Origin of the sequence: Bifidobacterium ruminantium DSM 6489 (assembly GCF_000770925.1) — a bacterium.
GTDB lineage: Bacteria > Actinomycetota > Actinomycetes > Actinomycetales > Bifidobacteriaceae > Bifidobacterium > Bifidobacterium ruminantium.
This window is the reverse complement of sequence record NZ_JDTK01000004.1, coordinates 57672-115342: the sequence shown is the minus strand read 5'-3', so window position 1 is coordinate 115342 and position 57671 is coordinate 57672. Positions and strand designations below refer to the sequence as shown.

47 protein-coding genes and 2 tRNA genes (2 of these 49 cut by a window edge) are annotated in these 57671 nt (G+C 58.5%); 13 read left to right on the top strand and 36 right to left on the bottom strand.

What is annotated here, in order from left to right; genetic code table 11:
• A protein-coding gene (aroC, locus tag OU26_RS03295; protein ID WP_026645848.1) for a chorismate synthase crosses the window boundary here: on the bottom strand, nucleotides 1-582 show its beginning. Its footprint begins 612 nt before the window's first position; only the first 582 of its 1194 coding nucleotides appear in the window; the start codon lies at nucleotides 580-582; its stop codon lies off the left edge, out of view.
• 48 nt (nucleotides 583-630) lie between these two features.
• Here aroC and OU26_RS03290 point away from each other — a divergent pair, with 48 nt between their 5' ends.
• Complete coding sequence (locus OU26_RS03290) at nucleotides 631-1101, top strand: prepilin peptidase (protein WP_026645847.1); 471 nt, start codon at nucleotides 631-633, stop codon at nucleotides 1099-1101.
• Nucleotides 1102-1116: 15 nt separating this feature from the next.
• Here the strand turns inward: OU26_RS03290 and mltG are convergent, their stop codons facing one another.
• The 11 genes from mltG to OU26_RS03235 all read right to left on the bottom strand — a co-directional run bounded on the left by mltG (nucleotide 1117) and on the right by OU26_RS03235 (nucleotide 13154).
• Entirely contained in the window at nucleotides 1117-2298 is a 1182-nt protein-coding gene (gene mltG, locus OU26_RS03285) for an endolytic transglycosylase MltG (RefSeq protein WP_026645846.1), read from the bottom strand.
• A 13-nt stretch (nucleotides 2299-2311) separates the two neighbouring features.
• Nucleotides 2312-2767, bottom strand: coding sequence for a Holliday junction resolvase RuvX (ruvX, locus tag OU26_RS03280; RefSeq protein ID WP_026645845.1), 456 nt, complete (start codon nucleotides 2765-2767; stop codon nucleotides 2312-2314).
• Between the two features lie 10 nt (nucleotides 2768-2777).
• Nucleotides 2778-5456: an alanine--tRNA ligase gene (gene alaS / locus OU26_RS03275; protein ID WP_026645844.1), complete on the bottom strand. Its 2679-nt coding sequence runs from the start codon at nucleotides 5454-5456 to the stop codon at nucleotides 2778-2780.
• 89 nt (nucleotides 5457-5545) lie between these two features.
• On the bottom strand, nucleotides 5546-5782 hold the full coding sequence (locus OU26_RS03270) for a hypothetical protein (RefSeq protein WP_026645843.1): 237 nt from the start codon (nucleotides 5780-5782) through the stop codon (nucleotides 5546-5548).
• Complete coding sequence (locus OU26_RS03265) at nucleotides 5782-6171, bottom strand: DUF948 domain-containing protein (protein WP_026645842.1); 390 nt, start codon at nucleotides 6169-6171, stop codon at nucleotides 5782-5784. The genes OU26_RS03270 and OU26_RS03265 overlap by 1 nt, the downstream gene beginning before the upstream one ends.
• 86 nt (nucleotides 6172-6257) lie before the next feature.
• Nucleotides 6258-6932, bottom strand: coding sequence for a histidine phosphatase family protein (locus OU26_RS03260; protein ID WP_026645841.1), 675 nt, complete (start codon nucleotides 6930-6932; stop codon nucleotides 6258-6260).
• 147 nt (nucleotides 6933-7079) lie between these two features.
• Nucleotides 7080-7706, bottom strand: a complete 627-nt coding sequence (rpsD, locus tag OU26_RS03255; RefSeq protein WP_003809500.1) for a 30S ribosomal protein S4 — start codon at nucleotides 7704-7706, stop codon at nucleotides 7080-7082.
• Nucleotides 7707-7976: 270 nt separating this feature from the next.
• The gene (locus tag OU26_RS03250) at nucleotides 7977-8768 is read right to left on the bottom strand and encodes an ABC transporter ATP-binding protein (protein ID WP_033498886.1); all 792 of its coding nucleotides are present in this window, start codon (nucleotides 8766-8768) and stop codon (nucleotides 7977-7979) included.
• Nucleotides 8768-9979: an ABC transporter permease gene (locus OU26_RS03245; RefSeq protein ID WP_026645839.1), complete on the bottom strand. Its 1212-nt coding sequence runs from the start codon at nucleotides 9977-9979 to the stop codon at nucleotides 8768-8770. The genes OU26_RS03250 and OU26_RS03245 overlap by 1 nt, the downstream gene beginning before the upstream one ends.
• Nucleotide 9980: 1 nt before the next feature.
• The gene (locus OU26_RS03240) at nucleotides 9981-10379 is read right to left on the bottom strand and encodes a DUF4418 family protein (protein WP_026645838.1); all 399 of its coding nucleotides are present in this window, start codon (nucleotides 10377-10379) and stop codon (nucleotides 9981-9983) included.
• A 135-nt stretch (nucleotides 10380-10514) separates the two neighbouring features.
• Entirely contained in the window at nucleotides 10515-13154 is a 2640-nt protein-coding gene (locus OU26_RS03235) for an ATP-dependent helicase (RefSeq protein WP_026645837.1), read from the bottom strand.
• A gap of 206 nt (nucleotides 13155-13360) precedes the next feature.
• On the opposite strand from OU26_RS03235, the gene OU26_RS03230 reads away from it, so the two are divergent.
• Nucleotides 13361-13942, top strand: coding sequence for a xanthine phosphoribosyltransferase (locus tag OU26_RS03230; RefSeq protein WP_026645836.1), 582 nt, complete (start codon nucleotides 13361-13363; stop codon nucleotides 13940-13942).
• Between the two features lie 114 nt (nucleotides 13943-14056).
• On the top strand, nucleotides 14057-15382 hold the full coding sequence (locus OU26_RS03225; RefSeq protein WP_026645835.1) for a nucleobase:cation symporter-2 family protein: 1326 nt from the start codon (nucleotides 14057-14059) through the stop codon (nucleotides 15380-15382).
• A gap of 104 nt (nucleotides 15383-15486) precedes the next feature.
• Here OU26_RS03225 and OU26_RS03220 read toward each other — a convergent pair whose 3' ends face one another.
• From OU26_RS03220 to OU26_RS03205, 4 genes are all read right to left on the bottom strand, one after another.
• On the bottom strand, nucleotides 15487-17337 hold the full coding sequence (locus OU26_RS03220) for an acyltransferase family protein (RefSeq protein ID WP_051592875.1): 1851 nt from the start codon (nucleotides 17335-17337) through the stop codon (nucleotides 15487-15489).
• Nucleotides 17338-17524: 187 nt separating this feature from the next.
• Nucleotides 17525-18754, bottom strand: a complete 1230-nt coding sequence (locus OU26_RS03215) for an acetate/propionate family kinase (RefSeq protein WP_026645833.1) — start codon at nucleotides 18752-18754, stop codon at nucleotides 17525-17527.
• A gap of 91 nt (nucleotides 18755-18845) precedes the next feature.
• Complete coding sequence (gene pta, locus OU26_RS03210) at nucleotides 18846-20516, bottom strand: phosphate acetyltransferase (RefSeq protein ID WP_026645832.1); 1671 nt, start codon at nucleotides 20514-20516, stop codon at nucleotides 18846-18848.
• 209 nt (nucleotides 20517-20725) lie between these two features.
• Nucleotides 20726-23203: a phosphoketolase gene (locus OU26_RS03205; protein WP_026645831.1), complete on the bottom strand. Its 2478-nt coding sequence runs from the start codon at nucleotides 23201-23203 to the stop codon at nucleotides 20726-20728.
• 452 nt (nucleotides 23204-23655) lie between these two features.
• On the opposite strand from OU26_RS03205, the gene guaA reads away from it, so the two are divergent.
• Entirely contained in the window at nucleotides 23656-25218 is a 1563-nt protein-coding gene (guaA, locus tag OU26_RS03200) for a glutamine-hydrolyzing GMP synthase (RefSeq protein ID WP_026645830.1), read from the top strand.
• A 136-nt stretch (nucleotides 25219-25354) separates the two neighbouring features.
• On the opposite strand, the gene aroA is transcribed toward guaA, so the two are convergent.
• Nucleotides 25355-26707, bottom strand: coding sequence for a 3-phosphoshikimate 1-carboxyvinyltransferase (gene aroA / locus OU26_RS03195; protein ID WP_033498885.1), 1353 nt, complete (start codon nucleotides 26705-26707; stop codon nucleotides 25355-25357).
• Between the two features lie 186 nt (nucleotides 26708-26893).
• Between aroA and OU26_RS03190 the strand changes: the two genes are divergently transcribed.
• A complete protein-coding gene (locus OU26_RS03190) occupies nucleotides 26894-27457 on the top strand; it encodes a DUF4234 domain-containing protein (RefSeq protein WP_026645828.1) in 564 nt (187 codons plus the stop codon).
• Nucleotides 27458-27530: 73 nt separating this feature from the next.
• Here OU26_RS03190 and OU26_RS03185 read toward each other — a convergent pair.
• Nucleotides 27531-27604 (bottom strand) — tRNA-Pro (locus tag OU26_RS03185).
• A gap of 123 nt (nucleotides 27605-27727) precedes the next feature.
• Between OU26_RS03185 and OU26_RS03180 the strand changes: the two genes are divergently transcribed.
• A complete protein-coding gene (locus OU26_RS03180; protein ID WP_026645827.1) occupies nucleotides 27728-28897 on the top strand; it encodes an ABC transporter permease in 1170 nt (389 codons plus the stop codon).
• An 82-nt stretch (nucleotides 28898-28979) separates the two neighbouring features.
• Here the strand turns inward: OU26_RS03180 and glgX are convergent, their stop codons facing one another.
• The 12 genes from glgX to OU26_RS03120 form a co-directional block, all read right to left on the bottom strand.
• On the bottom strand, nucleotides 28980-31103 hold the full coding sequence (gene glgX / locus OU26_RS03175) for a glycogen debranching protein GlgX (protein ID WP_026645826.1): 2124 nt from the start codon (nucleotides 31101-31103) through the stop codon (nucleotides 28980-28982).
• A 107-nt stretch (nucleotides 31104-31210) separates the two neighbouring features.
• Nucleotides 31211-31834, bottom strand: coding sequence for an NUDIX hydrolase (locus OU26_RS03170; RefSeq protein WP_026645825.1), 624 nt, complete (start codon nucleotides 31832-31834; stop codon nucleotides 31211-31213).
• 5 nt (nucleotides 31835-31839) lie between these two features.
• Nucleotides 31840-32745 carry a Nif3-like dinuclear metal center hexameric protein gene (locus tag OU26_RS03165; protein WP_026645824.1) on the bottom strand — a complete coding sequence of 302 codons (906 nt, stop codon included), beginning with the start codon at nucleotides 32743-32745 and terminating at the stop codon, nucleotides 31840-31842.
• Nucleotides 32746-32801: 56 nt separating this feature from the next.
• Nucleotides 32802-35645: a DNA polymerase I gene (polA, locus tag OU26_RS03160; RefSeq protein WP_033498883.1), complete on the bottom strand. Its 2844-nt coding sequence runs from the start codon at nucleotides 35643-35645 to the stop codon at nucleotides 32802-32804.
• Complete coding sequence (locus tag OU26_RS03155; protein ID WP_026645822.1) at nucleotides 35635-36399, bottom strand: ANTAR domain-containing response regulator; 765 nt, start codon at nucleotides 36397-36399, stop codon at nucleotides 35635-35637. Before OU26_RS03155 ends, polA begins: the two co-directional genes overlap by 11 nt.
• An 80-nt stretch (nucleotides 36400-36479) precedes the next feature.
• Nucleotides 36480-36553: transfer RNA gene (locus OU26_RS03150), tRNA-Leu, on the bottom strand.
• A 148-nt stretch (nucleotides 36554-36701) separates the two neighbouring features.
• Nucleotides 36702-38144 (bottom strand): pyruvate kinase, encoded by a 1443-nt coding sequence (gene pyk / locus OU26_RS03145; protein ID WP_026645821.1) that lies wholly within the window; start codon nucleotides 38142-38144, stop codon nucleotides 36702-36704.
• A 173-nt stretch (nucleotides 38145-38317) separates the two neighbouring features.
• The gene (locus OU26_RS03140) at nucleotides 38318-39301 is read right to left on the bottom strand and encodes a TerC family protein (protein ID WP_026645820.1); all 984 of its coding nucleotides are present in this window, start codon (nucleotides 39299-39301) and stop codon (nucleotides 38318-38320) included.
• A gap of 39 nt (nucleotides 39302-39340) precedes the next feature.
• Nucleotides 39341-41452, bottom strand: coding sequence for an excinuclease ABC subunit UvrB (gene uvrB, locus OU26_RS03135; RefSeq protein WP_026645819.1), 2112 nt, complete (start codon nucleotides 41450-41452; stop codon nucleotides 39341-39343).
• Between the two features lie 3 nt (nucleotides 41453-41455).
• Nucleotides 41456-42076 (bottom strand): dephospho-CoA kinase, encoded by a 621-nt coding sequence (coaE, locus tag OU26_RS03130; protein WP_026645818.1) that lies wholly within the window; start codon nucleotides 42074-42076, stop codon nucleotides 41456-41458.
• 114 nt (nucleotides 42077-42190) lie between these two features.
• The gene (rpsA, locus tag OU26_RS03125) at nucleotides 42191-43663 is read right to left on the bottom strand and encodes a 30S ribosomal protein S1 (protein WP_026645817.1); all 1473 of its coding nucleotides are present in this window, start codon (nucleotides 43661-43663) and stop codon (nucleotides 42191-42193) included.
• 156 nt (nucleotides 43664-43819) lie between these two features.
• Nucleotides 43820-44695, bottom strand: coding sequence for a bifunctional methylenetetrahydrofolate dehydrogenase/methenyltetrahydrofolate cyclohydrolase (locus OU26_RS03120; protein WP_026645816.1), 876 nt, complete (start codon nucleotides 44693-44695; stop codon nucleotides 43820-43822).
• A gap of 141 nt (nucleotides 44696-44836) precedes the next feature.
• On the opposite strand from OU26_RS03120, the gene OU26_RS03115 reads away from it, so the two are divergent.
• The 3 genes from OU26_RS03115 (at nucleotide 44837) to OU26_RS03105 (ending at nucleotide 47803) form a co-directional block, all read left to right on the top strand.
• Nucleotides 44837-45916: a metal ABC transporter solute-binding protein, Zn/Mn family gene (locus tag OU26_RS03115; RefSeq protein ID WP_026645815.1), complete on the top strand. Its 1080-nt coding sequence runs from the start codon at nucleotides 44837-44839 to the stop codon at nucleotides 45914-45916.
• Nucleotides 45917-46100: 184 nt separating this feature from the next.
• Nucleotides 46101-46964, top strand: a complete 864-nt coding sequence (locus tag OU26_RS03110) for an ABC transporter ATP-binding protein (protein ID WP_026645814.1) — start codon at nucleotides 46101-46103, stop codon at nucleotides 46962-46964.
• A gap of 2 nt (nucleotides 46965-46966) precedes the next feature.
• Nucleotides 46967-47803, top strand: coding sequence for a metal ABC transporter permease (locus OU26_RS03105; RefSeq protein WP_026645813.1), 837 nt, complete (start codon nucleotides 46967-46969; stop codon nucleotides 47801-47803).
• Nucleotides 47804-47817: 14 nt separating this feature from the next.
• On the opposite strand, the gene ispF is transcribed toward OU26_RS03105, so the two are convergent.
• Both ispF and OU26_RS03095 read right to left on the bottom strand, forming a co-directional pair.
• A complete protein-coding gene (ispF, locus tag OU26_RS03100; RefSeq protein WP_026645812.1) occupies nucleotides 47818-48294 on the bottom strand; it encodes a 2-C-methyl-D-erythritol 2,4-cyclodiphosphate synthase in 477 nt (158 codons plus the stop codon).
• 8 nt (nucleotides 48295-48302) lie between these two features.
• The gene (locus OU26_RS03095; protein WP_026645811.1) at nucleotides 48303-48899 is read right to left on the bottom strand and encodes a CarD family transcriptional regulator; all 597 of its coding nucleotides are present in this window, start codon (nucleotides 48897-48899) and stop codon (nucleotides 48303-48305) included.
• A 136-nt stretch (nucleotides 48900-49035) separates the two neighbouring features.
• Between OU26_RS03095 and glgB the strand changes: the two genes are divergently transcribed.
• Genes glgB through OU26_RS03080 form a run of 3 tightly spaced genes read left to right on the top strand, consistent with a single transcriptional unit; the run spans nucleotide 49036 to nucleotide 53136 of the window.
• Nucleotides 49036-51291 carry a 1,4-alpha-glucan branching protein GlgB gene (glgB, locus tag OU26_RS03090; protein ID WP_026645810.1) on the top strand — a complete coding sequence of 752 codons (2256 nt, stop codon included), beginning with the start codon at nucleotides 49036-49038 and terminating at the stop codon, nucleotides 51289-51291.
• A 17-nt stretch (nucleotides 51292-51308) separates the two neighbouring features.
• A complete protein-coding gene (locus OU26_RS03085) occupies nucleotides 51309-52040 on the top strand; it encodes a response regulator transcription factor (RefSeq protein ID WP_026645809.1) in 732 nt (243 codons plus the stop codon).
• 19 nt (nucleotides 52041-52059) lie between these two features.
• On the top strand, nucleotides 52060-53136 hold the full coding sequence (locus tag OU26_RS03080) for a sensor histidine kinase (protein WP_026645808.1): 1077 nt from the start codon (nucleotides 52060-52062) through the stop codon (nucleotides 53134-53136).
• Here the strand turns inward: OU26_RS03080 and OU26_RS10450 are convergent.
• Together OU26_RS10450 and OU26_RS03070 are read right to left on the bottom strand one after the other, a co-directional pair.
• Nucleotides 53115-53417, bottom strand: a complete 303-nt coding sequence (locus tag OU26_RS10450) for a ComF family protein (protein WP_241435487.1) — start codon at nucleotides 53415-53417, stop codon at nucleotides 53115-53117. The two genes, OU26_RS03080 and OU26_RS10450, sit on opposite strands and share 22 nt — an antisense overlap.
• Before the next feature lie 443 nt (nucleotides 53418-53860).
• Nucleotides 53861-54667, bottom strand: a complete 807-nt coding sequence (locus OU26_RS03070) for an HAD-IIB family hydrolase (protein ID WP_026645806.1) — start codon at nucleotides 54665-54667, stop codon at nucleotides 53861-53863.
• Nucleotides 54668-54747: 80 nt separating this feature from the next.
• On the opposite strand from OU26_RS03070, the gene OU26_RS03065 reads away from it, so the two are divergent.
• Nucleotides 54748-55176 carry a metallopeptidase family protein gene (locus OU26_RS03065; protein WP_026645805.1) on the top strand — a complete coding sequence of 143 codons (429 nt, stop codon included), beginning with the start codon at nucleotides 54748-54750 and terminating at the stop codon, nucleotides 55174-55176.
• A gap of 3 nt (nucleotides 55177-55179) precedes the next feature.
• On the opposite strand, the gene OU26_RS03060 is transcribed toward OU26_RS03065, so the two are convergent.
• Together OU26_RS03060 and OU26_RS03055 are read right to left on the bottom strand one after the other, a co-directional pair.
• Nucleotides 55180-56712, bottom strand: coding sequence for a DUF5719 family protein (locus OU26_RS03060; RefSeq protein WP_026645804.1), 1533 nt, complete (start codon nucleotides 56710-56712; stop codon nucleotides 55180-55182).
• Nucleotides 56709-57671: the 3' portion of a glycosyltransferase family 2 protein gene (locus OU26_RS03055; RefSeq protein ID WP_026645803.1), read on the bottom strand. It continues 2142 nt past the right edge of the window; only the last 963 of its 3105 coding nucleotides appear in the window; the start codon falls outside the window, past its right edge; the stop codon is at nucleotides 56709-56711. Before OU26_RS03055 ends, OU26_RS03060 begins: the two co-directional genes overlap by 4 nt.

Genomic DNA, 57671 nt, shown 5'->3' with positions numbered 1-57671 from the left:
GGATGCATCCAAGGCGTCAAGATCTTCCGGCTTCGGCAGCACGGCGTTCTGCGGATCGGTGATGCCCGCGCCGCCGATCGACAGCACATGGGAGACGGTGCGGATGCCGAGCGACTGTTCGAGGAACTGCTTGGCGACTTCTCCCAGCGCCACACGCGACGCGGTCTCACGTGCGCTGGAACGTTCCAGCACCGGGCGCGCGTCATCGAAGCCATACTTGCGCATGCCGGTCAGATCAGCATGTCCCGGCCGAGGGCGGGACAATGGGGCGTTGCGCCCCTCACGCGGAATGTCATGATCGAGCGGATCGGCGCTCATCACCTCGGTCCATTTCGGCCATTCGGTATTGGCGATCTCGATGGCGACCGGCGAACCAATAGTCTGGCCGAACCGCACACCGGTGAGCATGCGGACTTTATCCTGCTCAAATTTCATACGTGCGCCACGGCCATATCCAAGACGACGACGCGCCAATGCGCCAACGATGTCCTCAGTGGTGACGTGGATGCCCGCAGGCAGTCCCTCGATCATGGCGACTAGTGCTTCGCCGTGCGATTCACCTGCTGTCTGCCAGCGCAACATGCCAACTCCTTTTTCTGCCAAATACAATTCGTGGACTATCTTAACGGTATGTGGTACATGATTTGCCTGCCGAGTCTGCTCTGTGGAACGGCCGTCAGCATCGAGGACATCCGGTCACGCCGTGTCCCGCGCGCCTGGATCGCCTTCGGATGCCTGGCGCAGATCATCACGGATACTGCGTACGCGATTGCCTTCAATTCGCTGTTTCTGGTGCTGCAGGCGCTGCTGTTCGCAGTACTGTCCGCAGCGTTGCAGGGCTCGCTCGCGCTCATCAAACCGAGGGCTTTGGGGTTCGGCGATGTCACCTCGACATTGATGATCGGACTTTCCGTAGGCATGTTCGGGTTGTTCGCCATGGTGTATTGGTGGCTTGCGATCGCCGTGATCGGCATGCTCTGGATGGCTTTTTGGACACGGTTCGATCCGCAGAAGCACACTCAGTTCGCCGGCAAAACGCCGTTCGTCCCGGTCATTGTCATCGCCGGGACTATCGCCGTCATAATCAGCATGTTCCACTGATGAATATATGAAACGTCAGTTGGCGTTTTCGTTATTGTTCTTGTATTCGTCGCGGATCTTCCAGAATTCGTCCTCGGTCTCCACGAATTTGGTTTCTCCCGTCTTGAGATTGGTGGTGACGAAATACAGCCATTTGCCTTCCGGAGGATTCATGGCGGCCTGGATCGCGGAATCACCCGGATTGCTGATCGGCGTCGGAGTCAATCCCTTGTTGACACGCGTGTTGTAGGGATTGCTGCCATCTTGAAGCTGCTCGTCCGTCAGCTGGCTGCCGTTGATACCGAAGCCATATGCGACGGTGCTGTCCATGCCCAACGGCATATCCTGGTCGATACGGTTGAGGATGACACGTGCCACCTTGCCGCAATCGTCCGGGTTGTTGGCTTCGGATTCGGCGATGGATGCGATGATCAGGATGCGCTCCCGCTCGCTTCCGGCAGGGACATTCAAAGCATCAAGTTTGGCGACGCGCGCGTCCACCATGTCCTTGATGATCGTCTCCGCCGATTTCCCCTGCACCTCGTATGTGCCCGGTTCAAGCCATCCTTCGAATTTTCCGTTCGCCTCATCGGGAAGGATACCCTTGCCTCCGCCATCGATGATCACCTTGAATTCGGAGACATCCTGTCCGGACGCTTTCGCGGCGTTGGCGATGACGTCGGATACCCTCTCGCCGGCCTTCACTTCGGCGAAGCCGCCTGCTTTGCTCTGATCGGAGAGGATCTTAACGACATCGGCCGCCCTCATATGCGTCTTCAACGCATACACACCCGGATACAATGTCGCGCTGGCCGCGGCAATCGCGGAAGTGAAAGCGGATTCGGATTTGACGATGTCCTTCTTGACCAGATTCCGTGCGATCTGATCGGTGGCCTGCCCGGTTTTGACGGTGAAGGTCACGGCCTTGTCTCCCGGCCCCTTGTAATCCTCGATCTGGAGCGATGTATCGGAAGCCGTGGCCGCCTTGAGATGTCTGATCATGCCCACGCCGAAAAACCCGATGCCAGCTATCAACGCGATGACGGAGATGACCGCGACAACCGTCACCATGCGGCGACGGCGACGCATTTCCCGTCGTTTGCGTATGTCACGTCGTGATTTCGGGGGTTGAGACGGTTCGGGATCGGCGGACGCGCCTCCTGATGTCTCGACCCATTCCGCGTTGTCGGAGAAGTATTCATCCAAATCTTCGGTCATTAGTTTTTCGTCCTCATCTGCGGTTTCGATCAAGCGCCGTCTGCAAAATCACCACCGCAGACTGCTGGTCGATCATCGGCCGATGCCTACGACCGCCGACATGCGCATCGAACAGCTGATGATGCGCGGTAACTGTGGTCAGACGTTCATCCACCAAATCGATGGAAGGAACATCCGTTATCGAATACGATTCGTCCTCCACGGCGGCATGCAGCCGTTTTTCGAGATTGACGGCCCAGCGCCTCGCCTTTTTGGCACTCTTCCCCTCTTCGCCGTTCAACAGCAACGGCAGACCAATCACCACATGATCCACCAACTCGTCCCCAATGACGTCGATGACCTCATCCAACGCGTGGAAGTAATCCCCATAGACCTGAATGTTACCTATGGGGTGTGCGAGGGTGAGCTCGGGGTCGGACAGCGCAAGCCCGACCCGAGCATCACCCAAATCGATTCCAAGCCAAACCATGCTTGGAAGATCAGCCCTTCATGGCTTGGTTCGCCAGTGCCTCAAGAGCCTCGTCGATCTTGGTGGCGTCCGCACCGCCGCCCTGTGCGAAGTCCGGCTTGCCGCCGCCACCGCCACCAAGAACCTTGGAGGCGCCACGGACCAGATCACCGGCCTTGATGCCCTGCTTGCGAGCAGCCTCATTGGTTGCCACGGCGACCATGGGCTTGCCGTCCTCGTTCACACCGGCAAGAGCCACCACGACCGGCGCGTCATCGCCGAGCTGTCCACGCACATCGAGCACGGTCTTGCGCAACGCGTCGAAGGAACCAAAATGACCGACGTTCTTCTTGGCGACCTTGACCGGAGCCTGGGATGCCTTCGCGTCAGCCACCAAGGTCGGGACGGAGGCCGCAAGCTGGGACTCGTACATGGCCGCAAGACGACGATCGGATTCCTTGAGCTTGGCAAGCAGCGTGTTCACACGGTCGGCGAGCTCGTCCGGACGGGCGTTGACCATATCGGAAAGCTGGGAAACCAGCGCATGCTCACGCGCATTGAACTCATACGCGCCTTGGCCGACGACGGCGTCCACACGGCGGACACCGGAGCCGATCGAAGCTTCGGACATGATGTTGATGGCGCCGATCTTTCCGACGTGATCGATATGGGTACCGCCACAGAGCTCACGGCTCCAACCGTCCTCGCCGATGGAGACCACACGCACGATATCGCCGTACTTCTCGCCGAAGAGGTGCATGGCACCGAGCGCGATGGCGTCGTCGAACTTCATCTCCTTGGTGGTGACGGCGAGGTTCTCGCGAAGCTTCTCATTGACGCGGGCTTCGACGGCATTCATCGCGTCCTTGCTTGGCGCGCTGGACCACTGGAAATCAAAGCGGAGTCTGTTAGGGGCATCCTCGGAACCACGCTGGGTGGCCTGAGGGCCGAGTTCCTCACGCAGCGCCTTATGCACCATGTGGGTGGCCGTATGCGCGCGGGCGATGGCGCCACGACGGTCAAGATCGATGTTGGCGTTGACCTCGGCGCCGACCACCAGCGTGCCTTCGGTCAGACGGCACTGGTGCACGATGAGATCCTTGATCGGCTTCTGCACGTCATCGACCTCGAGCACCGCTCCGTCATCGGACAGAATCTCGCCTTGATCGGCGAGCTGGCCGCCTGCCTGCGCATAGAACGGCGTGCGATCGAGGATGACCTCAATGTTGGCCGGGCCTGTGACTGCGGGAACGGAACCCTTTCCTTCCTGCATGATGCCCAGAACCTTGGCGCGCGCGGACATGTCGGTGTATCCGAGGAAGTCGATCGGCTTGACCAAGGTCTTCTTGAAATCGTCATAGACGGACAGATCCACGTTGTGACGCTTCTTCAGCGCATCGGCGCGGGCACGGCTCTTCTGCTCGGCCATCAGTTCGCGGAACTTCGCCTCGTCGACCTTCACACCCTGGTCGGCGGCCATCTCGAGCGTCATCTCGATCGGGAAACCGTAGGTGTCGTGCAGCTTGAAGGCGTCCTCGCCGGACACCAGGTCGGATCCCGCCTGCTTGGCCTTGGACACGGCCATGTCGAAGATCTCCGTGCCGGATTCGAGCGTGCGGCGGAATGCATCCTCTTCGCCATAGGCGGCTTCGGAAACATCGTGGAAGGTGTCGTTGAGCTCCGGGTAGCTCGGCTCCATCGCAGCCTTGGAGGTCGGCAGCAGGGTCGGCATGACCGGATCGGTCACGCCAAGCTCACGCATGGCCTTGACGGTGCGGCGGAGCAGACGGCGAAGCACGTAACCGCGGCCGTTGTTGGACGGGCGAACACCATCGGACATGATCATCAACGCGGAGCGCACATGATCGGCGACGATACGGAAGCGAACGTCCATGGCCTCATCATCGCCGTAAGTGCGACCGGAGAGCTTCTGGGCCGCTTCAATGACCGGGAAGACCTCGTCAGTCTCGTAGATGTTCTGCTTGCCCTGCATCAGGTATGCGAGACGCTCCAGGCCGGCGCCGGTATCGATGTTCTTGTTCTCGAGCTCGCCGACGATGTGCAGGTCGGTCTTGGACTTGACGTTGTCGACCTCGTAGTTCTCGAACACGAGATCCCAGATCTCGATGTAACGGTTCTCATCGGCGATCGGGCCGCCTTCCACGCCGTACGCAGGTCCGCGATCGACGTAGATTTCGGAGCACGGGCCGCCGGGACCAGGACCGCCAGTGGTCCAGAAATTGTCTTCCATGCCCATGATCTGGATATGTTCGGGGTCGACACCCTCGTTCTTCCACATGGACCGGGCTTCCTCATCATCGGTGAAGGTGGTCATCCACAGCTTCTCCGGGTCGAAGCCGTAGCCGCCCTTGTCCTGAGGTGTGGTCAGCAGCTCGTATGCGTAGTGGATGGCCTCCTCTTTGAAGTAGTCGCCGAAGGAGAAGTTGCCGAGCATCTGGAAGAAGGTGCCGTGACGCGTGGTCTTGCCGACCTCATCGATGTCCAGGGTACGCACGCACTTCTGGTTGGAGGCCATGCGATGCCTCGGCGGGGTCTGTTCGCCCATGAGGTACGGAATAAAGGGAACCATGCCCGCGATGGTGAACAAGGTGGTCGGATTCGGGGAAATCAACGATGCCGAAGGAACGACAAGATGATCATGCTGTTCGAAATAGTCGAGATAGCGCTTCGCGATTTCAGAAGTGCGCATGTGGATTTGAACTCCTTTATTGTCGGAAGACCCGGTGTCTTCCAAACGTATGATCGATTGCTTGGACATGCCGTGAGGCGGAACGGCGATCAGTTCGTTCCGTCCGAGTATTTTGCGTTGAGCTCGGCCTCGCGGGCTCGACGCGCTGCGTTGAACTCGTTGACCAGACCCTCAAGCGTCCGCATGGTCACATGGTCCTGGTCAGGCCCAAGCAACAGTTGACGGGCTGTATCAGGCGTATTGGCCTTGACATAGGCCTGTGCCTTGGTGACGGCGACGACACCGACGCACACGCCGATGGAGACCCAGAAGAGACGCTTGAACATCACTCCCCCTTATTATCTGCCGCGCGGTTGATGTTCCGCTTGTTCAGGAACGACTGCGCGGTGGATTTCAATGCGTACACGGTGGATGCCACTTTGATGACGGGCTTGCCCAGGAACGATCCGTACAGGTCGGTCAGAGCACCGACGTTGTTGGCAGTGGTCGAAGCGGCGGCGGAGATCTTGTTGACATCCTCCAGCGATTTGTTGACCTGCTGCACCGTGGTCACGCTTTCGTCAAGCGCCGGAATCGCATGGTCTCCGGTGTCCTTGACGGTTTCGGCGATCTGATCGAACAGCTTGCCGAGACGGATTAACGGGTAAATCATGAAGCCGGCAAGAACCGCGAACGCAATCGCCGCGATCAGGCCAGCAATCTCTCCAACACCCATCCTGCACCTCTTTTCAGTTCCACGGTCGTCCGTGAACACAATACCCGCATAAGACTAGTAAAAAGTCCCGACTGCGGCAAATGGTCTCACTGATTGTATGAAACCACCGTCACCGCGCGATCGATGGGTCTGTCCGTATCGAAATCAAGACAAGTCACCGATCCATTGGCGGGCCGTTCGCTCAGATCATATCCTTCAGACGCGAATCGGTGCATGAGACTCAACAGCGTATTGCCATGGGATATCTGCAGCACATGGTCGCCATCCTTAAGTAGCGGATTTCCTGCGATCAGCGCGAAGCCGTCTTCCACACGTCGCCAGTATTCGGCATCCGATTCGGCATCATGGAATGGATCCGCCTCTTTGAGGAAATCGCGGGTGGCCGCGAGCCCATATCGGGAAACGATGTCGTTATAGTTCTTCGCGCCATGGGGGCCGCCGGCCGCGGTCCAGGCCACACCCATGTCCTGGCCTTCGAAATAGCCGTAGAACTGTTCACGAAAGTGCATGTCGCTGATCAGTCGCGGACGGACATGTCCCGCGGACTCGTTCATGTCGAGGATTCGCCGCGCCGTCACTTGGGCGCGAGTCGTGTCGGAGCAGTAGGCCGCTGCGAAATCGATATCCTTGAGCTTGCCGGCAGCCTTGTCAGCATCGGCGAGGCCTGCATCGGTCAGCGGGGAATTCGACCATCCCTGAAGCCTGTTGTAGCGGTTGAAGAACGTCTGTCCATGACGGACCAGGTGAAGATGAAGCAACATGACTTCCATGGTACCTATGTAATCGGCCAAACGACATGCCGGCCGGAAAAGGACCCGTACAAAGCGAGAAGCCTCGCAACCATGACGGCTGCGAGGCTCACGCTGTATGTCCTTAAACTGTATGTTTTTACAGTATGTTGTTCCAGATCAGCGGGCGTAGAATTCGACCACGTACTGGATGTTGACCTGCACCGGGATTTCTTCGGCCTCGGGCTTGCGGGTCAGAGTGGCCTTCAGGGAAGGCAGGTTGACGTCCAGATAACCCGGAACCGCCGGCAGCACGTCACGGTGCACGCCTTCGGCAGCGGCCTGGAACGGAACCATGGTCTGGCTCTTGGCCTTGACCTGGATGGTCTGGCCCGGCTTGACGCGGTAGGACGGACGATCGACGATGTTGCCATCGACGAGGATATGGCGATGCACCACGAACTGACGGGCCTGGGCAGTGGTGCGGGCGAAGCCTGCGCGCAGAACCAGAGCATCGAGACGGGTCTCGAGATCAGTCAGCATGGCGTTGCCGGTCTGACCGGCGGTATGGGTGCCCTTCTCGTAAGCGGCGCGAAGCTGCTTCTCGGAGATGCCGTACTGGGCGCGAAGACGCTGCTTCTCACGCAGACGCACCGCGTAATCGGATTCGGTGCGACGACGGGTGCGGCCGTGCTCACCAGGAGCATACGGACGCTTTTCAAAAATACGCTGAGCCTTGGGGGTCAGAGCGATGCCGAGGGCGCGGGAAAGGCGCACCTGACGGCGAGAACGCTGAACGTTCGTCATTGGTTTAATCCTTTGTTTGTTCTGTCGTTGTCTGAACGGAACGCATGCCGGCTGTCCGGCACACGCTGAGCCAGCCTCTCCAGTGCTTCTTCGTGACATGCACGAACGGCTTGACCCATGATGACAGGCATCATGATTGGCCGCCGACCCACTGACGGGCTAAGACTCCAGACGGTGCGCATCCTTTTCAGGCGCACACCAATCGCTAATCATACACATGGGGGACGGACGAGACGCGTCGACCCGGTCCTCATCAGCATGTCACGACCATCAGATCAGCGTCAGTCTCCCTCTATCCATGCGGTAGGTGCGATCCGCGTATTCGAGCGCATCCGGATCGTGGGTGACCATCAGTACCGCGGTTCCATCATCCGCAACACGACGTAGCAATCGCATGACCACAGCAGTGTTTTCCGCGTCCAAGTCTCCCGTAGGCTCATCGGCAATCAGTAGTTTCGGCTCGTTCATCAATGCCCGGGCGATGGAGACTCTCCGCATCTCGCCGCCGGAAAGCTCCTTCGGGTAGCAAAAGGCGAGATCGCCTACCAGCACCTGATCCAATAACATCTGCGCGCGCCGCACCATATGGTCGGACTGCGGCGCGGACAACATCCGTGCGGAAGCCGGCTGGATGACATCGGGAAGTCCACTGTCCACAACAAGTTCCGTCGCCCGACTCTCATCCACGATGGCTTTCTCCCTCCACGGACCGCTGCGCAGCACCGCGGGAAGAATCACATTGTCGATGGCTGTGAGATTCGGTAGCAACGTATGGATCTGCGTGACGAATCCGATGGTGCGGTTGCGCAAATCCGACATCCGTCTGTCGTCCGAAGCGGACACGTCGCTGCCATCCAGAATGATCGAACCAGCCGAAGGTTTCAGCAATCCGGTGATGAGGTTGAGCAGCGTGCTTTTGCCGTTGCCAGATCTGCCGACGATCGCCGAGAATTCGCCCGGACCGAGCGTGAGGCTCACATCGTCCACCGCAGGGAAGGACGCACCCCGACGCACGAATTCGCGAGTAAGCCCACGAATCTCCAAAATGCTCTCTTCCGCCATCATTCCCCCTCCCTCAACGTCAGATAGGTCTGTGGAGCGGATAGGCGCACAGCGGTGGCGATAACGGCGATCAGGCCGGTGGCCACCGCGAACAGCAGACTGACGGCCGTCAGCACCAGCACCTTGCCGACTCCTATCTGCAGATAGGGCAATTGCAGCTCTTCGGCAATCAGGCCGTTGAATGGGAGCACCGCCAGTGACGCGCAGGATATGCCAATCAATCCTCCGAGGACGCCGATGATCGCCGATTCCTTGACGATGATGCCCACCAGTGTCGCGCGGGTTGCTCCAAGGATGCGGTACGCGGCGAACTCGCGCTTGCGCTCGTTCATGGATGACGAGAACACGGCCAGCATCACAATCAGACCCATGGCCCAGAACACCACCACAAATACGGCGGCATAGCGGATGATCGCTTTGAGATCCGCCTTAGTGGTCGCAGTGATGCCTCCCGGATACACGTAACCCAGGCTTGTGATTCCCGTGGCCTTGGCGATGTTGGCGGCCACCTGCCGGGCGGGATATCCATCCCTGACCTTGACAAGCACGGCGGACACGGCCTTACCTGCGTATTTCTCAGGAATCGCCGCATGTCCGGTCCGGGCGGAGTAGGAGATGATGTCCGGTACCGTGTCCATATTCACGAATACGGAGTTGTCCAACGACGTTCCGGTGTCGGCCAGTTGCGCGGCCACGGGAAACTCATGCCCGTACAGTTTGACGGTGCCTTCAGTCGACACGTTGATGCCGGATCCCGCGACGACCTGGCCCCGACGGAGCGTGCCATCGATCTGCGAAGCCATCCAGGGAGTGATGACGAAATCGGTGTCGGGGTTGAAACCGATGATCTGCACTTTCTCGTCGCAGCAGGCAGCCGCCAGCGAGGAAATGTACGTCTGCACCGTGCTCTTGGAGACGCCATCCGCCTTGGCGACTTCAGCACCGATGTCATTGGTGAAATAGAACGTGCTCGAAGCGTTCCCCGTAAGCAGGGCCTCCGCCTTGGTCTCGGTGTTCTGCGGCGTGACCATCAGATCGGCGCCCATACGTTCCCGCATGCTGTTCAACCCGTTGTTCAGGTTCATGGAAAGCAGCGCGCCTCCATAGAACGCCACAGTGAGCATGACGACCACAATGACAAGCGCCGAAGTGCGGAATGGTTTGCGACGCAGATTGGCCAGCGGTAGTTTCGCAAGGGTGATATGCGGCACGTCAGCCACGCTTTGCCGGCTTGAGATCGAGATATGCGGCGACTGCTGCGAGCACCGCCAGCAGCACGCCCAATACGATAAGCGTCGGCATCGTCACCATATGGCAATGCATCATGGAGCCTCTGCATACGCCTACCAGCATGGTCGGCACCAGAACGACAAGCACGCCCAGCACGGCATTGGCGATATCCAATCCGGCCCTGACCCGGCTTGGCGCGAAAAATCCGATTATTGCCAGCAATGCGATGACGACGCCCAGTCCCAGAGCGACCCGAGCGGTGTAGTGGCATGCCATGGGCATGTCTTTGACGGCACACACATGCGCGAAGGTCTGCGGGGCGATGACAATCAGCGCGCCCAGAACAATCTGAGATATCGCGGCGAACAGTTTTCTTGGCATGGTTCTTCCTCTCGAAAAGCAAACATCGCCGATTATCGCAACAAATGCTCCGAAAGAAAAGACTTGTTTTTTCACTCAATCCGTGTTATGAGCCCACAACGGCGCCGCCACGAAGGACGCCTATTGGAAAAGCCGTCAGAGCTTTTCAATAGGCGCCACACGAAGCAGCAATCGTTTGACGCCATCCGTGCCGAAATCGACGGTGATCACCGAATTCGCGCCCTTGTCCTGCGTTTCGATGACCTTTCCCAAACCGTAATGGTCATGGGTGATTCTGTCGCCTATCTGGAAATCCGAGATGCTCAATCCGTTGTTGCCGTCCAACGAACTTGCCGGAGCCGATTTCGTCAGATCCTTTGGCTTGGCGCGGCGCGTGGTGACCTTACCGGATTTGCCGGAGGGCTTGCCGGAGCCGTATGACGACCGGGATGAGCCATACGAACCGTATGAGGACGAGCCAGAGTGCGATCCGCCAGAGAAACGGCGGCTTCCCGAGCCGTAGGAGGACCGTCCGGAACCATACGAGCTGTGCGATCCATGAGACGACCCATAAGTGGGATGCGATCCGCGAGAACCAGAACCATACGATGAGGAACCGTATGTCGACGATCCGTACATCGATCCGCCGAAGGAAGTGGATCCGAAATCGTCATCATCGTCCCACCCGCCGAACTCGTCGTCATCTCCCCAGCTGGCGCGCATGCGCTCCACACCGGCCTCACGACGTTTCCAATCGATGAGTTCATCCGGAATCTCATCCAGGAACTGGCTGGGCATCATGTCATTGGCCTGCCCCCATTGGGCACGCACCGCCGCACGGGTCACATACAGCCGACGCTTCGCACGGGTGATGCCCACGTATGCCAGACGACGCTCCTCGGACAGCTCGCTGGTGTCCTCCATGGCACGCTGGTGCGGGAACGTACCCTGTTCCATACCCGTAAGAAACACATACGGATATTCCAAACCTTTGGCCGTATGCAAGGTCATCATCGTGACCTTGCCGGAATCCTCGCCCTCTCCCGGCAACTGATCCGAGTCGGCGACCAATGCCGTGGTCTCCAGGAAACCGGCCAACGTGGCATCCGGCGTGTTCTGCTCGAATTCGGCGGCCACGGACTGCAACTGGGAAAGATTGTCCACACGCGAAGCATCCTGCGGATCCTCGGAACGTTGCAATTCCTCCAGAAGACCGCTTTTGTCCAGTACTTCGGCCACCACTTCGGATGGTTTCGAATCATGTTCCTTGGCGAAATCGGCCAGCTCGTGCATCAGATCACGGAATGCGCCCAACGGTTTGGTGGTACGGCCTGTCATGCCTTCAATCTGGTCCATCTGTTCAATGGATTCGAAGAACGTGAGGCCATGCGCGTCCGCGTAGCCGGCCACCAATCCCTCCGCGCGTGCGCCGAGTCCTCGTTTAGGCACATTGAGGATACGCCGCACGTTCACATTATCCGCGGGATTCACGATGGCCTGCAAATACGCGATGGCGTCCTTGACTTCCCTACGTTCATAGAATTTGGTGCCGCCGACCAGCTGATACGGCAGATTGGCGTTAATCATGGCCTCTTCCAGCGAACGTGACTGCGCGTTGGCTCGGTACATGATGGCGATGTCACGGTAAGCGACGTCTTCCTCGGTGTGGATTCGTGCGATTTCGTTCGCTATCCATCCGGCTTCCTGCTGTGCGTTGTCGGCGGCATAGCCGACGATTTTGTCGCCTTGACCAAGCGCCGTCCACAGTTTCTTCGGCTTGCGGTTTTCGTTTTTCGCGATCACCGCGTTCGCCGCGTCGAGGATGGTCTGCGTCGAACGGTAGTTCTGTTCGAGCATGATGGTTTTGGCGTTCGGGAAATCCTGTTCGAAGTCTTGGATGTTACGGATGTCCGCACCTCGGAACGCGTAGATGGATTGGTCGGAATCACCCACCACGGTAATCCAGCTCGGTCCCACACGGCCCGCTCCCCTCGCCTGCGGGTCGGGCTGTTCGTCCGAATCGATGCCGGACAATTCACGTACGAGCACATATTGGGCATGGTTGGTGTCTTGATACTCGTCCACGAAGATGTAACGGAACCTGTGCCGATAGTATTCGCTCACCTGTGGGCAGGTTTGGAGCAATTCCACGGTGCGCATGATCAAATCGTCGAAGTCGACTGCGTTGGCGAGCGCCAGACGATGCTGGTATTCGGCGTAGACGACGGCGACCAGTTCGTCGACGTCGCCGGCGCTCACCTGGTATCCGCGCTGTCCCGGGATGTAATCGCAGTTCGCTTTTTTCAGCTGGTCTTTCCAGGAAACCAACGCGTTCTTGCAGTCGGATATCTTGCCCAGCAGCATGCGTGGCGTATACCGCTTCGTATCGATGTTCAGGTCGGCTGCGATCAGTTTGACCAGTCGCTCGCTGTCCGCGGTGTCGTAAATCGAGAAGCCCGATTTAAGGCCGATTTCCTTGCCGTCGCGGCGTAGGATGCGTACGCAGGCGGAGTGGAAGGTGGAGATCCACATATGTTCGGCTTCCGGCCCGACCAAAGTCACGAGACGTTCACGCATTTCCGCGGCCGCCTTGTTGGTGAAGGTGATGGCGAGGATGCTGCTTGCCCAGAAGCCATGCGCCAGCAGCCATGCGATGCGACGTGTCAGCACACGGGTCTTGCCTGAGCCTGCGCCGGCACCGATGAGCAATGCCTGGCCGTAGTATTTCACCGCTTCTTCCTGTTGGGGGTTGAGTCCCTCTATCAGGCTCCGCGGATCGCACATCGCGGGACCCATGCTCTGTTCCACTGATTCCTCTTTTCTTCCACGCGCTCACATTCAAACATTTGTTCGTAGGATTCATATCTATCATATGAGCAGGTCAGCGGACACGACTCGCACGGTCAATTGAGGCGCGTATGCTGAACTCCTATATACGGTTCGCCGTATGCCATTCCACGCCGTCTTCTCACGGCGGACACTACCTATTACTAAGGGGTTTCATGAAGGAACTTGAAGAGCGCATTGCGCAACAAGGTACCGTCAAGCCCGGCAATGTGCTGAAAGTGGACGCGTTCCTCAACCATCAGTGCGATGTCGAGCTGTTCGACCATATGGGAGCCGCCTGGGCCGAGCATTTCAAAGGAAAGAACATCGACAAAATCCTGACCATCGAAGCTTCCGGTATCGGCATCGCCTGCGTTGCGGCCCGTTATTTCGGAAATGTCCCGGTGGTGTTCGCAAAGAAGGCGCAGTCGATCAACCTTGATGGCGACCAGTACACGACCACCGTCTATTCCTTCACCAAGCAGAAGGAATTCCCCGTCATCGTATCCAAGCGTTATCTCAACGAGGGCGACCATGTGCTGCTGATCGACGACTTCCTCGCCAACGGTAAGGCATTGCAAGGTTTGATTGAACTGTGCCATAAGGCCGGCGCCACGGTGGAGGGCATCGGCATCGCGGTGGAGAAAGGCTTCCAGGGGGGTGGCGACCATCTGCGCGAAGCGGGATACGACGTCGATTCCCTGGCGATTGTGGAATCGATGGATCCGGAGAACGGTTCCATCGTGTTCCGCTCCTGACCTCCATCGGACGCTCAAACGACCATAAGAGAGAGGATGTAACAGTTGAGCGAAGAGAAGAAAACAGCAAAGGACAAGGATAAGAAGACAGAAACCAAGAAGGCGGGGAAAGGTGTGTCGTTCGAGGCGCTCAGCAGCCTTGACGCCCCGGTCTCGTTCTGGAAGGGCGTTCCGTTCGGCCTGCAGCATGTCATGGCCATGTTCGTGGCGAATCTCGCGCCGATCTTCTTGGTGGCCTCGGCCGCCAAGATGGATGCCGCGCAATCCGCCGCCATCATCCAGGCAGGTCTGCTGGTCGCGGGCTTGGGCACATGCCTGCAGCTGTATGGCGTGTGGCTGATCGGCTCCCGTCTGCCCATGGTCACGGGCATCTCCTTCACGTATGTCGCCGCCGCCATGTCGATCGCGCAGCATCAGGGTTATGGCGCCGTCGCCGGAGCCGTGGTGCTCGGCGGTCTGCTGGAGGTCGTGCTTGGCCTGACGGCAAAGTATTGGCGTCGATTCGTGCCGCCTATCGTTTCGGCGATCGTGGTCACCTCGATTGGTTTCTCGCTGCTGTCGGTCGGCGCCACCAGCTTCGGCGGAGGTTCCGGTGCCAAGGACTTCGGCAGCTGGCAGAATCTGACGCTCGGTCTGATCTCGCTTGTGGCGTGCTTGGCGTTCCAGCTGCTGATGAAGGGCACCGCCAAGCAGCTTTCCGTGCTGTTCGGACTTGTTGTGGGCTATGTGGTCGCGATCGTCATGGGCAAGGTCGATTTCTCCGGTTTCACCAATCTGCAGGTAGTGTCCGTGCCGCATTTCATGCCGTTCAAGCTTGAGTTCGATCCGGGAGCGATCATCTCCTTCGCGCTGCTGTATGTGGTTTCCTCCGTTGAGGTGCTTGGCGACACCGCGGCCCTCACCAAGGTCGGTCTTGACCGTCAGCCCACGGACAAGGAGACCGCTGGAGCGATCGCCGGCGATGGTCTGATCTCCTCCGTGTCCGGTCTGTTCGGATGCCTTCCGCTCACCTCGTTCGCCCAGAACATCGGTCTGGTCGCCATGACCAAGGTCGTCAACCGCAAAGTGATTCTTTCCGGTGGCCTGATTCTGGTGATCGCCAGCTTCGTCCCTGCCGTCGCCGAGGTTTTCAATTCCCTACCGCAGGCTGTGCTGGGCGGTTGCACCATCATGATGTTCGGCAACATCATCCTGTCCGGTTTCCAGATGTTTTCCGAGGCCGGATACACGCAGCGCAACATCACCATCGCGGCACTGAGCCTGACCATCGGCATCGGCTTCACCCAGGTCGGCGACATCTTCGCCAATTTCCCTGCGCTGTTCCAGTCGATTTTCGCATCCAACTGCATCGCGGTGTCATTCGTGGTGGCTGTGATCCTCAATGCCGTGCTGCCTAGCGAGGAGCACTTCCTGTCCGCCCCACAGCATCAGGAGAACTGATCCTCACGGTGCCATTCCCTATCTAAGGAACGACATACGGAAAATCCCCATCCCATAAATCGGGATGGGGATTTTTCATATGCCCTGCTTCATGCGGGGATCTCTCAGTGCCCCTGTTTGATCCAGTCGGAAATCGAATCCTTGACCGCCTGCGCGTAAATCGTGTTCGCCATGCCAGGATGGATGCCGTCGCCGGCAAGCTCGTCGGCGTGCGCTGAAATGGCTTTGTCCCAATCAACCAATACGACATTGTTGGAATGAGCCTTCGCGTAGTTCCTCAATACGTCATTCGTGCCGGGAACCCATGACACGGGGGCATGAGCGTTGATAAGCACCAGAACCCGGTCCGGGCCTATATCGTCATGCAGCGCGTCAAGCTGGTCTTCCGTCACCACGGTGTTGGTGGCAAGCCCCACCAACACCCACGGACGCAGATTCCCCTGTGACTTCTGCTGGTCGATGAGCCCTTGAGCCGTCGTCATCGCACGTGAGACCTCCGCATCCACGATGATATTGGGGAACATGTCCTGCAGGCCTTTGCTGGAAGCAAGCATCACCGAATCACCGATGGCGGTCATCTGCGAACCGTCCGGCATCTTGTGCATCGGCTTTCTCGGAGCCGGAGGCCTGGCCCGGTTCCAATCGGCATGACGCCCCTGTTCGAGCAGCATCCTGGCATTGGAGGCCAGCGTCTGTTCCACACTGGTGCTCACCGGCGCATGGATGACGGCATAGCCGCCCGTTCCGCATAGCGCGATCAGCATCACGATCGTTATGAAGCTTCTGACGATTCCACGGGTTCCGTCTTTGCCGGATATGTCGACCAAGGCTCCGAACCCGCCCCGCATCACCGGACGCTCGAACAGCTTCCAAGAGAGCATGGCGAACAGAATTGTCAGCACCACGGTGATCAGCAGCATGCAATCCACCCGCATTCCCCATTGCGGGAACATGGCCTTGACCAACAGCCATAGTGGCCAGTGCCACAGATAGATGCCATACGAATGGTGACCAATGAACGCGAGCGGTTTGAAGACCAGCAGATCCTGCATCCATGATCCGAATGGTATGGAACCGGCAATCAGCACCAAGGCCAGCAGGGAGGCAACGAAGATACCACCTCGGAACGCCACCGGACCTTGGGAGACATGTCTCATCATCCAAAGCAGGGCCAGCAGCGAGACAAACGCGGCCACAGGACCGATCCTGTTCCATGCCGTATGGAACCGTTCCATCCATGAACCGATGTTTTTCCCACGTTCACGGCGCATAATCGGCAGCATCCAGGCCAACATGGCTCCCAACCACAATCCCATGGCATGGGTGTCGGTACCGAAGTAGACCCGAGTGGGATCGGCGCCAGGCTGGTATTGCAGTCCCATGGACACCGCGCTTCCCACAGCCAAGACAGCCAGAATGGCCACAGGCACCCATCTGCTGATGATCCTGCGCAGCAACAGAACGACAAAGGGGGCAATGAGATAGAACTGCATCAGCAACGACATGAACCACAGATGCCGGAGCATGTCCGGATTCATCTGGGAGAAATAGCTGGCTCCACTACTGATGGCATACCAGTTATAGCATCCCAGCAACGCGGTCATGATTTGGTCTCGGATGCCGACGAGCATGTCCTTGTTCACAAACCAAGCCAAGGTCGTCGTCATCGGAATCAGCATAAAGAACGCGGGATAGATTCGACGGAAGCGCTTGAGATAATACTCCCCCAATCCGAGGCCTCTACCCGAATCGATATGGTTGAGCAACGATGAGAAAATCAGGAATCCGGAAATGGTGAAGAAAACATCTACCCCGAAAAATCCTCCGTGGAGCGCGCCTTCGTCGCAGTGATACAGCACTATCGCAATCAAGGCGATGCCCTTGAGCCCATCTAAACCGACAAAATGCCGTCTGGTAGCCACAATCACCAACCATTCTCTCTTTTTGTCGCGCATGCCACGAACAACCTGTCGTATCGTATCACCAAGCAACCCCTTTGTGAGCAGGTGGAAACCGACTTTCTTTTCAAAAGAAAAATCGCGCTGCCGCGGCTGTTGCCGACGATGTCGAGCTTCAGTCGCGGCGGCGCGATTAGCCACATGAGCCCGCCGCATTCCTCGGATAGCGGAATGCGGCTTTCACTCACTTGGTGAAGACGTTGCCGTAGGTGTCCTTGCCTTCTTCCGCGATGGCGGCGGACTTGCGGGCGATGGCCAGTTCCTCGTTGGTTGGGATGACGCAGATGGTGACAGCGGAATCCGGAGTGGAGATGATGCGCGGCTCCTTGGAACGAGTGGCGTTCTTCTTCTCGTCCAGCTTGACGCCGAACGGAGCGAGCTTGTCGCAGACCATCTTGCGGACGACGTCATCGTTCTCGCCGACACCAGCGGTGAAGGTGATCACGTCGACGCCACCCATCTGGGCGGTGTAGTTGCCGATGTAGCCGACGATGCGGTGCACGTAGATGTCCAGAGCCAGCTTGGCGTCCTCGTTGCCTTCCTCGACCAGGCGGTGCACTTCACGCAGATCGCCGTAACCGGTCAGGCCCATCATGCCGGAACGCTTGTTGAACAGGGTGTCCAGTTCGTCGACGCTCATGTGGGCGTTGCGGATCAGGTGGAAGACGACAGCCGGATCGATGTCGCCGGTGCGACCACCCATCACGAGGCCCTCGAGCGGGGTCAGACCCATGGAGGTCTCGACCGGCTTGCCGGAGATCTCGGCGGAGGCGGAGGCGCCGTTGCCGATGTGCAGCACGATCTGCTTGAGGCCCTCGGCCGGCTTGCCGATGACGGACGGCACCACGGAGGAGATGAACTCGTGGGAGGTGCCGTGGGCGCCGTAACGACGGATGTGGTACTGCTGGGCGACTTCCTTGTTCAGCGCGTAGGTGCTGGAAGCCTTCGGCAGCTGGAAGAAGAAGGAGGAATCGAACACGAAGACCTGTGGAACGTCCGGCAGCAGGGCACGCATGACTTCGGCGCCCTTGGCCTCCGGTCCGTTGTGCAGCGGGGCGAGCACGGCGAGATCCTTGACTTGGCCGATGGTCTTGTCGTTGACCAAAGCCGGCTTCGGGAAGATCGAGCCGCCCTGCACCACACGATGGCCGACAGCCACGATGCCCGCATCGGCGAGCTTCGGACCGAACTCGTCGAAGAAGCCGAGCACACGCTTCAGACCCTGCTCATGGTCATGAATCGGCTCCTCAAGCTCATGCTTTTCGCCGTTGTACTCGTGCTTGTAGTGGCCGTCAACCGGTTCGCCGATTTTTTCGACCAGACCGGAAGCGATACCTTCGCCGGTCTCAAGATCAACCAGCTGATACTTGATAGAGCTGGAACCGGAATTGATGACAAGGACGGTTTTCGCCATTGTGGGCATCCTCCATGTGTTAATCGATGTGCCGCCTAGGCGGCTTTCCAAATCCTTAGAATACTCGCTGCTTGCTACAAAAACACCCGTATCACTGGGCTTCGATGGCGGTCAGCGCGACGGTGTTGATGATGTCCGGAACGGTGGCGCCACGGCTCAGGTCGTTCACCGGACGGTTAAGTCCCTGCAGCACCGGCCCGACGGCCACCGCCCCCGAGGAACGCTGGACGGCCTTGTACGCGATATTGCCCGCGCACAGATCCGGGAACACGAACACGTTGACATGTCCTGCGACCGGATCGCCCTTGGCCTTGGTGGCTGCGACAGTCGGAGACCATGCCGCGTCGAATTGGATGGAGCCGACCACCGCGAGATCCGGCGCCTTCTCCCTGACGATGGAGGTAGCCTTCTCCACGAGTTCCACATCAGGTCCTTTACCAGAACCCAGTGTGGAGTAGGACAACATCCCGACCCTGGGATCGATGCCGAACGCCTTGGCGGTTTCAGCGGACTGGATGGCGATTTCCGCGAGCTGTTCGGCGTTGGGATTGAGGTTGATGGCGCAATCGGCGAATACGGCGACATGGTCCCTGAAACACATCAGGAACGCACCGGAGACCAACGACGTTCCCGGCTTGGTCTTGATGACCTGCAGCGCGGGACGAACCGTGTTAGCCGTCGAATTGATGGAACCTGACACAAGACCATCCGCCTTACCCATCACCACCAGCATCGTGCCGAAATAGCTCTCGTCGGCCAACTGCTTGCGGGCCTGTTCCTCGGTCATGCCTTTCTTGGCTCGCAACTCGCACAGTTTGGCCACCATGGGCGTCAGCACAGCCTCATCATCCTTGGCTTGGATTTGGGCCTTGCACAGCGATTCCAAGCCAAGTTCCTCGCCACGGGCGAGAATGGACTGCTTGTCGCCGACGATGATCAGATTGACGATGTCGCGTTCCAGCAGATAGTCGGCCGCCCGAATGATACGGTCTTCGGTGCCTTCCGGCAGAACGATGGTCTTCTTATCCGATTTCGCCTTGCCAAGCAATCCGTACTGGAAAGCGTACGGCGTCGTCGGCGCATCGAACGGCGTTTTGATGGCCTTGATCAATTCGTCGGCATCCACATTCGCGGCGAAGGCCTTATCGGCTTTGGCGATCGCGTCGTCTTCATCGAAATCGACGGCGGGCAGCGTCCAGACAGGCACGGGATAATCCGCAAAGCAGCCCCGGAGCGGTTGCGGCTGCGTGTCATCGCAACCGGTGATGAACACTCCGACGACTTTGCTGCCGGATTCCTCGATGACCCTGGCGGATGCCTCGACCGTGTCTCTGACCTGCGACGGCGTGCGATTGATGGTGCACACGGCCAGCAGCACCGGCGATTGCAAATCAGCGGCCACGTCGGCGTTGAAGGCGAACATCGCCGGATCGTTCACGGAAGATCTGTCAGTGCCGACGATCACCATGAACTCCGGATCCGCAGCCTCGACGGCGTGCGTGTAAGCGGCGACGATGTCGGCTCTGGAACCATTCTTATCCTCACGAGCACGCTTGGGGCACACGCCGACACACTGGTCACGGTTCAGGCCGGCATTGGCCGCTCCGATAAGCACATCCGTAAAAGCGTCTTTTCTACAGACCGACGGACGGAACACTCCGGTCCCGCCAATCGTGGCGAGTGTTTTGACGACTCCAAGAGCCACGACATTACGGCCGTTCGCCGCTTCCGGGCTGATGATGGTGATGCTGGTAAGACTCACGGTGTCTCCTGTTCAGTATGTACGTATTACGTATGTACGGGTGCGATACTGCGTTGTTCGCACAATAAGCAATTCTAATGCGGAACAATCATCGGATCGTCCTCGTGATTCGGGGGCTTCCAGAAAACATCTTACGCGAATAAAACAATGTCCCAAGGAAGACATGCTTCCTTGGGACATTTCAAGCAATCAGGCCAAAAGACCTAGGCTCACTCGTTATCGCCAGCGGTTGCGGCGGTAGCGGAGACAGCACCCTGCTTGTTGGTGTTCACGCCGGAGTAGACCCAGTCGGTGTAATCCGGGTGATCGTAGCCCTTGTCGACGGCGAACTGGAAGGCTTCCTGACGGAAGGCCTCGAGCTCGTTGATCTTGTCGGCGTACTTGTCAGCGTCGATCATGCGCAGAGCTTCAGCCTGGAGCTCGTAACGATCGATGTTGTTCACGCGAACCATGTCGTACGGGGTGGTGGTGGAGCCCTGCTCCTCGTAGCCGTGGACGTTGAAGTTGTCGTGGTTCGGACGATCGTAGATCAGACCACGCACGTCGCGGGCGTAGGAGTGGTAAGCGAACAGAACCGGCTTGTCCTCGGTGAACAGCTCAGCGAACTCCTCATCGGAGAGGGCCTCGTTGTTCTCCTTGGCGGACTGCAGCTTGACCAGGTCAACCACGTTGACGACCTTGAACTTGATGCCCATGGCGTCCAGCTTGTCGGCAGCGGCCATGATTTCCTGAGTCGGAACATCACCGGTGGCGGCGAGCACGATCTGAGCCTCATCGTTGGACTTCACGTTGGAAGCCCACTTCCACTCGGCAGCACCCTTCTCGAGCTCGGCGCGAGCTTCGTCCAGAGTCAGCCAGGTGGCGGCCGGCTGCTTGCCGGCGATGATGGCGTTAATCTTGTTGGTGGACTTGTAGCACTTCTCAGCCACAGCGAGCAGCATGTTGGAATCCACCGGGAAGTAGATGCCGATCACGTGATCGTTGTTGAAGCACTTGTTCAGCAGGACGGAGGTGACACCCGGATCCTGGTGGGAGAAGCCGTTGTGATCCTGACGCCACACGTGGGAGGAGACGAGCAGGTTCATGGAGGAGATCGGCTTACGCCACGGGATCTCGCGGACGGTAGCCTCGAGCCACTTGGCATGCTGGTTCAGCATGGAGTCGATCACGTGCACGAAGGACTCATAGGAGCTCCAGATGCCGTGACGGCCGGTCAGCAGGTAGCCCTCGAGGAAGCCTTCCATCTGGTGCTCGGAAAGCTGCTCGGTGACCTGGCCGGTGACAGCCATGTGCTCATCAACCTGAGCGGACAGGTAGCCGGCGTCCCACTGCTTGTTGGTGACGTCGTAAGCGGCCTGCAGACGGTTGGAAGCGGTCTCATCCGGTCCGAAGATACGGAAGGAGTCCGGGTTGTTCTTGATGATGTCGCGGGTGTAGACGCCCAGACGACGGGTGGCCTCGAGCTGGCCCCAGCCGTGGCCGTACTCGGCGACTTCCTTGACCTCGTAGTCTTCCAGCTTCGGCAGCTTCAGCTCTTCGCGGATGCGGCCACCGTTGGCGTTCGGGTTCTCACCGATGCGCAGTTCGCCGGTCGGCATGAAGGCGGTGACTTCCGGCTTCACGGCACCGTTCTCGTCGAACAGCTCTTCCGGCTTGTAGGACTCGAGCCAGTTCTTGAGGACCTCGAAGTGGGCCTCGGTATCGCGGGCGGAAGCCAGCGGCACCTGGTGGGAACGCCAGGAGCCCTCGGTCTTCTTGCCGTCGATGAACTTCGGGCAGGTCCAGCCCTTCGGGGTGCGGAAGATGATCATCGGGTAGAACGGACGGGTCATGTCGTCGGTCTGAGCGGCGGCCTTGATGTCGCAGATCTCGTCGAAGACGGTCTCGAACAGCTCGGCGAAACGACGATGGATCGACAGGTGATCCTCGTTGTCGAAGCCAGCGACGAACTCGTACGGTTCATAGCCCATACCGTGGAAGAACTCGTGGAGCTCTTCGTCGGAGATGCGGGACAGGATGGTCGGGTTGGCGATCTTGTAGCCGTTGAGGTGCAGGATCGGCAGCACGATGCCGTCGGTGCGCGGGTTGATGAGCTTGTTGGACTGCCAGCCGGTGGCCAGCGGGCCGGTCTCAGCTTCGCCGTCGCCGACGATGGCCGGAACGAACAGGCTCGGGTTGTTCATCACTGCGCCGTAGGCGTGGGACAGGGCGTAACCCAGCTCGCCGCCTTCGTGGATGGAGCCCGGGGTTTCCGGAGCGTAGTGGGACGGGATGCCACCCGGGTAGGAGAACTGGCGGAAGAACTTCTGCAGGCCAGCCTCATCCTTGGTGATGTTCGGGAAGTACTCGGTGTAAGTGCCGTCCAGGTAGGACTGAGCGGTACCTGCCGGGCCGCCGTGGCCCGGGCCCATGATGATCACAGTGTTCTGCTGGTGATCAGCGATGAGACGATTGATGTGGCCGATGAGGAAGTTCAGGCCCGGGGTGGTGCCCCAGTGGCCGACCAGACGATGCTTGACGTCTTCGCGGGTGAAAGGCTCCTTCATCAGCGGGTTGCTACGCAGATAAATCTGGCCGATGGAGAGGTAGTTGGCTGCACGCCAGTACTTATCCACGCCTTCGATAGCTTCCTCGGAAACCGGAGCGTTCAGCTTTTTCCAAGGGGTGCCAATAACAGGACTCGTCATGTGTACTCCTGTACTCCTGCACTGTGATGTGCGATTGTTTATTTCCTTAGGTCATGGGTCATGCCTAAAACCTTGCGGTTACGCGGCATGGCTCATTTCCAGTCACTTGCACATATTACGAGCGCGGTGCGACTTTTTTCTCTTTTTTGCGACTGTGTGTGTAAATGTTGCTTTTTTGTTTATGATTGTGAGATTTCATCGGGGCATTTGTGCGCACTTCACTGGATATCAAAAAGATTGATAAACGGCTCAATATCAACGCTTTTAGTCGGTTAACACATTTTTCCAACGTTCGTTTCATAGGATACACGCGCGGCGTGTTGAGCAAGTGAGCGTAAGCAATTGTGAGATTCGCCCGTATGATGCTCACGTGTCTCCAATGTCTTCTTGCAACGCCACAATGGAGCAGTTAACGTTGTCCGCTTTTGATCCTCATATGTAGGGAGAGTGTTATGGCTGCAGGTCCTGTGCTCGTTGTCGATTTCGGAGCCCAGTACGCCCAGCTGATCGCACGTCGTGTGCGTGAGGCCAATGTTTATTCCGAGCTTGTGCCGCATTCCATGCCGGTCGACGAGATGCTGGCCAAGGATCCGCAGGCCATCATCCTGTCCGGCGGCCCGGCTTCCGTGTTCGAACCCGGCGCTCCGCGCGTCGACAAGAAACTGTTCGAGGCCGGCGTTCCCGTGCTCGGCATCTGCTACGGCTTCCAGGCCATGGCGTACGCGTTGGGCGCGGACGTCGACAAAGCCGCCCTTGGCGAATACGGCAAGACGGAGACCACCATAGACAAAGCCGAGGGGCTGCTCGACGGATCCCCTGTGGAACAGAGCACCTGGATGAGCCACGGGGTCGCGGTCAAAACCGCTCCGGAAGGCTTCGAGGTTCTGGCGCACACCGAAGGCGCGCCCGTCGCGGCCATGCAGGATGAATCCCGCAAATTGTACGGCGTGCAGTGGCACCCGGAAGTCAAACACACTCCGATGGGCCAGAAGCTTATCGAGAACTTCCTGCACAAATGCGCCGGCCTTGGTGACAACTGGAACGCATCCAACATCATCGACGACCAGGTGACGAAGATCCGCGAGAAGGTCGGCGACGCACAGGTGATCTGTGGCCTGTCCGGCGGCGTCGACTCCGCCGTCGCCGCCGCGCTGGTGCACAAGGCCATCGGCGATCAGCTGACCTGCGTGTTCGTGGACCACGGCCTGCTGCGCAAGGGCGAGGCCGAGCAGGTCAAGCATGATTTCGTCAAGGCCACCGGCATCAAGCTCATCGCCGTGGACGCATCCGAGGACTTCCTCACCGCGCTGAAGGGCGTGAGCGAGCCGGAGAAGAAGCGCAAGATCATCGGTGAGAAGTTCATCCGCACCTTCGAGAAGGCACAGCGCCAGGTCATCGAAGAGGCCGGCGCCTCCGGCAAGGAAGTCAAGTTCCTCGTACAGGGCACCCTGTACCCGGACGTGGTGGAATCCGGCGGTGGCGACGGCGCGGCCAACATCAAGTCCCACCACAATGTGGGCGGCCTGCCGAAGGACATCAAGTTCCAGCTCATCGAACCGCTGCGCACGCTGTTCAAGGACGAGGTCCGCGCAATCGGCACCGAACTCGGCCTGCCGGACGAGATCGTGTGGCGTCAGCCGTTCCCGGGCCCGGGTCTGGGCATCCGCATCATCGGCGAGATCACCAAGGAACGCCTGGACGTGTTGCGCGAGGCCGACGCCATCGCGCGCGAGGAACTGTCCAAGGCCGGCCTTGACCGCGACATCTGGCAGTGCCCGGTCGTGCTGCTGGCCGACGTGCACTCCGTGGGCGTGCAGGGCGACGAGCGTACCTACGGCTCCCCGATCGTGCTGCGCCCGGTGTCTTCCGAAGACGCCATGACCGCCGATTGGTCCCGCATCCCGTACGACGTGCTGGCCACCATCTCGACGCGCATCACCAACGAATGCCGCCAGATCAACCGCGTGGTGCTCGACTGCACCTCCAAGCCGCCGGCAACCATCGAGTGGGAGTGAGCCACAGGCTTGACGCATAACGGAAGGGGCTTTCCACAAACCATTCTTGTGGAAAGCCCCTTCCGTTATGTTACGGAAACAAGTCCGCTCTCGTCAGACGGACCGAACGTCCTCCGATGTCACTTTTGCGTATCAGTCAAACAAGCATGCCATTCCACATATCCACGAAATTCGGTAGGGTTTTCGCCGTCGTGGCGACGTTCTTCACTTGGATGCCTTTGATGCGTAGGCCAAGCATCGCCGCGAATGTGGCCATACGATGATCGGCATAAGTCTCCATCACGGCCGGTCGAAGGCAGCCCACGGATACGGGCGTTATCTTCAATCCATCCGGCAATTCACGAGCTTCTCCCCCAATACGCGTGATTTCATTGACCAACGCCTCAAGACGGTTCGTCTCGTGTCCGCGTAAATGGCCGATGCCGATCATATTGGTCGGTTTGTCGGCGAAAGCCAGAATCGCAGCAAGCGATGGCGCGATTTCACCGGCAGCGGTCAGATCGAAATCACCCAAACCGTTGATGGCATGTCCACCTGTGACTTCGCAATAACGGATGCCGTTCTTTTCCGGGAAAGACACTTGCGCTCCCATGCGTTCAAGATACCCCGGCAGCAAACCACCAGGTTGCGTGGTGGTTTCCGGCCAATGCGGCACACGCACGGTTCCGCCGGCGATCAACGCGGCGCCCAGGAACGGAGCGGCATTCGACAAATCCGGTTCGACCGTCACCTGTCCGGGTAGTTGAACCGTTCCCGGAGCGACTCCCCAGACATGAACGTCTTCATCTGCAATCGCATCCACACCAGCACTTTTAAGATCGGCCACCGTCATTCGGATATGCGGCAGGCTTGGAGTCTTTTTCCCCGTATGGTGCAGCTCAAGGCCGCCTGGCACACGCGAGCCGATCAGCAACAGGCCGGAAATGAACTGCGAAGAGCCGGACGAATCGATGGAAACCACATTCGGCGTTTCGCGCACGGCCGAATCAAATGTGGGCGGAGTGATTGTGAACGGCAGACGGCCTTCTTCACCGCGGTATTCAATGGTCGCGCCCAACTGCCGCAAGCCATCCAACACCGGTTTCATCGGGCGGGCATATGCCTGCTCATCGCCATCGAAATCGACGGGACCATCGGCGAACATCGCAAGTCCCGGCACGAAACGCATCACCGTGCCGGCAAGTCCGCAGTAAATTTTCGCATTGCCATGGAAGTGGCCATCCGCTGGCGGCGTCACCGTTACCGTCGTATCAGTTTCGACATCAACCTCACAGCGGACGCCAAGCGCACGTAACGCCTCCATCATCAGCTCGGTGTCACGCGAGCGCAGCAGCCCTACCAAACGCACCGGCTCCGATCCGAGAGCCGCGAGAATGAGATACCGGTTCGACAGGGATTTGCTACCCGGCACCACCACAGTGGCGTTGAGCGGCTTGCCGGCATACGGTGCCGGCCATAGGTTCTCTTGAAGTGCTTCCATGCGACCCATGGTAACCAAAACCCGCGGAAAAAGACGTGTCCATCTCGTCAGCGACATGCTGGTATCCATATGGGATGCAAACTATACAACTCCTTCCCCATCTGCCTATCATTGCGTGTAGGCGTCCTTTGACGACGTCCGTTCTTTTTCACCTCAATGTGGAGAAGAGCGAGCGCATAGAAGAAAGAAGAGAATATGACATCGCCACAGCAACCACAGCCATATGTGCCTGTGCCGCAACCCCAACAACCGAATGCGGCCGTGCCGCAGCCGCAGCCCTACGCGTCCGCATCGCAGCAATATTATCCGCCTGCCGCTCAACAGCCTCAGCCAATGGCTCCGGTTCCCGTTCCGGCGGGAGCGGCGTTGCGTACCAAACGCGGTCTGCTCAAATTCGTGCTGCTTGGTCTCATCACTTTCGGCATCTACGACATTTGGCAGATGAGTGAGGTTGGGGAAACCTTGAACCTAATCGCCACGCGTCGCGACGGCAAGCGCACCATGCACTATTGCCTCATGTTCTTCATTGTCGGCTGGCTGACTTTCGGCATCGGCTGGCTTGTCTGGAACCATCGTCTCAGCGCTCGAATCGGCACCGAACAGGCCGCCCGGCATTTGCCGGTGACCGTGACGGCCGCGACATACTGGCTATGGAGCGTTCTCGGCACGTTGATCATCGTCGGGCCGTTGGTCTACACATACAAGATCCTGCATGCCATGAATGATCTGAGCGCCGACTACAACATGCGTGGCATCTGAGTTCCTTTTGTGCGCACAATCATTGAAACCCGGAATTCCAAGTGGCAAAACCATTGGAACTCCGGGCTTTTTGTCGGGCTGACAGGATTTGAACCTGCGACATTCTGCTCCCAAAGCAGACGCGCTACCAAACTGCGCTACAGCCCGTTCATGCATTCTTCCCACACGGATATGATTCCCGTCCGCATGCGAAGGATGAACACGAGTTTCCATTGTAGCGTATGGTAGGACAACGTCAGACTAGAATGTCGGTTGTCGGAAGGAACGTTCATGGGACGTCATCAGCAGGCCGAATCGTCGGGCATCATCTCCTTCATGGCATGCGCCGCTCTCGCATGGATAGCCATGAATCTGTACCTGCAGTTCGCTCCCGCCATCTGGCGTGTCACCCAACGTCTGTTCACCGTATGCGCGGGAATCACCGCGGGATGCGGAGTCATCTCATTCTGCTTGGGATACATCCGCAATTCACGTTCGATGACGTTGAAACGCGGCTGGACCATTCCGATTCGTCGAATCTTCGAAATATTTGCCCTGTCGGTGGTCTATGCGTCGACCATCTTCGTCACAGCGTTCATGATGCTTTCCATCGCCAGCGACATGATGGGACTGCGTACGCTGAAAGGATATCTGGCTGTACTCTGCTCCGCGATCTCAGGAGTCGTCGGATATGTCACATTCGTCCAGGCGGAGTTGATGAACGCCAAAACCATCGCATCCCTACTGCCATTCTTCGTGGTTTCCGGCGTCAGCATCGCAGGGCTGACGTCCGACGACCCCTACTGGTACAACAATAATTTCTCCCAGCTGGGCGACCGCACCACATTCGCAGCACGCATGTTCAATTCGACATTGATGTTGGCCGGCGTCTGCATCGTCATCATCAGCTACTTCGCGATCTCCGAACTCATCACCACACATCGGCTGCAAATGCAGTACCTCTCACCGGACGACAGGGAGGACACGCCGAAACATTTCAGAATCAGAATCCTCCTGCTGTCAATCATGCTGACGCTTGCGGGAATCGCCTTTGTTGGCATCGGCGCATTCCGATATACCCCACATCCGATCCTGCACAATGTGTTCGCCCGAGGGCTGCCCTGTCTGATGAGCGTGCTAATGATCGCACTGCCTTGGCTCGCGCCGCAACTTTCTAAAGTCGTGTACGTGATCTCCGATCTTGCCATTGTGATAGGCGCATTCGCGGGCTTCCAATGGCTGTCCGGGCGCAACACCCTGACGAACGTCGAAGCGCTCGCCGGCATGATGTTCCTAGGCTGGTTCATCATCTTCTCACGACAAATCGCGGCAATCGAGGCCGACCGCGTGCAGACGCAGCTCATTCTGACACAGACCAAGCATCCACACTCCGTCGAAGATCTCGCCGAAGTCAGTGAAACCGTTCCTGAAACCTCCTCGCGACTCGCCTCGGAAGTCTGACCTTCTGCAAGAAAACGCGAAAACAAAAAGGAAGGGACATCCGAACGGATGACCCTTCCCCATCGAATCGCACACTCGACCGTCAGAAATCGTAGTTCTTGGCATTCGACTTCTTATCGCTCATCAGCAACAGGAAGCTTCTCGACTGCGCGGTGATCGCGAAGCCCGCCTCATAATTGAGTTCCGGCCCCTTCGGATTATGGGTGTCGACCACAAGCCGCCATTTCTTGCCGTACCGCTCGTCCGGCAAGGTGAACATAATCGGCTCGTAGTGCGCGTTGAAAATCAGGATGAAATCGTTATCCACCATCTGATTGCCATACCAATCGGACTCAGGAATGTCGGAACCGTTCAGATAGATCATCACCGAGAAGGCATGGGTGTTGGACCAATCCTCCATATCCATGATGGAACCGTTGTGATCCATCCATTCGACCTGTGGAATCTTGTCGGCGGGATCGCCTGGCTCGCGTCCAGTGAAGAAACGACGGCGATGCAGCACGGGATGTTCGAGACGCAGGTGGATCATTTTTGAAACGAATGCGAGAAGATCCTTCTGGTCATCGTCAAGATCCCAATTCGTCCATGAAATGGCGTTGTCCTGGCAGTAGGCGTTGTTGTTGCCCTGCTGGGTACGCCCCACCTCGTCACCGCCGCAGATCATCGGAATGCCCTGGCTGCACAGCAGCGTGGCGAACATGTTGCGCATCTGCTGCTGGCGCAGGTCGTTGACGTCCTTGATGGTCGTCGGACCCTCCACTCCGCAGTTCCAAGAACGGTTGTTGCTTTCGCCGTCCCTGCTGTCCTCGCCATTGGCCTCATTGTGCTTCTCGTTGTAACTCACGAGATCGTTCATGGTGAAACCATCATGCGCGGTGATGAAGTTCACGGAGGCCACAGGACGGCGACCATTCATCTGATACAGGTCGGAGCTGCCCATGAGGCGGCTGGCGAATTCCGGCAACGTGGACGGTTGCGAACGCCAGAAATCACGCACGCAATCGCGATACCGGCCGTTCCATTCAGACCAGCTGGACGGGAAACCACCCACCTGATAGCCTCCGGAGCCCAGATCCCACGGTTCGGCGATAAGCTTGACGCGAGAGATGACCGGATCCTGCTCGACGATGTCGAAGAACGCCGACAGCTTGTCGACCTCCTGGAACTGTCGGGCCAATGTGGCCGCCAAATCGAACCGGAAGCCGTCGACGTGCATTTCCGTGACCCAATAGCGCAGGCTGTCGGTGATGAGCTGCAACGCATGCGGCGAGCGCATCAGCAGGGAGTTGCCGGTGCCGGTCGTGTCAAAGTAATGGCGGCGGTCGTTGTCGACCAGACGATAGTAGGCGCCGTTGTCGATACCTTTGAAGCTCAGCGTCGGACCGAGGTTGTTGCCTTCGGCGGTATGGTTGTACACCACATCAAGAATGACTTCCATGCCGGCCCGATGGTAGGCCTTCACCATGGATTTGAATTCGTTGACCTGCTCGCCGCGTTCTCCGGAGCTGGAGTATGCGTTATGCGGCGCGAAGAAGCCGATGGTGTTGTACCCCCAGTAGTTGCTCAGTCCCTTTTCCTGCAGAAAGCTGTCGTTGACGAACTGGTGTATCGGCATAAGCTCTATGGCGGTGACGCCAAGCTTCTTCAGATACTCGATGACCGAAGGATACGCGAGCCCCGCATAGGTTCCACGGATATCCGGAGGCACGTCCAGATTAAGGTTGGTCATGCCTCGCACATGCGCCTCGTAAATCACCGAATCGTGGTATGAGATGTTAGGATGCTGGTCGTTGCCCCAATCGAAATACGGATTGATCACGGCGGATTTCATGGTATGGGCCGCGGAATCCAGCGTGTTCATGTTGTTCACGTCGTCGGGGCTTTTGAACCAATACGAATACAGGCTCTCATCGCCGTCAATGTTGCCTTCGATGGCCTTGGCGTACGGATCGAGCAGCAGCTTGTTCGGATTGCACCGCAGCCCCTTCATCGGGTCGTACGGACCGTACACGCGGTACCCATATCGTTGACCGGGTTGTATTCCCGGCAGATAGTTGTGCCATACGTAGGAGTTCTGCTCCGTCATTTCCACTCGGGTCTCGTGGTCTTCCTCATCGAAGAGGCAGAGCTCGACCTTCTGCGCCACTTGGGAGAAAAGAGCGAAATTCACGCCGGCACCGTCATAGCTTGCGCCGAGTGGATACATCGATCCAGGTCTGATTTGCATGATTCAAGTATCGCACGTTTTGCCGGACGAATCCGTCATTTCCATCATTCCGACGATTGTTTTTACAATTCGGGATCCGCCCGACGCTATCGTCGCTGTATCCTGCGGATCTCCTCATGCAGGATGGCGATTATCGAATTGGACGCCGTGATACGCGTGCCTTTCACCTGTTCCCATGAGACCCAGGCCGATTCGACGTGCTCGTCGCTGTCGAAATGTTTCTCCCCTTTGTGCCACCGATGAAGATGCATCACCATGATGTTCGCCAATTCGTCGGTCATGCCTTCGGATGAGTAGAAACTCCCCACATGGTCAATGACGCAGCCGTCTGCGCCTTCCGGCTCCACGCCGGTCTCCTCCCGGAGCTCCCTGAGGGCCGCGGCATCGACGTCCTCGCCGTCATCGATGAGTCCCGCCGGCAGGCCGTAGGCGAACGCATCACAACCGACGCGATACTCCCGTTCAAGCAGATACCGGTCTGTGGAGCAATCATGCACCAGCATGACCACGCAGGGCGCATGGCGCATCACCTGTCGACGGATCACGGTCCGTCCGCCGCCGCGCATCGGCAACGCGATCCTCATGTCCTCGACGCCGAAGATCGCGCCTTGGTACACATTCTCGCTGCTAAGCACCGTGGCTGGCTTGGTCATGTCCACGCCATCACCGGATTCGTCCAATGACATATCCACGCCGGTCATATCGGACATCGTCCTCAACGCTCCTGTCCGCAGGATGGCAGCACCAGATTCCACGGATCGGTGTTCATGGAAATCCAGCGAACGGTCGGAATGTCGCCGGTAGCCTCGGACACCGCCCGGGGAACGTCGCCCATGGCGTATTGGAACCATATGGATTCGATGGCGCTATGGGGCGTGTTGACGAACATCGGACGAATCTGCGGATCCCCCTGTCCGATTTCGACTCCGTCGGCACGCATGGACGCCTCATAACGCGCCTGCTCTATGGCGTCGGTCACCGGATGGTGACGGAGGTCGCTGGTCACGTACACGTCAGCACCCGCCGCGCGAACCTCGTCGAACAGGGAGTCGCCAGAACCCGGCAGAACCGCCACCGTGCCGATCGGCGCGTCCAGGTCGCCGCACACCTGCACGCCCAGCTCGGTATATGGCAGCGCATCGGCTATGCGCTGCGCGAAATCACGCAACGCCATGGGCTTCGGCAGCCGCCCGACACGTCCCAGTCCGACCGGATGTTCGGCCTTCGGATCGTCGATGGGCACCAGTGGATGCTGGTCGATCAATCCGAACGCGTCGGCCGCGGCCATGGCGACCCCTCGATAGGCGGCATCCGCATTGGTATGCCCGACCCACAACGCGCAACCGGCGAGATTGAGCTTGCGCACGATCTCGCCCCGGAATCCCAGTCCGGACACCGCATGCACGGAACGGAAGAACAGCGGATGATGGCAGATCAGCAAATCGACGCCATCAGCAATCGCCTGATCGACCACCGCCATGGACGGGTCGGCCGCGAAAGCGATGTTGCGCACATCATGGCGGAGATCGCCCACGATAAGCCCAGGCTCGTCCCACTGTTCCGCATATTTCAGCGGATACAGCTTCTCCAGTACATCCACCACCTGCTTCAACGTTGCCATTTATCTGCCTTCCTTCATTCCGCGTATCAAGCCGACATCCGTTACATACGAACGGATCAATGGGCGGCCAGCTGCCAATCGGATCCTATGCCCGTGGACACGTCCAACGGAACCGCCATGGTGACGGCATGTTCCATGGCGTCCTTCACCAAAGCGGTGACCTTCTCGGCCTCGCCCGGAGCGACCTCCACCACAAGTTCGTCATGGATCTGCAGAATGATGCGGCTATTGAGTTTCTCCTCCTGCAGCGAGCCGTATGCGCGGATCATGGCGATCTTCATGATGTCGGCCGCCGACCCCTGGATCGGCGCGTTCAACGCGGCTCGCTCGGCCGCGTCGCGTATGGCGCGGTTCGGCGATTTGAGACCCGGGAAATACCTGCGTCTGCCGAAAATGGTTTCGGTATATCCGTTCTCACGTGCTGACGAGACCAACGATTCAAGATATTCATGGACCTTGCCGAAGGTCGCGAAATATTGGTTCTTCAACGATTCGGCTTCCTTGGGCTTGATTTTGAGCTGTTGTGCGAGCCCATACGTGCTCAAACCATAGGCGAGTCCGTAGCTCATCGCCTTGACGTGGCTTCGCTGGTCGGAGGTGATGTCCTCGACGGGGATGCCGTAGACCAGGCTTGCCACGTATTTGTGGAAGTCCTTGCCGGAGCGGAAGGCCTCTATCAAAGCCTCGTCCCCGGAAAGGTCGGCCATGATGCGCAACTCGACCTGCGAGTAATCGGAGCTGAGCAGAGATTCGAATCCCTCCCCCGGTACGAACGCGGAACGTATCTCGCGTCCTGCGGGATCCCTGTTCGGAATGTTCTGCAGATTCGGATCGACGGAGCTCAACCGCCCAGTGGCGGCCACAGTCTGCTCGAATGTGGTGTGGATGCGCCCATCATGCCTGTTCGTGGCGTCTATCAGCGTCTGCACGATCTGCTTGAGCTTGTTCTTTTCCCGGTGCAAAAGCAGCGCATCGAGGAACTGGCATGCGCGGTCGTTGTCATACGAACGGTCCCGCAGCGTCTGCAACGCCGCGGCATTGGTGGTGTACGAGCCAGACTTAGTCTTCTTCGTCGGCTTCAGCCCCATGTCCTCGAACAGGATCTTCCGGAGCTGCTTGGGACTCTGCAGGTTCACACGCTCGCCCGCGAACCGCCAAGCGGTTTCCTGCGCCTGATTGGCATCCGTGGCAAGTTGTTCGCGCATCTGCTCCAGACGCGTCATGTCCACCTGCGCGCCCACCTGCTCCATGCCGTGCAGGACATGGGAAACCGGAATCTCGATGAATTCCAACAGACCGAACTGCTTCCGCTCATCCAGGACTCCGGAAAGATAATCGGCCAGAAGCCCCACGATTGCGACATGGGCCGGCAGCTTCTCATCGTCCTTGGAATCGGAGCCTTCCGGCTCGTCAAAATCCAATGTCCCCTGCGTCGCGCCATCGTCCTGCGCCTCGACATGCAGATCCAGGAAGTGTGCAGCCGCCTGTTCCAAGGTATCAGCATGGAAATCGGGATGAGCTAGATAACCTGCGAGCTTGGTGTCGAACAGTGGTTCGGGAAGCTCCACGCCGACGCTGCCAAGCAGATGCGACTGCTCTTTATAGCCGTGCGTCACCATGGACCGATGGTAGCGGTCAAGAATTCGCTGCAGGCACCGCAGCATGTCCTCGTCGAACGTGTTGATTCGGGCGGCCTCGCCATGCGAGGCGATCATCACCGTCGAGAGTGACGCATTCCCGGGTTTTGACACGCCTTCCGCATGAAGGATCCACGACCGCGCCATCATATCCGAGCAACGGTCCTCCGCATCGATCTCGAAACCGAGCGACGACATCATGCCGATCCGCTCATGCCGATCATGCGCGTGTTCCTGTGGTTCGGGAAGATGCGCCTGAACCCAGGATTCAAGCTCATTCGGACCGTCGATGATTTCCACATGCGGCAGTTCGAGCCTGCTGGCCTCCCTCACGACCTCGGACGCCTTGCCGGCATTGAACGTCCTCAACACACGGTTCTTGGTTCTGACACCGAATTCAAGCTTGGTGAACAAGATGTCAAGCTGGTTGGCGTCGACCTGTCCGAAGGTCAGATCCGACACCGTCACGCCAAGATCGAGGTCACGAACCAGCGCGTTCACGGAACGGTTCAGCTTGACCTGCTCGATGTTCTCCCTCAGGGCTTCGCCCTTTTTCCCGCCGATTTCGTCGGCATGCTCGATGATCTGATCAAGACCACCGTATTGGTTGATCCATTTGGCCGCGAACCCGTCACCCACTCCCGGCACGCCGGGGATGTTGTCGGCCGTCTCGCCTCGCAACGCAGCCAGATCGGGATATTGGGCCGGCGTCACATGGTACTTCTCCTCCACCGCCTCGGGGGTCATATGCTTCAGATCCTTGAAGTGGTGTCCCGGATACAGCACGGTGATGTTGTCGTTGATGAGCTGGAACGCATCACGGTCTCCCGACAGAACCAATGTCCGGTAACCGTCCTGATCGCCCATGCTGGCGAGTGTGCCGATCACGTCATCGCCTTCAAATCCGGGTTTCTCGATGAACGTGACTCCAAGGGCCTTCAGCATCTGCTGAATCAACGGAAGCTGAGAAAGCAGATCCTCGGGGGCCGCATCGCGCGTTCCCTTGTATTGCGGCAGCATCTGGTTGCGGAACGTGCCGCCCTTCACATCGAATGCGACGGCAAGATGGTCTGGATGTTCGGCATCGATCACCTGCGAAAGCATGGTGGCGAATCCCCAGACCGCGTTGGTGGCCTGACCTGATGATGTACTGAAATTCTCTACGGGTAAGGCAAAAAAAGCGCGGAACGCCAAGGAATGGCCGTCGACGACCAATAGCGTTCCGCGTGAAGTGCCTGCCACAGCTGGTGTGTTAGCGCTCATCCTCTGCTTCCGACTTCTGCTCGCCGTACTTGGCGATGATGGCCATGGCCAGACGCTTCTTCGGGATACGCTGGTCCATGGAGGTCTTCTGAATCCAACGGAAGGCTCCCTGCTCGGAGAAGTCCGCCTTGTCCATCAACAGACCCTTGGCGCGGTCGACAAGCTTGCGCTCCTCAAGCGTCTCCTCGGCCTTCTTGAGCTGCTCTTCCGTCTTCTTGAGCTGTTCCTCGGTCTCCTGCAACTTGGATTCGCTGCGTTCGACATTGTCCAACAGGTCGTTGATCTCAGCGAATCGACCCATGGCCACTTCCAGAGCCGGCAGCAGCTTGGATTCCTCATACGGCTTGGTGACATAGGCCATGGCACCGGCACCGGTGGCCTTCTTGACCAGATCGGACTGAGAGAACGCGGTCAGCATGACTACAGGGGCGATATTCTCGTCGCAGATGATGCCCGCGGCTTCGATGCCATCCATACGAGGCATCTTGACATCCATGCACACCACGCTCGGACGGAACTTGCGGGTCAGTTCGACGGCTTCCTCACCGTTGGCGGCCTCGCCCACAACCTCATAGCCATTGTCTTCCAGCATGGCCACCAGATCCATACGGTTCACGGATTCATCTTCGGCAACGACGACTGTGCGCTGGCCGGACGCCTTGCCTTCAGTGGATTCCTGTCCTGGTTCCGCGGCAGCCTGGAGTTCCTCATCGGTGAGCACTTCATCCGGTTCCGCGGTCTTCTCTGCAGCCATGTCGGTCTCTTTCCACTGTCACGCCCAAAGCCGGCCTAACGTGCCCCAACCTGGGCCTGGATTGATATTGATTTCTTACGTGCCCTCGGTGGGACTCGAACCCACACTGCGCAGATTTTGAGGCTGCTTCCTCTACCAATTGGGATACGAGGGCTTGCACGCAACTATGGCAGGATAGCACAGCATCGTGGTCCACGGCAAATCCACGGCGTTGTCACGGCATGTCGTATAAACAAACGGGTCTCCCGTCGGAAATTCGACGGGAGACCCGTTGGACAGTCGTCTAAAGCGGCATCTCAATCTCAGTCGCAGGCACCAACGGTGTGGACGTAGATGGAATCGGTGCGGCCCGGCTGGTGCTCGCCCTGGGCGGAGCTCAGCACGACGATCTTGTCGCCATCGGTGACCTTGCCGGCATCCTTCAGGATCTTATCGGTGAAGATCATCAGGTCCTTGCGGGACTTGTCGTGGTAATCCTCATCGAGCAGGAAGGACTCGGTGCCCCAAGACAGGGCCAGCCAGTGGAAGGTGTGCTCGTTGTTGGTGATGCCGTAGATCGGGGTGGCCGGACGTTCACGGGACACGCGGTGCACGGTGGAACCGGTCTGGGTGTAGGCGACGATGGCCTTGGCGTTGAGCTTGTCGGCCAGGTCGACGGCGGCGGAAGAGACGGCACCGGTGGAGGACATATCCAGGTTCTTCAGCTCCGGGATGCGGTCGAAACCATGCTCGGTGGCGAAGGTGGAGATGCGGCTCATGGTGTTCACGGTGACTGCCGGGTACTTGCCGACGGCGGTCTCGTTGGAGGTCATGGTGGCGTCGGCACCGTCGAGGACGGCGTTGGCGCAGTCGGATGCCTCTGCACGGGTCGGGACCGGGGAATTGACCATGGAGCCGAGGACTTCGGTGGCCACGATGACCGGCTTGGCATACTGACGAGCCAGCTCGATGCAACGCTTGGTGGCCAGCGGAACCTCTTCCAGCGGGCACTCGACGGCCATATCGCCACGGGCGACCATGATGCCGTCGAAGGCCTTGACGATCTCTTCAAGGTTCTCAAGAGCCTGCGGCTTCTCGATCTTGGCGACGACCGGGATGCGACGGCCTTCCTCGTCCATGATCTCGTGGGCGCGGTCGATGTCGGTGGCGAAACGCACGAAGGACATGGCGATGATGTCGGCGCCGGTGCGGATGGCCCAGCGCAGATCCTCTTCGTCCTTCTCGGTCAGAGCCGGCAGAGACACGGCGACGCCCGGAAGGTTGATGCCCTTGTGGCTGGAGACCGGTCCGGCAACGACAACCTTGGTGTACACGTTGTTGCCTTCGACCTTGGTGACCTCGAGGCGGACCTTGCCGTCGTCGATGAGGATCGGATCGCCTGCATGGCAGTCGCCCGGGAGACCCTTGAAGGTGGTGGAGGTGATGTGCTCGTCGCCTTCGATGTCATCAGTGGTGATGACGAACTCCTGGCCTTCGGTCAGCTGGACCTTGTCCTCGCCGTCGGCGTTCTTCTTGAACCAACCGCAGCGGATCTTCGGACCCTGCAGGTCAACCAGGGCTGCGACGTTGCGGCCAGTGGCCTTGGCGGCGGCACGGAGGTTGTTGTAGACCTTGAGGTGGTCTTCCGGAGTGCCGTGGGAGCGGTTCAGACGAGCGACGTCCATACCTGCTTCGACAAGGCTGGTGATGCCTTCCAGGGACTCGGTAGCGGGACCGATGGTATCTACGATCTTGGCTTTACGCATGAATGCCTGCCTATTCTTGTTGATATTGATTTTGGATCTGACGACCCTGTTTCCAATGGCACAGCTTACTAGCAAAAAGCGCCCACTTCCACCTCAGAACTAGGTGTGTTGTGAGCGCTCACAATTTCGTAGGAGAATAGAAAAGCTCTATTCTCCCAACGTTTGCCGGACTGTCACTTTTCGTTCGCTTTCATGGTGCGCATCTTAATAACACTTGCCAAAGCCGCACCACCAATCGCAAGAACGATAACGACAAGCGATAGCCATGTGGGCACTTCCGGAACCCAGGAAATCGGCTGGCCGCCATTGAGGAACGGCAGCGAGTTGCCATGCAATGCCTCCATGATGAGCTTGACGCCGATGAAGCCCAAAACCACGGAAAGTCCAAGCGGCAGATACACCAGCTTGTCGAGCAGCTCTCCGAGCAGGAAGTACAGCTGCTGCAAACCGAGCAACGCGAACACATTGGACGTGAACACAATGAACGGATCCTTCGTCAAACCGAAAATCGCAGGAATGGAATCAAAGGCAAACATCACATCGGTGGTGCCGATGGTCAGAAAGACGATCAGCATCGGAGTCCAATACTTGGCACCGTTTTTGACGGTACGCAACTTTTCTCCGTCATACTCATCGGTGATCTTGATGACCTTGCGCAATGCGCGAATCAAGCCATTCTCATGATATTCCTCATCTTCGTCTCCCCCGGTGACCAACTTGATGGCGGTGACGATAAGGAATGCACCGAACAGGAAGAACACCCAGGTGAAGCGGGAGATAATGGCCGCGCCGATGAGGATGAACACGCCGCGCAACACCAATGCGATGGTGATGCCGATGGACAGCACGAATTTCTGCAGCTGTTTTGGCACCGCAAAATTCGACATAATGATGACGAAGACGAATAGATTGTCGATACTCAGCGAATATTCCGTAAGCCAGCCCGAATAAAATTCGATGGCCGGCTTCGATCCCGCGAAGAACCACATGAGTCCGCCGAAGATCAACGCCATGACCACGAAGAACGCGATATGCTGCACGCATTCCTTGGTGGACGGCACATGCGGCTTGCGTCCGATTACGAACAAGTCCACCACGAAGAAGACGGCAAGCACCGCGAACGTGGCGATTTCAAAAGCAAGTGGTGTTTCAGCCATGATTCACCATGGTACGAATGCCGTATGACCGGGCGACGGTTACTTGCTCGCCTCAGTCATCTGCCGGAGTTCCTTCTTCAGGTCGCGGATCTCATCGCGCAGACGCGCGGCAAGCTCGAACTGCAGTTGTTCGGCGGCCGTGTGCATCTGCTCGGACAGCTGCCTGATCAAATCGGCTAGATCCTGCGCCGGAAGACCGGCCTTGAGGATCTCCTCGTGCCGCCTGCCGGATTCCTCCTTGCTGGTATGCGGCACGCCGAGATGCGAATTGCCGGCTTTGTCCGCGTTTCGGTATCCGGTACCGAGCAATGTCTGGGTGTCGACATCCTCCTTGGCAAGCATGTCGTTGACATCGGAGATCTTCTTGATGAGCGGCTTCGGATCGATGCCATGTTCCTTATTGTAGGCAATCTGGATGTCACGGCGGCGGTTGGTCTCGTCGATGGCCTTGCGCATGGCTTCGGTGATGTCGTCCGCATACATGACGACGGTGCCGGACACGTTTCGCGCCGCACGGCCGATGGTCTGGATGAGCGAACGGTAGGAACGCAGGAAACCTTCCTTATCCGCGTCGAGGATTGCGACCAATGACACTTCCGGCAGATCGAGGCCCTCTCGTAGCAGGTTGATGCCGACGATGACGTCGATCTTGCCTTCACGGAGTTCGCGCAGCAGTTCGACTCGCCGCAACGTGTCCACGTCGGAATGCAGATACTCGACCTTGATGCCGCGTTCCAACAGATAGTCGGTCAGATCCTCCGCCATCTTCTTGGTGAGCGTGGTGACCAGCGCGCGTTCGTTCCCCGCCACCCTGTCCTTGATTTCGGCAAGCAGATCATCGACCTGGCCTTCCACAGGACGCACATCGATCTGCGGATCGACAAGACCGGTCGGACGGATGATCTGTTCGACCACACCGTTGCTCCGACCGAGTTCGTAATCCCCCGGCGTCGCCGACAGATAGACCGTCTGACCGACACGTTTCTGGAATTCCGGCCACTTGAGCGGACGGTTGTCCATGGCCGACGGCAGACGGAACCCATGTTCGACCAATGTGCGTTTGCGGCTCGCGTCGCCCTCGTACATTGCTCCGATCTGCGGCACGGTGACATGCGATTCATCGATGACAAGCAAGAAATCGTCGGGGAAGAAGTCGAGCAGTGTATGTGGAGGCGTGCCCGGGGCACGGCCGTCGAAATGCCTCGAATAGTTCTCCACACCGGAGCACACGCCCACCTGGGAAAGCATTTCCAAGTCATACGTGGTGCGCATGGTGAGACGCTGCGCCTCAAGCTCCTTGCCTTGCTTGCGCAATTCGGCGGTGCGCTCGTCCAATTCCTGCTGGATGGTCTTCAGAGCACGCTCCATGCGCTCCGGCCCGGCCACATAATGCGACGCCGGGAAGATATGCACCTGCTCCTCATGGCCGATCACATCGCCGGTCAACGGATGCAGCGTGGAGATGCGGTCGATCTCGTCGCCGAAGAATTCGATGCGGATGGCCAGCTCCTCGTAAACGGGAATGATTTCGACCGTGTCTCCCCGAACCCGGAACGTGCCTCGCGTGAAAGCGATGTCGTTGCGCTTGTATTGCATGGCCACGAACTTGCGCAGCAAGTCATCGCGGTCGATCTGCTGACCTTCCTTGAGCAGCAGCATGCGACCCGCATATTCCTCCGGCGTGCCAAGGCCATAGATGCAGGAGACCGTCGCCACCACCACACAGTCGCGGCGGGTCAGAAGATTCGCCGTGGCCGCATGACGCAGACGTTCCACATCGTCGTTGATGTTGGAGTCCTTCTCGATGTAGGTGTCGGTCTGCGGTATGTAAGCTTCCGGCTGGTAGTAGTCGTAGTAGGAGACGAAATAGCTCACCGCGTTGTCAGGCATGAGCTCACGGAACTCTGCGCACAGCTGGGCGGCGAGCGTCTTGTTTGGTTCGATGATGAGCGTCGGACGTTGCAGTCGTTCGATCAGCCATGCGGTGGTGGCCGTTTTGCCGGTGCCTGTGGCGCCCATGAGCACCACGTCGTTCTCGCCGTTCTCGATGCGCGTGGCCAGCTCTTCAATGGCCCTCGGCTGGTCACCAGACGGTTTGTATGGCGATTTGACCACAAACGGTTTGTTCACACGTTCAATGTTGAATCCCATAATCTACCTCGTATTCAAAAGCCACTGCCGCATCAGCGTATCAACATACTCGAACATACGTTCCATGGATTGCGATGAATCGACCACCGTATCCGAGATCTCCTCACGTTTTTTTCGGGACGGCTGGTGAGCGATCCGATCCAACGCCTGGCGCTCGCTCATGCCGCGGGTGCGCATCATGCGTTCCACCCGCACGTCTTCCGGAGCTTCGACGGTGATTATATGGTCGAAACGGAATGGCAGATCGTCCATCACTTCCGCCAGCAGTGGGATGTCATGCACCACGACCGCATCGGGATTGATTGCAAGGGCATGCCGCTCGGCTGCAGAAGCGAGTTCATAAATCAGGGGATGCTCGATGTCGTCAAGAGCCTTTCTCTCGGATTCGGCATTCGGCCCGGAAAACACGTGCCTGGCGATCCACTGGCGGTTGAGGCCGCCTTGCTTGTCCAACGCGTCAGGCCCAAAGCGATCCACGATCCGTCGTAGGCCAACGCTTCCGGGTTCCACAGCCTTGCGCGCCAACGCATCATAATCGATGAGCACTGCGCCCAGTTCACGCAAATGCGTGGCGACGGTGCTTTTGCCGGCAGCGATGCCTCCGGTCAGACCAATTCGAATCATAGTCGACATTGTATGTCCGATACGCCGGCGCATACGCAAAGACCCCATGCCATTAGACATGGGGTCTTTGATCAGGAATTCACCTGAAACGGCTTATAGCCGATTCAGTGGAAATCACTTGCCGAGCAGCTGGTCGCGCAGAGCGGCGAGCTGATCGGAATCGGCGAGGGTGCCGTTGGAAGTGCTCTCGGAGGAGTAGTTGGACACCTCTTCGACCTTCGCTTCCTTCGGAGCTTGGCCGTCCTCGGCTGCGGAAGCCTCGGCGTTCTCCAGTTCCTTGGCGACGAACTCCTTGTGCTGCTCCCACAGATCGTGAGCGGCGGCGTACTGGGCTTCCCACTCCTCACGCTGCTTCTCGTAACCAGCGATCCACTCGTTGGTTGCCGGATCGAAGCCTTCCGGATACTTGTAGTTGCCCTGCTCGTCGTACTCTGCCGGCATACCGTACAGAGCCGGATCGAAGTCCTCGGAAGCCGGATCGACGGAGTCGTTGGCCTGCTTGAGGGACAGGGAGATGCGGCGACGGTCGAGATCGACGTCGATCACCTTGACGAACACTTCCTCGCCCGGCTTGACGACGGTCTCCGGGTTCTCCACGTGGCGGTTGGCCAGCTCGGAGATGTGCACGAGGCCTTCGATGCCGTCTTCGACGGAGATGAAGACACCGAACTGAACGATCTTAGTGACCTTGCCCTTGACGATCTGGCCGGGAACGTGGGTGCGTGCGAAACGCTGCCACGGATCTTCCTGGGTGGCCTTCAGGGACAGGGAAATGCGCTCGCGGTCGAGATCCACGTCGAGCACCTCGACGGTGACCTTGTCGCCGACCTTGACGACCTCGGACGGATGGTCGATGTGCTTCCAGGACAGCTCGGAAACGTGGATCAGGCCGTCAACACCACCGAGATCGACGAATGCGCCGAAGTTGACGATGGAGGACACGACACCTTCGCGGATCTGGCCCTTCTTGAGCTGGGACAGGAAGGTCTCGCGCACTTCGGACTGGGTCTCCTCGAGGTACTGGCGACGGGAGAGGACCACGTTGTTGCGGTTCTTGTCGAGCTCGAGGATCTTGGCCTTGATCTTCTGACCGATGTACGGGGACAGATCGCGGACGCGGCGCATCTCGACCAGGGATGCCGGCAGGAAGCCACGCAGACCGATGTCGACGATGAGACCACCCTTGACGGCTTCGATGACGGTGCCTTCGACAACGCCATCGGCTTCCTTGATCTTCTCGATGTCGCCCCAGGCGCGCTCGTACTGTGCACGCTTCTTGGACAGAATCAGACGGCCTTCCTTGTCTTCCTTGGTGACGACAAGGGCCTCGATGGTGTCGCCGACCTCGACGACTTCGTCAGGATCGACGTCCTTCTTGATGGAAAGCTCGCGGGAGGGGATGACGCCCTCGGTCTTGTAGCCGATGTCGAGCAGGACCTCGTCATGATCGACCTTGACGACGGTACCTTCGACCAGATCACCATCATCGAAGTTCTTGATGGTGGAATCGACTGCCTTGATGAAGTCCTCTTCGGTGCCGATGTCGTTGATGGCGACCTTGGCGACTTCGTTATTGTTCTCTGCCATTAATGTGGTTTCTTACAAAATAGTGGATGGATAAAATCGTTCTTCAGTTATACGTGCACGCGAATACGCGCACATTGCGCAAGCTTACAGCGGACCCTGCACAAAAAACGGGCGGGCCGCCCTATGCGACACGCCCGAAAACCATATCCCGGAAATTCAAGCCCGACGTTCGGCCATCTCCACGACGTTCTGCAGCAGCATCGCGCGGGTCATCGGTCCCACTCCCCCGGGATTCGGCGTGTATGCCGAAACCTTCTCGTAGCATGCTTTGTCAACGTCCCCTTTGACCCGATACCGTCCGGCTTCCTCGTCGAACACCCGGGACACGCCGACATCGACGAGGACCGCGCCCTCCTTGATGTCGTCCGGCTTGACGAAGCCGGCGGATCCCATGGCCGCGACGATCACGTCGGCGCGTCGCATATGGTCGCGCACGTCTTTCGTCCCCGTATGGCACAACGTGACGGTGGCGTTGACGGATTTGCGCGTGAGCAACAGCCCGATGGTGCGTCCGATGGTGATGCCTCGTCCCAGCACACACACCTCCTTGCCATTCAGATCGACGTCATAGGCCCGAAGCAGCTCGATCACGCCCCGGGGCGTGCAGGGCAAAGGCGTGGTTACATCACCCTTCGCATGCAGGACCAGCTCTCCGAGATTGTACGGATGCATGCCGTCCGCATCCTTCCTCGGATCGATCAGATCGATGATCGCGTTCTCGTCGACGCCTTTCGGAAGTGGAAGCTGCACGATATAACCGGTGCAGGCTGGATCAGCATTGAGTTCGCGGACGGTTTCGGCGATCTGCTCGAAGGTCGCGTCCTCGGGCAGCTCACGTTTGATCGAATTCACGCCGATTTCGGCGCAATCGGCGTGTTTGCCTGCGACGTACTTCACCGACCCCGGATCGGAGCCGACCAGAATGGTGCCCAAGCCCGGCTCGATTCCCCGCGCCTTCAGCGTCTCGACCCTCGTGGCGAGATCCTTCTTGATTTCCGCGGACACCGCCCTGCCATCGATCCTCACTGCCATGATGGGTCACACCTCTCGTTCCCGTGTTCGTCGTATTGGCGTTTACAAGTAACGTAGACTATCTTGGTTTCAAGTCATAAGTCGCGCACGTGTTTACGAGATGGACACGACCGAGACGTCACAGGAAGAAGGCACAACCACATGCATTCGCACCAGCGTCCATTCCTTCACGCCTTTGCCGCGGGAATCGCCCTATGCATGGCGTTCGGCACCGCATCATGCTCCAATGACGAGACGGAACCGAACCAGCAGCCAGCTGAGACCAAGACCGAGCAGACCACTCCGATCGAGGTGGTAGCCTCGATCAACCAGTGGGGTTCCGTGGCGGAGCAGATCGGGGGATCACACGTCAAAGTCACATCCATCCTCTCCTCCACCACCACAGACGCCCACGACTTCGAACCCAAAACCAAGGATGTGGACGTATTGGACAAAGCTCAGGTCATCGTGGCCAACGGAGCCGGATATGATTCATGGGCTACGAAGACCCCACGGAAGGATGCTGTTTCTGTATCCGCGGCGCAGATGGTCGGCGCGGTCGAGGGAGACAACCCCCATCTATGGTTCTCGAGCGATGCGCGCAACGCCATGGCGAAGGAACTCGCCGACACCTACAGTCGCATCATGCCAAAACAGCGGAAATACTTCTCGGCTCGCCTCAAAGCTTGGAACAAACGGGAGTTGAAACTCGAAAAAGATATGGAGAAATCCTCCAAATCGCTCAAAGGCATCTCCTATGCTTCCACTGAACCTGTCGCATACTATCTTTTCAGCGACATAGGTCTCACCGATAAAACACCTGAGGGATACTCCCAATCCACTGCGGACGGCTCGCAGCCCTCTTCCGAGAATCTGCAGGAATTCCAAAAACTGCTGGAAGACCATGGCACCGACTTCCTGGTCAACAACACACAGGAGACCAGTGACGCCACGAATATCATCACCGGAACCGCACACAAATCCGATCTGCCGGTTATCGATATCTCGGAACAGATGCCGAGTGACTGCAAAGATCTGATCGAATGGACCACCCATCTCATCACGACGCTGGACGAGGAGATTGCCAAGGAGAAAGACAAGGCCACGGATGGGACCGATGAAACCGGTTCCGACACACAGCCATCCGACGCCAAATCCGATTCCGGTTCGAAATCGAGCTCCGAATCCACGACCGACGGAACCTCTCCGGACAACACGGGTCAGACGGATCCGGGAAAGTGAATCGTTCACAGTATCCATCACTGGGAATTCCATGAAACCGCCGACGAAACATACTTCGTCGGCGGTTTCTTTTTCCGCGATCTGACTTCGCAATTCCCGGAAGCATGCGGAACATATGCTTATTGAGAATGATTGTCAACACCATTTGGAACAATTGCTTCAGCAAACGACCAAGGAGCGGACCATGCATGACGAAGCAGCCACCTGCATCGAATTCAAAGACGCGGGCGTGACACGTGGCGGGAACACCATCTGGCAACATGGAACCTTCCGGATCCCACAGGGCTCGGTGACCGCCATCGTCGGCACCAACGGAGCCGGCAAGACAACCATGATGAAGGCCGAACTCGGCCTGGTTCCCATCGCGCAGGGCAGCATCACCGTGCTCGGCCAACCAGCCGGTACCATGAATCATCGCATCGGATACGTGCCGCAAAGCTACGCCTCCGACATCGAATCGAACATCACCGCCGAGCAGTCGGTGATGCTGGGCTTGACGGGAGCCAGATTCGGCATCCACCCCACCACCCGCAGGCAAAAAGACAAGGTCCGCGACGCGTTGACCTTCGTCGGTATGCGGGACAAGGCTTCATACCGCCTGTCCGAGCTCTCGGGAGGTCTGCGTCAACGCGTCGCCATCGCGCAGGCGCTGGTGTCCGACCCGCAACTGCTTATGCTGGACGAGCCACTCGCCAACCTTGATCTGGCCAGTCAACGCGCGACCGTGCACGTGCTCGCCAAACTCAACCATGAACTCGGCATGACGATCCAGGTCGTGGCCCACGATTTGAACATGCTACTGCCAATTCTCACCGGAGCCGTGTATCTGCTTGACGGACACCCCCACTATGCGAGCATGAACGAAGTGCTGGATTCGAAACTGCTCACCCATCTGTACGGCACTACGGTACAAGTGGTCACCACTCCTCAAGGCGACATGTTCGTGACCCCAAGCGAGGACGAGCCGGACGATATGACCGTCGACGCCCACGCGCCTGAGGAGATCGCCCAATTCCACCACCACAACCACGAAACACAAGAGGCATAATCATGAACGGAACCGCTTTCTCCTTCGACCCCGACTGGGCGAGCACACTGACCGCGCCATTCATGACGAACGCATTCCTCGCCGGATTATGCATCGCGCTTGCGGCCGGAATTATGGGATACTTCACCATCGCCCGTCATTCCACATTCGCCGCACACGCATTGGCGCACATCGGGTTGCCCGGCGCCACGGGCGCGGTATTGCTGGGACTGCCGGTCAGCGCCGGTCTCGGCGCGTTCGCCCTAGGCGGAGCCCTGGTGATCGGCGCGTTGGGAAAGAAGGCCTCGCAACGTGAGATTGCCACGGGCACCGTCTTGGCCTTTGCCACTGGCATGGGTCTGTTCTTCGCGCGGTTGTCCAGTTCCGCATCCCAACAAATGCAGTCGATATTGTTCGGATCCATTCTGACAATCACGACTGGGCAAATCGTCGGATTCGCCATATTCGACGTTCTGCTGCTGGCCGTATTGGCCGTCATCTACCGCCCGTTGCTGTTCAGCTCGCTGGACGAGCAGGTGGCGCAGGCGAAAGGCGTGCCCGTAGGACTTATGAACATATGCTTCATGGCAATCATGGCGGGAGTGATCACCATCGCCGTCCCCGCCGTCGGCACACTGCTGGTCTTCGCACTGGTGGTCACACCAGCGGCGACGGCCAATATCATCGCGCGTTCGCCATTCTCCGCGATGGTAGCCGCCACGATAATCTGTCTGGTCTCAATCTGGGGCGGACTGGTGGTTTCCGCCATGTTCCCCGCTCCCCCGAGCTTCGTCATCGTGACGATTTCCACAATATTCTGGATTATCGCCAAAGTAGCGGAAACAGTACGACGCCGCTAAGACGGGATGAGGAATTAGATAATCGGTTCCACAAGCGCGTTGGCGATGGCCGCTATGCCCTGACCGTCGCCGGTGAATCCCATGCCGTCCGTGGTGGTGGCGGTCAGGGAGACGTCGCAACCGACCGCCCGGCTCAATGCCTGCCGGGCCTCCTCACGGCGTCTGCCGATTTTCGGGCGGTTCGCTATGACGACCACGCTGGCGCTTACCGGCCGCATACCATGATCATGCAGATGATCGACCGTCTTTCGAAGCATCTCGTCCCCATGGGCACCCGCGCCGGCCGAATCGGCCCCAACACCGAACAGCATGCCGATATCACCCAACGAAGCCGCGGAAAGCAACGCGTCGATCAGCGCGTGAGCCGCCACATCGCCGTCCGAATCGCCTTCGATGCCATCGCCGTCCCAAAGCAAACAGGCAAGCCAAAGAGGCTTGCCTGCGTCATGGGATGCGAACCGATGGGCGTCAAATCCCTGACCGATGCGCATGAGTGTCCCTACTTCTTTTTGGACTTCTTGTTTTCCGCCTCAACACGCGCCAAGGTGTCCATGGCCGCCTCCTTCGGAGCCTCGGTGTGATGCTGCTCATCACCCGGCCGCGGCGGCTCGTACCCAAGATTCACATCAAGCAGACGCTGAGCCTCGGATTCATCAAGATGTTCGGACAGCGCGATCTCCGAGGTCAGAATACTGCGGGCCTTGGTCAACATGCGCTTCTCGCCCGCGGACAATCCGTGCTCGTCGACATCACGCTGGGAAAGATCACGCACCACCTCGGCGATCTTATTGACGTCGCCCGTGGCGATCTTCTCCACGTTCAGCTTGTACCGGCGCGACCAGTTCATCTCCTTCTCGATGATCGGAGTGCGCAGGATCTCGAAGACCTTCGCCACCTCCTTGGCGCCGACGATATCCCGGACACCGACCTTCTTGGCGTTGTCCACCGGCACATTGATGACCAGCCCATCGGATGAAAGCACCGACAGTTGCAGATACTCACGGGTCACGCCCTTGACTGTCCGCTCGGTAATGGCCTCCACCTTCGCAGCGCCATGACGTGGATAGACGACCATGTCGCCGACCTTATAACCCATGAATCCTCCGTGAAATGCTTACACAAAACCCGAATTATTGTGCCATCAGGTCTGGACTTGCCCAAAAATCGCCGGAATTTCAAAAAAAACCGCGACACGAGCCATTTTTCAAGCGTTTCATGCTTACACTTTTTCCATGGCTACAGAATCCAAGATCAAAGAAGATAGCGTTGCCGTTCCTGTTGCACAGGGCGACCTGGATGCGGTGAGCAACGGTACGTTCTACAATCCGCACGAGGTGCTTGGCGGGCATCTCGGCGCGGACGGGCACGAAGATGTCGTCACGATCCGAGTGCTACGTCCATTGGCAAAAACCGTGACGATCATCACCGAGAAAGGACAGACTCAGGCGGTACATGAATTCAACGGCGTTTTCATGGCACTTGTCCCGGCCATCGCCACCGACGATGGTTTCGGCGTCCCTGATTATCGTGTGAAGGCAGAATACGAGGATGGCCCCGTCGTGGTGTCCGACGATCCATATCGATACCTGCCCACCATCGGGGATCTGGACATGTATCTCTTCGGAGAGGGACGACACGAGCGTCTCTGGGAGGCGCTGGGCGCGCGCGTGATGCGTTATGACGATCCCCTTGGCTCCAACGACGCGACCAAGGGAGAGCAACTGGTCGGCACCGCATTCACAGTATGGGCTCCGAACGCCCATGCAGTTCGCGTGGTCGGCGACTTCAACGGATGGAACGGACGCACCCATGCCATGAGGGAGCTCGGCTCCTCCGGAGTCTGGGAGCTGTTCGTGCCAGGCGTCGAGGCCGGGACCATCTACAAATACGAAATCCTCAACGCCAACAACGAATGGGTCATGAAGGCCGATCCGATGGAACGCTCGCACGAGATTCCGCCGCATACCGGCTCCATCGTCGTGGAATCCACCCACACATGGCGCGACAAGGCGTGGATGGACAAGCGCGCCGCCACCAATCCGCACAACGGACCGGTCAGCATCTACGAGGTGCATGCCTCCAGCTGGCGCAAAGACGTGAGCAACTACCGCGAGCTCGCCGACAAGTTGGTTCCCTACATCCAGAAGCAAGGCTTCACCCATGTGGAATTCATGCCGCTGGCCGAGCACCCCTTCTCTGGCTCGTGGGGATATCAGGTGACCGGCTATTACGCGATTGATTCCAGACTCGGCGGCCCCGACGATTTCAAGTATCTGGTAGAGAAGATGCATGACGCCGGCATCGGCGTGATCATGGACTGGGTTCCCGCGCACTTCCCGAAGGATGCGTTCGCCCTCGGCAGATTCGATGGCACCCCGTTGTACGAGGATCCCGACCCGACCCGCGGCGAGCATCCTGATTGGGGCACCTACGTGTTCAACTTCGGACGCCGCGAAGTACGCAACTTCCTGGTCGCCAATGCCTGCTTCTGGCTGGATGAATATCATATCGATGCTTTGCGTGTGGATGCGGTGTCTTCCATGCTCTACCTCGATTACAGCCGCAAGCCGGGCCAGTGGCATCCGAACATCTATGGCGGACGTGAGAACCTCGAAGCCATCGACTTCCTCAAAGAGGCCACGGCTACCGCATACAAGAACAATCCGGGCATCATGATGATCGCCGAAGAATCCACCGCGTACCCCGGTGTCACCGCGCCGACCGACGCGGGTGGCCTTGGCTTCGGACTCAAGTGGAACATGGGTTGGATGCACGACACCTTGGAATACCTGCATGAGGAGCCGATCAACCGCAAGTGGCATCACAACGAGATCACCTTCTCCATGGTGTACGCCTATTCCGAGCATTACGTGCTGCCGATCAGCCACGACGAGGTCGTGTACGGCAAGGGATCGTTGTTCGGCAAGATGCCAGGCGATGATTGGCAGCGTTACGCCGGAGTACGCGCACTGTTCGCCTACCAATGGGCTCACCCTGGCAAAAAGCTCTCCTTCATGGGCAATGAGGTGGCGCAGTACGGCGAATGGGACCACGACGGTTCGATCGATTGGGACGCGCTCAACTGGCCAGACCATCGTGGCGTGCAGAGGCTCGTTGCCGATTTGAACGCATTGTACAAGGCGTCCCCCGCATTGTGGAGTCAGGATTTCGACCCCGCGGGCTTCCAGTGGCTCACCAGCGATGACGCCGATCACAACACGCTCAGCTTCGTGCGTATCGGCAAGGATGGGGAGCAGATGGTCGTCGTCGTAAACTTCTCCGGCGAGGCATGGGAGGACTATCAGGTTCCGCTCACCAAGGGCGGTCGATGGACCGAAGTGCTGACCACCGACGACAAGAAGTACGGTGGATCCGACATCCACAATGGCACTTTCGAGGCGGTCGAAGGGGAATACCATTCCCGTGACTGGTCTGCGAAAATCACCATCCCGGCATTGGGCGCAGTATTCTTGAAGCCAGAACACTGAGAAAGGCGGAATACTTCATGCTCAACTCATCAGCACAGTCCACAGCGACGGAACCGCATACCGTTCTGGTGGTCGAAGACGAACCGACGCTGGCCACGGCCATCGCGCAGCGCATCACGGCGGAAGGCTGGACCGCGCGCGTGGCCTCCGACGGCGCGAGCGCGGTGCAGGCCGCGTCCACTCTTCGTCCGGACCTGGTCATCATGGACATCATGCTGCCCGTGATGGACGGTCTTGAGGCCACTAAGCGCATCGTGGCGGAACGTCCTGTGCCTGTGCTGATTCTCACGGCACGAGATGACGAGGCCGACAAGGTCATCGGTCTTGGAGCCGGAGCCGATGACTATATGACCAAACCGTTCTCCATGCGCGAACTCATCGCCCGCTGCAAGGCTTTGCTCCGTCGTGTGGATCGCGCCAAGATCATCGCCAAGAACTCCGAAAACGAGAAGCTGCTCAATTTCGGCTCGTTAGTGATCGATCCGGCCCAACGCATCGTCACCGTAGACGGCAAGCAGGTTCATCTGACCCCGACGGAATTCGACCTGCTCGCCACACTGGCCCGCAAGCCGAAGTCCGTGCTCACCCGCGAGAAGCTGCTCGAAGAGGTATGGGACTGGGTGGACGCCTCCGGCACCCGCACCGTGGACTCGCATGTCAAGGCGCTACGACATAAGCTGGGTTCGAAGACCATCCGGACCGTGCATGGCGTCGGATACGCGTTCGAACCGCCGGAGCCGCAGAAGTGATGCGCTAGTATTTGGTGGTATGCATACTACCGATTCGAAACCAGGGCGTTCGGTCAATGCTTTGGATACCGAACGCCCTATTGGTTCGTTTTCATCGCTCAAGGTCGAATTGTGCGTGCTGATCACCATCTCCACCCTCATCGCCTTCATCATGGCTTGGTTTCTGCTCAAAGTGGAGCTGAGCATCTGGATTGCCATGCCGATCACCCTTGCAGTGGCATTGAGCATCACCTATTTCTTCTCCAGAGGACTGACCTCTCCCCTGCGTGAAATGAGGGATGCGGCCGAGGCCATGGCGGACGGCGACTACACCGTACGCGTGCATGTCGATGAGAACAACCGCGACGAAGTCGGTCAGTTGGCCATGTCCTTCAACGAGATGGCCGAAGAACTCCAGCATGCCGACCAGATGCGCCGGGATATGGTGGCCAATGTAAGCCACGAGCTGCGCACACCGGTCTCTGCATTGCAGGCCATGGTGGAGAACATGGCCGACGGCGTGGTGGAACCGACCCCGTCGAATTTGGAAAGCATTCTCAACCAGACACACCGTCTCTCGGATCTCATCGCCTTCCTGCTTGACCTGTCCCGTATGGAAGCCGGCGCGGCAAGTCTGAGAATCGATAAATTCAATTTCGCGGATTTCATCGACGAAACCGTGGAACCGTTGGAAATCGCCGATGCCGGCCACGCCCACAATATCGAAGTCCGTGTACCCGACGACATCGAAATGGAGGGCGATCAGGACAGATTACGCCAGCTGTTCACCAATATCATCGCCAACGCGCTCAAACATTCCGCGGACAACACCTCGGTGCTCATCGAGGCACATGAGGACAGGGGCTACTGCACGATCGTGACGAACGTCGTCAACTTCGGTTCCCAGATTCCCCAAGAGGCGCGTTCCGATATCTTCCGTCGATTCGTCAAAGGCAAAACCGGCCCGGGTACCGAGTCGGGAGGCACCGGACTGGGACTGTCAATCGCCCGTTGGGCCGCGCAATTGCATGGTGGAACGGTACGCGTCGTAGATGATCCGCGTGGTGCGGATTTTGAGATAACACTGCCGAAATATCATATTTCCGACGAAAAGTGACGCCCTGCTTTCGTTGGCTTGCCCGCAGGCGTGTGAGCCAACGAAAGCACCGTGACGACTTCAGCGCCTTGTGAGGACAGGACATCGACGCAGCGGCGCATGGTGGTGCCGGAGGTGACGATGTCATCCACCAGAATCACCGCCTTATTCTTCAGGAGGATCTTTCCGCGGGTTGTGATGCGACCTTTCAGACGTTGTGAGCGCTGCACCGTTCCTCCGGTCTCAACGGATCTTCCCGCTGTGCCCCTATTCTCCAAAGCCTCACACGCCCGCACATGCATTCCGGTACGGGCGCATAGGTACGATGCGAGTCCCGTCGCCAAAGGCATCATATGGCGTCGTCCACGCTGTCGCATGGACGCAAGCGATGAGGGAGCGGGCACGATCAGTACCTGCTCGCGAGACACATTACCCAGATGATCCGGCAATCCAGCCTGCTCAGCAAGCGAACAAAGCACTTCGGAAAACGGTCGATCGCATTCCTCATCCCCATGGTCCTTCCATGAAAGAATCGCCTGCCTGACCGCACCGCGATACCATCCGCACGCGAACCAACGCCCCATCTCGGCAGTACCGAGCGTCTGTGCGAGACAACCATTGAACAACGCATGGCATTCAGGGCACAGTACCGCATCCGGTCTATCGCATCCCACGCAGCCACGGGGGAACAACATATTCGCCACATGCGCGAACGCACGCGCCACCGGCTCCATAGCTGTCCTCCTCACCGGGATAGACAGGCGACGATTTCATCGCATAGTCTCACGGTATCCGCGGGGCCAGTCACCTTGACCGCTCTGGTGCCCGCCATGGCAGCCGGATAATCATTGCCTCCTGGTTCCATTCGATCGCCGATGAAGACGATTCGGCCGACTTCCATCCCGAGGATGTCGGCGAGTTCGCGGACGGCGAAGGATTTATCAACGCCACGCTGGGAGATGTCGACACTGCTGGCTCCACCAGGTCTGACCTCCAATTCCGGCAGTTCGGCCGCAACCGCACGAGCCAGTCTGCGTTTTTTCTCATCCGTGGGGTCCCATGCCTCCTTGGCCTCAATCGGCGCGGACTGTCCCAGAGCGGAGAAGGTGATCTGACTGCCCCTGTCCTCGATGCGTTCGCCCCACGCATAATCGCTCCAGATGCCCTGTTCGCGGGCGTTGCGCTCCAACGATTCCTTGGCTTTGGCACGCTCCTCATCGCTCAGATCATGCGCGAATACCAACGTCCACCGCCGACCATCCCAACGATAGTAGCGGGTTCCGCTGGTAGGCATGAGATGAAGTTTCGAACGATTGGCCTGACCGGTCAGCCTGTCCACGACCTGGCTTTGCAGCAACGCGTATTTTCCACCGGTTATCACCGCGACATCGATCAGCGAGGTCAAAATGGAAAAGATGTTGGCCATATCGTCCTTCATTGGCTTTTTGGAACGCGCCAACGTGCTGTCCAAATCGAAGGCGATCAGCTCCGCTTCCTCGCAAAGCTCTTCGACGTCCACGGCATCCCAGCAAGGTACGGAAACATCCGCCATGATTGTCCTTCCTTTCGTTGAGCCAATGCCTACCATGGTATCGCATGTTCTCCGTGCAAACCCCTGATATGGTAGGAAACATGCATCAAATGCCTTGGGAAGCTCCGATATACCGCAATCGTCATGGCCGCGGCATGCGCACACCCATGTTCGGCACCAGATTGCCGCAATACCGCACCCGAAGCGGCATGTTCGACGATATGCTGGTGGCGCAGATACGCAGACTCAACGAAGCCTGGCCGGAACTCGTCGGCCCCGTCCAATTCGCGGTGGAAGACGTTCCTCCATCGGATCCCGCTCCCTGGGAAGCCGTTCCGCATCTCGGATCGCAGTCCTTTCCGGCCGGGCATGGGATTCCTCCGCGCATCGTGCTGTATCGTATGCCCTTGCAATCGCATGCGCGCAGCCGTATGGATCTGCAATTCTCGATTCGCGATGAGGTGGTTTCGCGTCTAGCGGAACTCTATGGGCGTCGCCCGGAGGAGATCGATCCCGACTGGGGTCTGTGACCGTCAGCGAACGACGGTCATGTCCTGATTGGCCCAGACCTGTTCCCTGGCCTCCTTCAAATCGGCGGCACCGATGACGGAAAGCCCAGCGAGTTTCGCGTCGGAAACATCCTGCTGCCCGATGCGAAGGTTCCAGACCATGCTGGCCGAGGAATCCTTAAGCCTGATGGCCGCGACGTCACCATCGTTGATGTCGTCCACATCCACCGACATCGAAGCGGATGGCCCCAAGGTTATCTGGCGCTTGTCCACCAGACTGCCATCCGCGTCATATGAGGTCATCGTCGCGGTACACTCCTCTTTCGAGATGTTGAGCAGGCCAATCTGCGCGGTGGACCTGTCCGGAACCGCGATGGCGGAGATCTTCGCCGGCACCGACGCATTGGCCAAAGCGAAGTCGGACTGTCCGTCAGTACCGTCCTGCACAACCTTCGCAGCGGCCGAAATCGGCTTGGAAGCACTGATAATGACACCCGTCGCATTCTTGGGAACATCGCCCAATTCGATGCTGGAAGCCCGATCCGCCTCCAAGGTCTGCTGATTGACCGGATCCACCCCCTTGGCATCCACCCAAGATACGGTGACATCGGTTCTATGAGCGGCATACAGATACAGGGTCATATTGTCGCCATAGGAAAGCCCGTCCAAAGCCAGGACCTTGGAGGAGACATTGTTGGGAACGATGTAATCCGATCCTTTCGAAACCAAACCATCCATGGCAACGGAGCGCACTATCGCGGCGACCGGAGTATCGACACCGGAAACGGTGACATACAGCGCCTCCTGTCCGGAAGCGGCCGCGGCAAGATTCAGTACCGATTCCTCGCCGGCACCAACCGTCATCGTCGATCCTGTGGAAAGCGCCAGCGAACCGCTCTTGTCTGCACCCCAGACCTTAACGTTGACCGATGCGGCTTTGGCCGATGGATTGGCCACGACCAGCTGCTGGGTCATACCGGTCTTCGTCCCCGGCACCAGGAAGGTCTGCTTAAGCGTCGGAGCTACACAGGATGCTGCCGATACGCCTTTAAGATCCCCATCGGTGGCCCATGACATCACGGACGAAGCGGCGCCGGTGCCATCGGAAGCCGTCAGCAGGCGCGTATCCTGCAGCTGCGCGCCATCATCGACGTTGCCGGAGGCCACGAACACGTCTTCGGAGGAATCCACGCTTTTCTTGTCGAGCGTCAACGAGGAGGACATCGAATCAGAGCCCAACGATGCGACCGACGAATGGAACACGGAACCGAACGCGGAATACCGCGCGGAAGATGCGATATCGCCGTTGGAGGCCTGATACTCGCTGTCGCCGTAGGAGCCGGTGTCGGCGATGGTCATGCGCGACGGACAATACGTCTGCAGTTGTCTTGGACTGACGGAGCGTCCGATGGAGGAACGATCCACCGAAGGGGAATCGGCACGCAGCCATGACGGTCGATAGACAAGGGACGCTGCGATCAGAACGATGATGGCCAGCACCGAAACAACGGCAAGAACAACGCGCAGGGGCTTATTGGGACGGGAATGTCTGCTCATGCTTCCTCCTGACCATGACGACGAATCCGTGGAAGCGCCACCAGGCAATACGCCACAAGGACAAAGCCCATGCACCACAGCCATGCGCGACGCCATGGGCTCGCGTCGGCCTTATCGAATCCACTGCGGTCGATATGCTGCTTGGACAAATCCTGAATCACCAGACGATAATAGGTTCCGTTATCGGAACTGACGACGTTCTGCGTCCCGTCCGAGGCTCCGATGTTCGAACTCAACTGGCTCGATGCCTCCCGTTGCGCCTTGCTGCCGTTCTGCTTGACGACATAGATGCCGCCAAATCCAAGCTTGCCCAATTCCGCGATGGCATCGGAATCCGCATTCGCCAGAAGCTGGGCGCAATCCTGCGCTATGGTTCTGCTATCACCATCTAAACGGCCGGCAACCACTTCGACACGCTGTGCGGGAGAACTGTCTATCAGGTCGCCTCGGCCGGTGCGCATGACATTGTAACTGACCGATCCGGCGCTGTCGGCACGCAAGGCGAGCACACGACGCGCGTCGTCCTGATCAAGGAAATCGGTCGATACCATCGGCAGACCGGAATCACTGGCCCGCACCTGTCCATGATCATGCTCGGTATAGTCGAATACTGCGCATGCCACAACGGAGACAGCCAGCAGACAGACCAGCACAATACGCCCCGCACGTGCGGCGGCTGGCATCAGCTTTGTGGCGCGTCCTTCGATTTCAACGGCATTGGAGTTTTCTTTCTGACGCAGCATGACGAATCGCTGTACCGCGCCGCCCGCCACCATGCAGATGCAGGCAAGCAGTCCCAGCATCGCATACGCGGTTCCGGGCAGCATGGAACCTGCAACCGGTCCATTCACATCCACGGCTACCGCGACAGCCGCGGAAAGCATGGCCGTCGCGAATCCCGTGACGATGGCAATCCACATCATACGAGAGGCGCGCAATACGAAAGGCAGCACCAGCGA

Bases quoted from the DNA above. Each gene is read 5' to 3' on its own strand.
- OU26_RS03290 (WP_026645847.1), top strand. From the start codon at position 631: ATGTGGTACATGATTTGCCTGCCGAGTCTGCTCTGTGGAACGGCCGTC.
- mltG (WP_026645846.1), bottom strand. From the start codon at position 2,298: ATGACCGAAGATTTGGATGAATACTTCTCCGACAACGCGGAATGGGTC.
- ruvX (WP_026645845.1), bottom strand. From the start codon at position 2,767: ATGGTTTGGCTTGGAATCGATTTGGGTGATGCTCGGGTCGGGCTTGCG.
- alaS (WP_026645844.1), bottom strand. From the start codon at position 5,456: ATGCGCACTTCTGAAATCGCGAAGCGCTATCTCGACTATTTCGAACAG.
- OU26_RS03270 (WP_026645843.1), bottom strand. From the start codon at position 5,782: ATGTTCAAGCGTCTCTTCTGGGTCTCCATCGGCGTGTGCGTCGGTGTC.
- OU26_RS03265 (WP_026645842.1), bottom strand. From the start codon at position 6,171: ATGGGTGTTGGAGAGATTGCTGGCCTGATCGCGGCGATTGCGTTCGCG.
- OU26_RS03260 (WP_026645841.1), bottom strand. From the start codon at position 6,932: ATGTTGCTTCATCTTCACCTGGTCCGTCATGGACAGACGTTCTTCAAC.
- rpsD (WP_003809500.1), bottom strand. From the start codon at position 7,706: ATGACGAACGTTCAGCGTTCTCGCCGTCAGGTGCGCCTTTCCCGCGCC.
- OU26_RS03250 (WP_033498886.1), bottom strand. From the start codon at position 8,768: ATGGCGGAAGAGAGCATTTTGGAGATTCGTGGGCTTACTCGCGAATTC.
- OU26_RS03240 (WP_026645838.1), bottom strand. From the start codon at position 10,379: ATGCCAAGAAAACTGTTCGCCGCGATATCTCAGATTGTTCTGGGCGCG.
- OU26_RS03235 (WP_026645837.1), bottom strand. From the start codon at position 13,154: ATGGGTCCCGCGATGTGCGATCCGCGGAGCCTGATAGAGGGACTCAAC.
- OU26_RS03230 (WP_026645836.1), top strand. From the start codon at position 13,361: ATGAAGGAACTTGAAGAGCGCATTGCGCAACAAGGTACCGTCAAGCCC.
- OU26_RS03220 (WP_051592875.1), bottom strand. From the start codon at position 17,337: ATGCGCGACAAAAAGAGAGAATGGTTGGTGATTGTGGCTACCAGACGG.
- OU26_RS03215 (WP_026645833.1), bottom strand. From the start codon at position 18,754: ATGGCGAAAACCGTCCTTGTCATCAATTCCGGTTCCAGCTCTATCAAG.
- OU26_RS03205 (WP_026645831.1), bottom strand. From the start codon at position 23,203: ATGACGAGTCCTGTTATTGGCACCCCTTGGAAAAAGCTGAACGCTCCG.
- guaA (WP_026645830.1), top strand. From the start codon at position 23,656: ATGGCTGCAGGTCCTGTGCTCGTTGTCGATTTCGGAGCCCAGTACGCC.
- aroA (WP_033498885.1), bottom strand. From the start codon at position 26,707: ATGGGTCGCATGGAAGCACTTCAAGAGAACCTATGGCCGGCACCGTAT.
- OU26_RS03190 (WP_026645828.1), top strand. From the start codon at position 26,894: ATGACATCGCCACAGCAACCACAGCCATATGTGCCTGTGCCGCAACCC.
- OU26_RS03180 (WP_026645827.1), top strand. From the start codon at position 27,728: ATGGGACGTCATCAGCAGGCCGAATCGTCGGGCATCATCTCCTTCATG.
- glgX (WP_026645826.1), bottom strand. From the start codon at position 31,103: ATGTATCCACTCGGCGCAAGCTATGACGGTGCCGGCGTGAATTTCGCT.
- OU26_RS03170 (WP_026645825.1), bottom strand. From the start codon at position 31,834: ATGTCCGATATGACCGGCGTGGATATGTCATTGGACGAATCCGGTGAT.
- OU26_RS03165 (WP_026645824.1), bottom strand. From the start codon at position 32,745: ATGGCAACGTTGAAGCAGGTGGTGGATGTACTGGAGAAGCTGTATCCG.
- polA (WP_033498883.1), bottom strand. From the start codon at position 35,645: ATGAGCGCTAACACACCAGCTGTGGCAGGCACTTCACGCGGAACGCTA.
- OU26_RS03155 (WP_026645822.1), bottom strand. From the start codon at position 36,399: ATGGCTGCAGAGAAGACCGCGGAACCGGATGAAGTGCTCACCGATGAG.
- pyk (WP_026645821.1), bottom strand. From the start codon at position 38,144: ATGCGTAAAGCCAAGATCGTAGATACCATCGGTCCCGCTACCGAGTCC.
- OU26_RS03140 (WP_026645820.1), bottom strand. From the start codon at position 39,301: ATGGCTGAAACACCACTTGCTTTTGAAATCGCCACGTTCGCGGTGCTT.
- uvrB (WP_026645819.1), bottom strand. From the start codon at position 41,452: ATGGGATTCAACATTGAACGTGTGAACAAACCGTTTGTGGTCAAATCG.
- coaE (WP_026645818.1), bottom strand. From the start codon at position 42,076: ATGATTCGAATTGGTCTGACCGGAGGCATCGCTGCCGGCAAAAGCACC.
- rpsA (WP_026645817.1), bottom strand. From the start codon at position 43,663: ATGGCAGAGAACAATAACGAAGTCGCCAAGGTCGCCATCAACGACATC.
- OU26_RS03120 (WP_026645816.1), bottom strand. From the start codon at position 44,695: ATGGCAGTGAGGATCGATGGCAGGGCGGTGTCCGCGGAAATCAAGAAG.
- OU26_RS03115 (WP_026645815.1), top strand. From the start codon at position 44,837: ATGCATTCGCACCAGCGTCCATTCCTTCACGCCTTTGCCGCGGGAATC.
- OU26_RS03110 (WP_026645814.1), top strand. From the start codon at position 46,101: ATGCATGACGAAGCAGCCACCTGCATCGAATTCAAAGACGCGGGCGTG.
- OU26_RS03105 (WP_026645813.1), top strand. From the start codon at position 46,967: ATGAACGGAACCGCTTTCTCCTTCGACCCCGACTGGGCGAGCACACTG.
- ispF (WP_026645812.1), bottom strand. From the start codon at position 48,294: ATGCGCATCGGTCAGGGATTTGACGCCCATCGGTTCGCATCCCATGAC.
- OU26_RS03095 (WP_026645811.1), bottom strand. From the start codon at position 48,899: ATGGGTTATAAGGTCGGCGACATGGTCGTCTATCCACGTCATGGCGCT.
- glgB (WP_026645810.1), top strand. From the start codon at position 49,036: ATGGCTACAGAATCCAAGATCAAAGAAGATAGCGTTGCCGTTCCTGTT.
- OU26_RS03085 (WP_026645809.1), top strand. From the start codon at position 51,309: ATGCTCAACTCATCAGCACAGTCCACAGCGACGGAACCGCATACCGTT.
- OU26_RS03080 (WP_026645808.1), top strand. From the start codon at position 52,060: ATGCATACTACCGATTCGAAACCAGGGCGTTCGGTCAATGCTTTGGAT.
- OU26_RS10450 (WP_241435487.1), bottom strand. From the start codon at position 53,417: ATGCATGTGCGGGCGTGTGAGGCTTTGGAGAATAGGGGCACAGCGGGA.
- OU26_RS03070 (WP_026645806.1), bottom strand. From the start codon at position 54,667: ATGGCGGATGTTTCCGTACCTTGCTGGGATGCCGTGGACGTCGAAGAG.
- OU26_RS03065 (WP_026645805.1), top strand. From the start codon at position 54,748: ATGCATCAAATGCCTTGGGAAGCTCCGATATACCGCAATCGTCATGGC.
- OU26_RS03060 (WP_026645804.1), bottom strand. From the start codon at position 56,712: ATGAGCAGACATTCCCGTCCCAATAAGCCCCTGCGCGTTGTTCTTGCC.